The following is a 57,671-nucleotide window of genomic DNA, read 5'->3' as shown; positions in this document are numbered from 1 at the left end:
GAGTGTCACCGGTCTGGTTGTAGAAGGAGACGTTGCCTCCGGTGACCGGGGTGCCCAGTTCGAAGCATCCATCGGCCAGGCCGTCGACGGTCTGCCCGAACTGCCACATGACCTCGGGGTTCTCGGGGGATCCGAAGTTCAGGCAGTCGGTGATCGCGGTCGGGGTGGCGCCGGTGACAGCGACGTTGCGATACGCCTCGGCAAGGGCCAGCTGCGCGCCCGCGTACGGGTCAAGCTGGCAGTAGCGGCCGTTCGCGTCGACCGAGACCGCGAAACCGAGACCAGATTCCTCGTCGACGCGGATCATGCCGGCGTCGTCGGGGAAAGCCAGAGCCGTGTTGCCGAGCACGTAGTAGTCGTACTGGTTGGTGATCCAGCTGGTGTCAGCGAGGTTCGGGGAGCCGACCAGAGCGAGGAACTGCTCGCGCAAAACCTCCGGCTCAGAACTGCGGGGCAGCAGCTCCGCGGCATCCGCCTGCAGTGCGTCGATCCACGTCGGGTAGGCCACCGGACGGTCGTAGACGGGGCCATCAACCGCGACGGTGGACGGGTCGACGTCAACAATGCGCTCGCCCTGCCAGTCGATGATGAGGCGGCCGTCGCCGGTGACCTCGCCGAGCACGGAGGTCTCGACATCCCACTTCTTCACGACTTCGAGGAAGGCGTCGAGCTTGGAGGGGGCGACGATCGCCATCATGCGCTCCTGCGACTCCGACATGAGGATCTCCTCAGCGGTGAGCGACGGGTCGCGTAGCAGCACGTTGTCGAGGGAGACCTTCATGCCGCTGTTGCCGTTGGCGGCGAGCTCGCTGGTGGCGCAGGAGATGCCAGCAGCACCGAGGTCCTGGATCGCCTCGACGAGCTCGGCCTTGTACAGCTCGAGGCAGCACTCGATGAGCACCTTCTCGGCGAAGGGGTCGCCGACCTGCACGGCGGGCCGCTTGGTGGGGCCGCCGTCGTCGAAGGAATCGGATGCCAGGATGCTGGCGCCGCCGATGCCGTCACCGCCGGTGCGAGCACCGAAGAGCACGACCTTGTTGCCGACGCCGGTGGCGTTCGCGAGCTTGAGGTCTTCGTGGCGGAGCACACCGACCGCGAGTGCGTTGACGAGCGGGTTGGCCTGGTAGACGGAGTCGAAGACCGTCTCGCCGCCGATGTTCGGCAGGCCAAGGCAGTTGCCGTAGAAGGAGATGCCGCTGGTGACACCGTGCACGACGCGGGCGGTGTCGGGATGGTCGATCGCGCCGAAGCGGAGAGCATCCATGACAGCGACCGGGCGCGCGCCCATCGAGATGATGTCGCGAACGATGCCGCCGACGCCGGTGGCCGCGCCCTGGAACGGTTCGATGAAGGAGGGGTGGTTGTGCGACTCTGCCTTGAAGGTGACGGCCCAGCCTTCGCCGACGTCGACGACGCCCGCGTTCTGGCCCATGCCGACCATCAGGCGTTCCTTCATCTCGTCGGAGACCTTCTCGCCGAAGCGCTTCAGGTAGTTCTTCGACGACTTGTAGGAGCAGTGCTCCGACCACATCACGGAGTACATTGCCAGCTCGCCCGACGTGGGACGACGACCGAGGATCTCTTTGATCTGCGCGTACTCATCGGGCTTGAGGCCGAGGGCAGCGTACGGCTGTTCCTTCTCCGGAGTCGCTGCGGCGTTCTCTACGGAGTCGGGGACATGCTGACGAGCGGATGCTTCAGGGGTGGGGGTGGTCACGCGCACTCCAAGATCAGGGCCGGCGGGGCGTATCCAGTCTACTTGCTCGGATCATCACGCCCGGCGAACCATCGCGCGGATGCTGATCGCAAGCGCGAGCACGCACCAGGCGAGAAGCACGATGAGATCGCGCCCGTTCATCGGGTAGGTGTCTGACAGCAATCCCGCGCGGATCAGGTCAGCGGCGGGTCGGAATGGCAGCACATCGTGGACGGTCTGGAACCAGGCGGGAAGCCGGTTTGCCGGAAAGGTGACCGGCGAGAACAGCATCACGAAGAACACCAGCACCTGCGTGACGAGTTGCGTGAGTAATGGCGGCAGCGACACGGCGATCGCATAGCCGATTGCGGATGCGGTGAGTGCGGTCAGGACGGATGCCGTCAGAAGAAGTGGCCAGTCGAACGAGTAGCTGAATCCATACCGCAGTTGTGCCACGATCACCGCGACCACGACGCTGGGGAGCATGACGGCGAGCCACACGGTCAGGTCGGCTGCCAGGACCAGCGGACGCGGCACTGGCAGCGCTCGAAGATAGGTGAATGTGCCGCTCGTGCGAGCCTGCGTGACGCCGGTGGCGACCATGACGAGCCCGACGATCATGAGGATGACGGTGGGTGCTCCGGTGGAAAGGAACTGGGCGGACGCGGTGTCGATGTCAGGGATGAGCAGCCCGAACCCGATGATGATTCCGGCGGCAAGCACCGCCTGCACGACGATGATGAACGGGAGCATGCTGCCGGTCTGTGCCATCGTCCACCGCAGCAGGGTCGTATAGCCGACCCAGAGGCCAGTGCGCCGTGGCACCAACGAGGATGCGGGGGTCGACGCAGCGAGGGTCGTCTGTTCAGACATCAGCAGCATCCTTCGTATGTGCGTCGGTATTCGCCGTCGCGGCGAGGTAAGCGTCTTCGAGGGTGGCGGGGGCCAGGGCATAGCCCTCAATGCGCTGGGCCGCTCGGAGAGCGGTGGCCCAGGTGACGGCCGCGGCGGCATCTGCGGCGGAGAGAGTCAGCAGCACCCGGCGTCCGGCACGAACCCTGCGGATGATCGGGAACGGAACTTCGGAAGGTGATTCGGATGGGTCAGTGCCGTTCGGATGCAGGCCGTTTGGATGCAGGGAGAGCTCGAGTTGGAGATCGTGATCGCTGGATCCTCGGAGCTGGCTCGGTGAACCTGTCGCGACGACCCTGCCCCGGTCGAGCACGACGAGTGAGTCGACCACGCGCTCGGCCTCCACAACGTTGTGAGTGACGAGTAGGACGCCAGCGCCCTCGTCGCCGAGGCGCCTGACCGTCTTCCACAGGCGTCGGCGTCGTGCGGCGTCGACGTCGTTGGTCGGCTCGTCAAGGACGATCAGGGGCACCGGTGCGACGGCGGCCATCGCGAATGCGGTGAGCCGGCGCACTCCTCCAGAGATCCCGCCGCCGTCGGGGGTCGCGCGGCGGTCGAGCCATTCGCCGATATCGAGGTCATCGGCCAGGGCGTGTGCGGAGCGCCGTGCCTCAGCGCGAGACATCCCTCTCAGCCGGCCGGCGATCTCGATCGCAGTTCTCGGAGTGAGTCCGTCCAGCGGCGCCTGCGCCTGGGGCTGGAGTGCCACGCATCGCCGTGCGGTGGCCGGGGAGGCGATCGCATCGACGCCCGCGACGTGGATTGCCCCGCCGTGCGGACGCAGCAGGCCAACGATCTGCGAGACGAGGGTGGTTTTGCCGGCGCCGTTGTGCCCGAGAAGCCCGACCACTTCTCCTGCCCGTACCCGCAGCTCGATCCCGTCGTTCGCGATGACCTCTCCGAACCGTCGGGTGAGGTCGTTCACCTCCAGTACCACTTCGGTCATGGTCGCTCACCCTTCATCCGGATACCCTTGGTATCTCACATACCGAGGGTATCCAGATTCGAGCGGTAGATCAACCAGTACAGTGGGGAGATGGCCAATCGCTCAACCCTCCGCACGCCGCGGACGCGCGCCGAACGGCAACGCGAGACCCGTGAAGCGCTCATACTCGCGGCGCTGGACGCGTTCTCTCGCGACGGCTATCACGCGACGAGTCTGGAAGGCATCGCGAACGAGGCCGGATTCTCCAAGGGCGCCGTGTACTCGAACTTCGACGGCAAGTCGGACTTGTTCCTCGCTTTGATGGACTTCAACCTGGAGATGTTGCGCGGTGCGGACTGGGACCCGTTCTCGACGGCGGATGCGGCCGACACGGCTACTGCCGGCGAGGCGGAGCCGAAGACCGCAGGGGGCCTAGAAATCGCGGAGATGGTGCGAGGGTTCGGACTCGCCACCCTCGAGTTCATCGCGACTGCCGCCAGGGACGAGAAGCTCGTCTTCGCGCTGCGCGAACGCATGCAGGTGATGATCGGCGCCTACGAGCGCATCGCTACCGAAGCTCGGCCTGCCGACGAGAATCTCCCACCGGATGACATTGCGCGCCTCATGGCCGCGCTCGATCAGGGGTCGTCCATCCTTGCGCTGAGCGGCATCACACTAGTGGATCCCGCCCTCATTCGTGCCGGCCTGCGGCGGATCCTTGACCCGGCATCCGCCGCTGATGACCCAGCGCCGGAGCGGGACAGCTCTATCTCCTACCCCGGCGTCGCTCAGGTTCAGCGGCTGTTCCAGGAGACCCCCGAGATCTAATGCTCTGCTGCGGGGTGCATGCCGCGGCACATGCCTTCGCTACCTCAGCGCCTCCAGGGCGAACATTGCCACGAGTGGATCCTGCTCGCCTCGGTAACGGCCGCGCATGGACAGCTCGCCGAGCTGATCGAGCACTTGTTGCGCGCGGAATGTCGCGTGGCCGATGTCCTGCTGTGTGAACCGCCAGCCCGTCGACGACTGCCAGCCGCACACCTCGAGCCCGAACGCGACCGAGCGCCAGCGCTCTTCGGCAGGTGTGCCGTCTGCGATTGACAGCAGGAGCAGCACCGCGGCATCTGTCTCGGCGTCGCTGAGTTTGCGGTACAGGCCGCCGGCGATCAGGCGCAACTGCGCGTTCGCGTCGCCCGCCGCCTTCTTCGCCGCAGTGCTCAGCAGCAGTCGCCCCTTCTGTACGCGCACGAGTCCGATGCGCTGGGCGGTTTCGCGCAGGTTAGCCATCGGCGGGGTGAGATCTTCGCGGTTGCCTTTGCCCATCCATTCGTCGAGCCAGCCGAGTTCGGTCATGCCGTCCAGGACGGTTGCCGGCGGCATCCATCCGGCGGATGTCAGATCGAGGCCGCCGGCGCCGACGGCCTTCATCAACCATGCGAACGGCCGGATGATGCGCGCCGCAGTCTCGGCATCGATCTCACCGTGCTCAAGCACGCCGGTGCGATGAAGGTGCTGACGCAGCTCAGAACGGATCGGCGGCGGCAGCACGGATGCGAACTCGGCGATCGGAGATGCTTCGTGCACGTCGCCGGGGTGGCGATGCGCTTCGATCTTCACCAGTCCAGACATGTCGTACGGCTGCATGCCGGATTCGCCCGGGTTGAACAGCAGATTCAGCTCTGTCTGCACTCCGATGAGGTCGAAGGCGCCCGGTCCGCGAGGCGCCCACGGCCCGACGGTCGTCTTGATCCAGTCGGTGATGGATGCATGTTCTGGATGCTGCGGATCAGCCGCGATCGCGAGTTTCTCGGCGTAGCCGTGTAACCCTCCGGAATCTTCGAATGGTCCGCGGTTCGCGCCGTCAACGAGGGCGACCGCAGTCAGGGCAGAGTCGGAAGGGAGCTGTTCGATGATGTCGAGCCGGTGGATCCAGCCGTCGCCGAAGTCGTACTCGTACCAGAGCGGGCCACCGGCCTGCAGGGCATCGCCGACAGTGAAGTCTTTCTCGGAGAGGGTGCCTTCATTGGTGTCTTCGAAGTCGGGGGATTCCCAGCGCCGCGTCTGCTCCGGCATCTGACGCCCAAACGGGTCGGCGTCCGTGAAGGCGTGCAGGTGCGATTCGCGCCACCCCATGATCGTCTGCAGTGCGAGGTGCAGCATCCGCAGTTTGGTGTGTCCTTCGATGTCGAAGGTGCGCCAGATCTCGGGGTCGCTGCCGACGAGTGTCACGCGCAGGCGGTATCGGGTCATGTGTCGAGCGTAGAGGCAGGGTCAGACGTTGATGCCCGACGCTCAGTCGCGCCCGCGCGAGCGGTCGACGATGCGCCAGGAGAGCGGGAGGAGGCCGGCCATCGCAGCGATTTTGATGGCGTCTCCGATGAGGAACGGCAGAACGCCGAGCGTGATGGCGGTGATGAGGTCGACGCCGAGGAATGCCGCGAGCCACGGAACCCCGAAGGCATAGATCGTGAGCGACCCGAGGGAAGCCAGGCCGATAGTCGACCACACCGTGCGGTCGGATCGGCGGCGGGCGAGCGAGCCGACAATGAGCGCGGCGACGACGTAACCGACGATGTAACCGAACGATGAGAACGCCCAGCCGGATGCTCCGTGCGCGAACAGCGGGACGCCGATGAGGCCGAGGGCGAGGTAGAGACCTGCACTCATGGCGCCGCGCAGCGGGCCGAGCGTGGCGCCGGTGAAGAGCACAGCGAACGTCGCCAGCGAGATCGGTACGGGTGTGAACGGCAGCGGGATCACGATGTATCCCGCGACGGTGATGAGGGCGGTGCCGCCGAGCGTCAGGGCGACGTCTCGCGCGCGAGTGCCGGGGATGAGGTCGGCCAAGACCGGGAAGTGGGTGCGGGTTGCGGATACGGACATGGTTCCTCCTGGGCGCTGCTCACCTGAACACTGTTCTGTAGAACAATGTTCAGTACGATAGCAGGATGAACGCACTTCAGGCGGGCGACGCAGGAATTCGCAACGGCAAGCATGATGTCGTCTCGGCTGCGATGCGTGTCCTGTCAGAGCAGGGCCTGCCCGGCCTCTCGATGCGCCGCATCGCCGAAGAAATTCAGGTGCAGGTCAGTGCGTTGTACTGGCACTTTCCGAACAAGCAGGCACTGTTGGCGGCCGTAAGCGAGCAGATAGTCAGCGCGCAAGCGGGTGTAGACGACGCGGATGCTTCCGCTGATCTCGCCGCGATCGCAACCGCCCTGCACGAGCGGCTGCTCGCCCACCGGGACGGCGCCGAGATCGTCTCGAGCTCATTGGCGCTGGGGCTGCTTGAGTTGCCGGGCCGCACCCATCTCATGTCGGCGGCACGTGGGCTGGGCATCGACGAGGCGTCGGCGGAGGTCGCCGCTGACACGCTGGTGCACTTCGTGATCGGGTACACGTTTCACGAGCAGCAGCGCATGCACGCCGCAGTAGTGGGGGCCGCGGATGCCTCGGTCGATCTCGCACCGGCGCACGTGAACGAGCGGCTCGACGCATTCGACGCAGGGCTTCGCATCGTCGTTGCTGGCGTGCGCGCGACAACTGCCGCCAGGTAGCTGCGCCCGGTAGACGCCCGGTAGCGCCGCCCGGTGGCACCTCGCCGGGCGATAGCACCGGCTCGGGCACGCCGCACGGGTGCACGGTGCGGAGCTTATGCGTTCGCGAGTTGTAAGATGCGGCCGCGTGAGACGCCGAGCACTGCTGCGGCATCTGTAACCGACAGCCCCGCAGCGCGGAGGTGGCGAACAACCTCGCGCGCTTGCCTGGCGGCCGCGATGGATGCTGCGGAAGCCGCTTCGGTGGCTGCGCGTGCCGCGGCCACTTCCTCGCCCAGTGTGCCCAGTTCTGGAGTCACAGTGATCGTCCAAGAAGAATGGTCGATGTCGGGCTGGACTGTGTCGAGGTAGTCGCGCACCTGCTCGGATGCGCGGTCGAGTGTGGATACTTGCGTGATGGGTTCATCCCCGTGGTGGAGCTCCCACCCGCCTTCCCAGCGGTCAGCGCGAACACGGTCAGGCGGCGATCGCCACCACCGCCGTGCCGCGCATGGGCGCCGAGCCGATCACGACTCCGCGCCGGCCGGCTGCTCCGGCATCCCGGGCGCCCCAGCACTCCCAGCAACACCTCCAGCACTCCCAGCAAAACCACCGCTACCGACCGTCGACTGCGCAGGAACCCCGTCCCACGCGGTGCGATCGCCCAGGAACGCATTGCCCGCCCACTGGGCTGGTGCCACATTCGTGTTCCACGTCTGCTTGCCGTACGCCACGACGCCCAACCAGGCGGGCGGGATCAGCCAGAGAGCGACGAAGGCGGGCTCCTTGCCCAGTTTCATCCCGATCCGGTATGCGGCTACCCCCGAGCCGGCGAAGAGAGCGAGAGAGAACAGGAAGCCGATGCCGATCCAGCTGAGCAGCACCGCGCCGCCGAAACAGTAGAGCACGAGCCAGGGGCTGAGGTCGCCCAGCTTGAAGAACACCATCAAGTTGTAGACGGGTGCCCAGGCACGCCAGGTGCCTTGCACGCCCGCTTTGGCGAAGACTTTCGATAGGAAGAACGCCGTAACGACGTACACAAGTACGCCGACGACGATCATGCCGACGATCGCTGCCATGTAGGCGGCCAGCAAGCCAGAGTAGATGTCCATCTTTTCCCCTTAGTAGATGTCCGATGTGCGGCCATGCAATCAGTCACCGCTCACAGACCGCTCACGCACACACGAAACGCGCCCGGGGAGTGTGAGCGATCTGTGAGGGCGCGGTGCTGGACTGTGCGGAGAGGTTTCACGCAGCTCAAAGGGGAAGATCATGACGCGCACGCCGATTCGTTTTGCTGGGGGCACGCTCGTTGTCGTCGTCGCGGTGATGTTGACGGGCTGCTTCGCCAATCCGCTGGATGCCTTGGTGGAGAAGGTGACCGAGGAGACAGCGCAGAACACCGCAGAAGGGATTGTCGAGGCGATCACCGGCGGCGAGGCCGGCATTGAGATCGGTGGGCTTCCGGACGACTTCCCCGAGGAAGTCCCCCTCGTCTCCGAGAATGTGCTTCAGAGCGTGACTGTGGCCGAGGGGATGATGGTGATCGTGACCGATCCGCGCAGCATGGACGAGCTCGCCGCGCAGGTGCAAGAGGACTTTGCAGGTTGGGAAGAGGTGGTGCGAAGCGACATGGGTGACATGGTCAGTGCCATGTATAAGAAGGATGAATCGCTGAGCGTCACCGTTCTCGTCATGAAGGCCTCGGAGGGAGAGGAAACGACGGTGGGCTACACCGTCATCACTTCGAACGAGTAGCCCAGTCGGGAGCGGTCGACCACAGTGCCATTGTCGGCACGGTGGCGATCAGCCGATCGGCCGCGTCACTCTGATGCGCGCCGGGCCGGTCGACGGCAATGCCGTCACCAGCTCGCGCGAGCATGAGCCAGGTATCCGCTGCGGTCGAGATCATTCCCAGTGTTTCCGCGTCGCGTGCGATCTCATCGAGTGCGATGAGGTCACCGGATGCTGTCGCCACGGCATGCCGCAGGAAGAACTCCAACAGGCCCCCGCCCGCAACAGTCGTGGCCTCCTCGAGTACCACGATCGCCTCGGCAATGCGCTGAGCCGCACCGGTGCCAGCGCCCGCACCGGCACCCGCGCCGCTCACGCGGACGGCGCAGTGCGCCAGCATCCCTGCTAAGTAGCTGTGCTGCGCCGTCAGCAGCCAACGCGCGCAATCGACGAGCCGACGCGCGGCATCTGTGGTGCGTCCTTCGGATTTCTCCCGCCAGGCCTCAGCCCATGCGCGGAGCATGACGACCTTGGGGTCGTTGTCGGCGGCCGGGGGGATGGCGTCGAATCTCTCCCGGGCCTCCTCCATGCGGCCGGTGGCGTAGCCGATGGCGCCGGTGAGTGCGATGGCGGCCGGGAGCAGTCCGGCGGTGTCGCGCCATTCCAGATGGGTCATAGCCGCTGTCGCGACGGCATACGCGTGCTCCACGTCACCGGAGAGCAATTCGGAGAACGCCAGCGCGTACTCCCACGCTCCCAGCGATTCGGGCGCGTGCACCTCTGCGGCGGCGATCGACTGCCGCAGTCGTCGCCTGGCTTCTTTAACATCGCCGGTGTTGGACAGCGCCATCGTCGCGGTGAGCTCGATGAGGGATGCTCCGCCAGGAACGAGCTCGATGATCTCCGCAGGCAGCTCGTTCAACCGAATGAGTGCGCGCACGGCATCCTCGAGGGGGCCGGTGATGACGCCGGACATCCCCGCGGTGATCAGCCCGAGGGCCGCCACCGCGTCGGTGGTGTCGCCAGGGGCATCCGCCATTTCGCGTGTCTGCCCGGCGATGACTGACCATCGCATCGCGTCTCGCCGGAGGTGACGGATGTCGCTCGGATCCTCGACCGTGCGCAGTGCCTCGGTGATGATGGCCAGCGCCGCCGGGGCGTCATGGTGACGCAGCCCGACGTGCTGGGCGTGGGCGAGGGCTGCCGCCGTGTGTTCGGCGGCCGTCTTCGACATGCGCGTCGCGGTCTCAAAATGTGTTGCGGCCTCGTCTGGCTGGCCGAGTCCGGATGCCGCGACACCGGCGATGCGGTGGGCGGAAGAGTTGTCGGGTTCGAGGTCGAGGACCGCGGTGGCCGCGCGGCGTGCGAGTCGCTCGTCGAAGGCGCCGAGCGCGTGCTCCGCGAGAGCAAGGGTGGCATCCACGTCGACGCGTTCGCCGAGGTCGAGTGCCAGGATCTGGGCGCGCCGTCGTGCGGCAGGGAACGCGGCCGTCTTGTCGCTGCGAAGCACGTTCAGCACTTCTCGCGAGAGGTCCAGCCACAGCGCGTCGGAACATCGGTCTTGAAGGAACTCGCGGTCCAGCGGGTGCGACAGCCGCAGCCAGTCTGGTGCGGCGTATTCCACGACGCCGGTGCGTGCCAGCATCCGTCGATCTGCCGGGGTGAGCGCGAAGATCGGATACTCGCCAGCGATGGCGATCTTCGCCGCGGCCTCGAGGCCGGCGTCATCCAGACCGCTGAATCGTTCTCCGACCAACTGGGTGAGTCGCTTCGTCGACGCGGGATTCGCGTGCAGTTCCCAGCCGTGTTCGGTGCGCACGAGGCGGCCTTCGTCCACTGACGCGGTGAGAATCTCGCGCAGATGCAGCGGGACTCCCCTTGCCATGTCGAAGATCCGCGGACGCGACTCGGGGGTGAGGGAACCGCCGATCGTGTGCAGGACAAGTTGGTCGGCGTCGGACGCTGTCAGCGGGTTGACCGCGATCTCGATGACATCTCCGCTGTCATACAGGGCGCGGATCTCGTCGGGCGCCCCGGCGAGGTCTCTGGTGGTGAGGATCGTCGGCATGCGTGAGTTGCGGATGAGCCGGCTCACGACGAAGAGGGATGCTTCGTCCAGTTGATCTACGTTGTCGACGAGCAGCACGGTTGTTGACCGATGGCGGGTGAAATGATCGACGAGCGCGGCCGGTGACGTCCACTTCTCGGGGAGAGTGCCGGTGAAGATGCCGAGCGGAAGCGTGTTGCTGAGCGGGCTCGCCGTCAGCAGCGACACGGTGTATCGCTGCGCCTCGAATCGTGCGCGGATGGCGCGAAGGAGGTGTGTCTTTCCGATGCCGGCCGGACCGGTCAGGAGCAGCGTGCGCTGATCCTGAAGCAGGGCCGCCAAAGTGTCGGGCTGATTCGAGGTCAGGCTGCGGGCCGTTTCCTCCCGCGCTGGGGCATCCGCTGCCCCGAGGATGGGTGCGGCGGACGGAAGACGAAGAAGTGACTCCGGCGCCTGCTCCTGAAGAATCGCCATGTGCAGTCGGCCGAGTTCGCTGCTCGGTTCCATCCCCAGCTGCTCGGCGAAAATCGTGCGTGCTCGTGAGAAGGCGTCGAGAGCTTCCTTCATTCGACCGTCGAAGTACAGCGCGGTCATCAACTGGCTCCAGTGCCGTTCGGTGAACGGATCCTCTTCGACGAGGGAGTGAAGTTCAGAGATGACGGCGGCGCTTCGCCCGAGAGCGAGGTCGAGATCTATCCGGTCTGACAGGGCGGTGTTCCAGAGCTTGTCCAACCGCGCCGACTCTGCACGCAGGTCGGTGATGTCGAGGAGGCCGGCGAACGCCGGACCCTCCCAGAGGTTGAGTGCGTTGCTGAGATGCTCGGTCGCCTGGACGAGTTCGCCGTCGGAGAGGGCAGCGCCGCCTTGCTGGCAGAGATGCTCGAAGTGCGCGGCATCCGTCTGAATGGCGCCCGGATCGATCCGGTAGCCGCCGTCGATCAGCTCGATTTTGATCGGCACCGCCGACCGCAGTCGGGAGACTCGTGCCTGCAGCGCATGGACGGGGTTTCGGGGAGGAGCGTCGTCCCACAGCTCATCGATCAGTCGCTCTACCGAGATGGCCCGACCGCGAGAGACGACGAGACGCGCGAGGAGTCCGCGTTGCTTGGGGCCCCCGAGCGGATGCTCCAGCCCTCTGGTGCTGGCTTTTACGGCGCCGAGAACGGAGACATCCAGCATGATGCCACGCCCCTTCCCCTGAGCTTGGGGCCACCATAGCAGTGGGGGCGTGGGCCCGGGGGAAGGGTCAGCCCGGCAGAACCGGGGTGATCAGCGGGCTTACTGCACCGACCAGCCGCCATCGGATGCGACGATCGCACCGTTGATGTTCACGGCGTCGTCGCTCAGCAGGAAAGTGATGGATGCCGCGAGCTGCTCCGCCGTCGCCAGCGAGGGAATCGCCTGCTGGAACGGCGCCAGACGCGCTGAGCCCGCTGCCGACATGTTCGGAGGCATCGGGATGCCGGTGGCGACGCCGCCCGGTGCGACAGAGTTCACGCGGATGCCCTTCGGCCCGTACATGAACGCAGCAGACTTCGTGACGCCGATGATGCCGTGCTTGCTCGCGGTGTAGGCGTTGCCGGATGCGTTGCCGCGCAGCCCCGCTTCGCTGGCGACGTTCAGTACTGCTCCTGAGCCTGCCGCCTCCATGAGGGGGAGAACGGCGCGCATGAGCTTGAACGGTGCGGTGAGGTTGATCGCGATGACGCGGTCCCACACGGCATCCGTCGTCTCGCCTGCCGGGGAGAAGTCGTCGTTGATTCCGGCGACGTTCGCGAGGGCGTCGATGCGATCGCCCGCGGCGGCGATGACGGCGTCGATCGCATCCTGTGTGGTGAGGTCGCCGGCGACGGTGGTGATGTCGGCATCCGGAAGCTCTGCCTTGATGGCCCCGAGCTTGTCGGCGGCGATGTCGGATGCAATCACGCGGCCGCCTTCGCGGGCGATGCGGAATGCCGTGGCCTTACCGATTCCGGATGCTGCGCCTGTGACGATCACGGTCTTGCCGGCGAAGCGGCCGGGGGTGGTCTTCTCGACCCAGCCGGTGGGGGCGTCGTCGGTGGGGATCTCGCCGCCGTTGGCCGCGCGGACGAGGTCGTCGATAACCGACTGCGGCATCGCGCCCTGGCTGAGGACGACCATCTGCTGCAGGGGCAGGCCGAGTACGGGGGTGAGCGAGTCGGCGTTCGCGCCGGACTGGGCCAGCATGCGGCGGATCAGCTCGCCGCCGGTCCGATCGTGCAGCCATTCGCCGATGGTGGAGTGTGCGGTCAGTGCCATTGTCTTCTCCTAAACCAAGTTTCGCAACGGAGCGTCTACTTACCTTTCATGGTACTCCTCGATACTCTGAAAAGGTGCCGAGACCTCGCAGTGAAAAAGCCCGCCAGGCGGTGCTGGCGGCGATGCGTCGCGCGCTCGCCGCAGATGGCTATGGGGCGGTGACGATCGAGGGTCTGGCTGCGGAGGCGGAGGTCTCGAAGCAGACGATCTATCGCTGGTGGAAGTCGAAGGCGGCGATCCTCGGCGAGGCGCTGCTGGACGGGTCTCTTCCTGGGGCTGATGTCTCGTTGCCGATGACGGATGATCTGCGGACTGACCTGCGGGCCTGGTTCGCGGCGGCATCTGCGGCGCTGGGTAAGCCCGAGGTTGTCGCGCTCGCGCGGGCGCTGATCGCGGTGACGGCGACGGATCCCGAACTCGGTGATGCGCTCAACCGGCGCTTCGCCGACCCGATCGTGGAATGGATCACTCAGCGCGTCGAGCGTGCGCGCGACGCGGGAGACGTGCGAGCGGATGCCGACGCCGCGGTCATCGCGGATCAGTTCGTCGCGATGGTGTCGTATGCCGCGCTGCTCGGCCGTCCCCTCAGCGAGGAGCGAGTCGACGCGACCGTGGATGTGCTGCTGCGCGGGATCGCGTCCGGGCGCTGAGCCCCGGCTACGCTCGTGGAGTGTCCGCTCTCGCCCTGAAGTACGCCGTGATCGCACTCGCGATCCTTTTGGTGGTCGGCGGAATGTGGTGGGTGGCGAAGCGTCCGAACCGCTCGAAGCGAGTTTCTGGACGACTGCGGATGCCGATCTTCGTCCCGCTCGTCGGCGCGGTGCTGCTGTCGGTCGGAGTCCTCTTGGCGCTGGTCTCGTTCACGTCGCGGTACACGGCTGACCTGCTCCCCATGCGCATCGCGTCGGTGGTGGTTGCGCTCGCCGGAGCGTTCTTCCTGGTGGCGTATCGCAATTGGTATGTCGAGGCCGACGCTGTCGAGGTGCGCTTTCGCACTGTGTTCGGGCGCGAGCGTGCGATCAGGTACGTCGACATCGTTGATTCTCGGATGCGTCAGATCAACGGGCAGCCCCGGCTGCAGGTGCGCTCGTCGTCCGGCGTGAAGCTGAGTCTGAATCCGCGGATCTATCCGGTCGAGGCGCTGTTGGCTGCGGCCGGGGTCGGGCAGAACGCCGGGCGCTGAGTTGGTGCGTGGTTGGGGCGTGGTGGGTGCGCGTACCGAAGGCTGCGCGTGCCGAAGCGGCGGCTCGTGGCGGAGGGGTGCTCGGGCCGAACCAGCGGTTCGGGTGTCGCAGTGAGACCGCCGTCACCTCCCCGTCGCGGCATCCGCCACGGTCCGCCCTTCCGCGAACCGCGCCTGCGCACGCTCGTTCCGCATGCTGACCTCGACATGCCCGGTCGCGTTCGCCAGCCCCATGGGTTTGGTCGACACGTACATGCTCTCGGCGCGTTCGACGAGGAACGTCTCGTGCCAGACGCCGACGGCGCCCGGTGCTCTGCGGGCGGCCTTGTTGAAGGCGGTCCAGGCGGGTCGGTGTTCCTGCGAAGGTGCGGATGCGTAGGCGTAGAGCTTGTCGATCGATGACCAGTACTGCACGGCGAACGGGCCGCCGTCCCCGAACAGCAGTTGGAAGCCGAGTAGGCCGGATTCTTTGTCGATGGACAGCTCGCGCAGCATCCGCGGCATGGCGAAGAATGCCGGCATCCAGAGATCCGGGCGCCACCAGCGATTGATCTGCATTCCGATGTGGAAGACGACGAGCTCGCCCTCGTGGTGGTGGGTCATGCGACCCTTGACGACCTTCGACACAGCATCCTCCTAATTAGATAGCGACACTATCCATAATGGATAGCGTTACTATCGATGTCAAGAGGTGGCGATGAGGATTTCAGAGCTGTCGGCGCAGACGGGCGTTCCGGTGCCGACCATCAAGTACTACCTGCGCGAGCAGTTGCTGCCCGAGGGTGAGCGCAGTGCACCAACGCAGGCCGCGTACGGCGAGACGCACGTGCAGCGGTTGCGGGTCATTCGCGCGCTGATCGAGTCGGGGGTGAGCGTCGCGGAGACGCGTCGGGTGCTGGATGCGCTGAACAACCCGCCGGAGAACCCGCACGAGCTGCTGGGTGCTGCGCATGCGGCGATCACTCCGCCGGTCGATGGGTCGCTCGATCTCACCTCGGCGCAGGATGTCGTCGCGGGTCTCGGGTGGACGCCAGGGATGTGCGACGACGCGGTGCTGCATGATGTCGCCCGCGCGATGCAGGGGCTGGAGCGTGCTGGTTTCGAGGTCCCGCAGGAGACCATGCCGGTCTACCTCAGGAGTATGCGCGACATCGCGGATGCCGAGATCGCCGGGGTCCCGACCGAATCTGCCGAGGCGGCGGTCAGGTACGTCGTACTGGGGTCGGTGTTGGTCGAGCCGCTGTTGCTGGCGCTCAGAAGGGTGGCGCAGCAGGTGGCGTCGGCGGAGCGGTTCGGCGGTGTTGATGAAGGCGGTGTTGATGAAGACGGCATTGATGAAGGCGGCGTTGGTCACTGATCATGCTCGGCGTCGAACCGTTCCCGGGCGAGCGTGACGTCTGCGAGGTGGGTGGATGTCCACAGGAGCAGCGAGTCGACGAGGTCCTGCAGGGTCTGTCCGAAGTCTGAAATCCGGTACTCGACGGCGATCGGCCGCGTATCGATGACCACTCGCGTGACCATCCCGTTGCGTTCCAGCCGGCGCAGAGCCGTCGTCAATGACTTCTGGGAGATGGCGGGGATGACCCGCCGGAGCTCGTTGAAGCGCCGAGGCTGTTCGCAGAGCCGGTCGAGGATCAGCAGTGACCACTTGTCGAGCACCTGGTCCAGGAGTTCACGGTGCTCATCGGAAATCTGGGTGTCGGGGGTCGCGACGGTTTCGTCCATGAAACCTAGTCTCGTTGAAGTGTCCTTCAAGCACTAGGTATAAAAAAGATACTTGATTGCTGAAGATGAAAGCAGGTATCCCATGACTGTCGATCTGATCACCCCGGAGGGCATGTTCCAGCCGGTCCCGTACCACCACGTCTCTGTCAGCTCGGGTCGTCGCCACGTGAGCGTATCCGGCCAGATCGCTCGTGACGAGCACGCGAACAAGCTGTCTCCGGGCGACTTCGCCGGCCAGCTCGCCCACGCGCTGCGTAACACCGCCCGCGGGCTGGCGGGTGCCGGAGCGAGTTTTGCCGACGTCGTCCGACTGCGGGTGTATGTCATTCCCACGGACGAGACGATGTATGCCGACTTCATGCGCGGGCTCGAGAGCGTCGTGGAAGAGCTGGGGATTCCGCAGCCGCTGCCGCCGCTGTCGGTCATCGGGGTGAACTACCTGTTCGAGCCGGATGTGCTCGTCGAGGTGGAGGCCGACGCTGTGCTCGACTGAGCAGCGTCCAGCGTCGCTCGCCCCCACCGATTGGTGGGGGCGTTCGAGAGACCGCCGGAAGTGATCCGACTACGCTGGCCACATGAATCCGGATGCAGCGGCCGAGGGCGATCGCGACCCGGCGGGGAGCCGCAGTGACAAAGACTTTCTGCAGCAGGCAGTGAGGCTGGCGGTCGATAACGTGGCGGAGGGCGGTGGTCCTTTCGGCGCTCTGGTGGTTCGCGACGGCGAGATCATCGGCGTGGGTCAGAACAGGGTCACGCGGGATCACGATCCGAGTGCGCACGCCGAGGTGATGGCGCTTCGCGCGGCAGGGCAGCACATCCGTGACTTCTCGCTAGAGGGCGCGACGCTGTACTCGTCGTGCGAACCGTGCCCGATGTGCCTGGCCGCGTCGCTGTGGGCCCGAGTCGATCGTGTCGTCTACGCCGCCGACCGTCACGATGCCGCCGCTGGCGGATTCGACGACCTCGCGTTCTACCGCCTGTTCGAGACCGAGCGCTCCGAGTGGGCGGTGCCGGTGGAATCGCTGCGGATCAGTGAGGCGGCCGCGCCGTTCGAGCGGTGGTTGAGCACCGAGGCGCGAGCGGAGTACTGAGCCGCCGTTTCGCTAATTTATCGGGGACCTTCTCGGCGAACGGCGGATGCTGCGCCGTTAGGCTTGACGCATGGAGAAGAGCAGCGTGTGGACCATCGTCGGTGTCGTGGTCGCCGTCATCATTGCGTGGACTCTCGTCAGCATTCTGTTCAGCGTGCTGTGGTTCATCGCCAAGCTCGCGGTGGTGGCCGTGGTCGCGGTCGTGGTGTTTTTGGTGATGCGTGGGGTTTTCAGTAAGCAGGAATAGCCGGCAGCCAGCGGATGCGGATGCCTCATTAAGTGACTGTCGCGCGGACGCCGTGGCGACCTGCCGCCCTCGCCAGCTCCTTGTCGAACGTGAGGATGCCGGTAATCGCTCCCTTGAGCCGCACGGCCGTTGCAAGGTGCAAGGCGTCGAGGGAGCGCAGGCCGCTGTGCGTGCTGATCGCTTCCTCGAGGATGCCGTCGCTGAGCGCCACCAGCGCCACTCGGTCGAGTAATTCCTGCGCGGCCTCTGCGCTGATCATTCGGCGGTCAGCGACCGCATGAAAGTTCGACGGCGAGGAGCCTTGAGGATACGAACGGGGTGTCGTCAGCGAACAGTCGCCGGACGGCCTCGTTGCCGTCTTCGTCGATGAGCGCTTTCGCGGCCGCGGAGGTGTGGAGGTAGATCACAGGCGGTCCGCACGCAGGTCGTCGAGGATCTGCTGGCTGGACTTGGAGGCTTTGACTGCGGGCAGTCGGAGCGCGCCTGTTTTTGTCGGGAGCGTGACTTGGCCGCTGGCGACAAGCTCTGCCCATGCGTCCTTCGCTGGTGGTAACAGTTCGGCGATCGGTCGGCCCCGGTCAGTGACTGTGAGCCGTTCGCCCGCGGCGACGCGCGCCAGCACCCGCGCGGTCTGCTGGTTCAGCTCTGTCTTCGTCACGTTGGCCACGTCTCTAGGGTGCGCCCGAACTACTAGAAGTAGTCGTTACTCGAAGTCAACATCTCGTCCGCGGCGACGGGGCCGATGCCCTGCAATACGCTGGTGTCGCAAATCTACGAGTTAGTGATCGCAAACCTACGAGTTGCTCATCGCGAAGCTTTCCTCATATGCCCAACCGCCACTGCCCGCGACTCGAGTTCGAGGCGCCCTGGAAGAGCGCAGTGTCAACAGCCAGCGAGGCGGCGACGACGAGAGAGCGCAATGGATCCTCCAGTGCCCCGTGAATCTGCACGACGTAGTTGTCGGCTTTTGTAAACGACTGCTTGGTTACGCCCGCCCAGTCTTTGGAAACTCGAGCAACCTCGGCCCCTGCGGCATTCTGGATGCCGAAGTCCCAGGCGTCCCAACCGTCCGCATTCATTGATCCGATTGCTTGGCCGCCTGCCTCAAGATCGAAGCGAATCTTTCCGAGTAGCCCGACGGTCTTCTGCACGATCTGACCGATTGGTGAGCCGTCGCCCGCGGCGACGATCATCTTCGACTTGATGAGCTTAGCTGGGCGGGTGAGCCTTAACAGCACTTCGCCGTTCGTGTCGATGACGTGCAACCTTCGCGTTCGATCGTTTTCGGCTCGGACTGCCATTGCCTTCTTCATGAAGTTCTGGCCGACTTCTCGTACTGCGCCGACCTGCTGACCGTGGCGGTTGTATACGGCGTACTCGGCGCTGACTTCGAACAGCTTGGCTTTCTGATTGACCACCAGCACCGGCTCAGAGAGGAGGGTCTCACTGATCGTTTGAGCGTCACCAGCGACGCCATAGTTTTGCATCTGTCGCTGGATCTTCTTGCTTATTGGGTGTGCGGTCGCTGCCGGTGGAGCGATAGCGGGTGGCTCAATCGACTGATGCCCATGCGAGGCGACATTCTGAGTCCAATGGAGGCCATCCCAGTAGCGGTGTTCGTAGCGGCCGGAGGGGTCAGGATACCAATCGGCTGGCGCTTGCGCAGTCATATGCGGAGATTAGCAGGGAGCGAGCAGTCGATCGATTCTCTTCCGTCTTGGAGCAGGGTGAGACTCTCGTCTCGATGCCTGCGCTGGACCTGGGCCGCATGATTGTCGTCGCTCGCGTCGAGCTGCCTGCGCGCTTCAATGTGGAAGGCATGCTGGCGACTCCGACAACCGCGAACGATGTCGACGACGCGGTGGCGCCGAAGCGCAATCCTGCTGGCTCTCAGAGCGTCGAATACTTACCTTCAGCGGAGGGCAGCTGCGAATATTGTGCACTGGTCACATTGAAGAAGCAGACCATAGGTTGCTCGCGAGCCAGAACGAGTTGAAGAAGCTCACGCCTCAGCAGATCTCTGAGCGTCTGCAGTACCTGATTGAAATGAATGCCGCCATGTTTAGGGGGACTCGTGCCAACGACTACTGAGCGCCCGCTTTGAACTCCTGGGGGCCAGGAGTCAGTCGCGACCCGCGCTTTCCGCTGCGTTCAGCCAGTTCAGGCAGTATGCGACGGCCGTGTCCGTTTCTTCATCGCGGGCGGCCCGGAAATGCATGATGTCATTCCGGATGTCATTTATCTTCTTCAGGTTCTCAATGCAGGTGCTTCGATCAAGTCCAAGGCTGAGATTCTTCCAGTGCTTCGGATTCTCTAGCACGCGGATGTACTCGCCGAAGGTCATGTCGCTCGCCCCCGCGAAATCATCGCGCCTCAGGTTCGGGTCGGTGCAGCTTTCAAGATCAGGGACAGGTAGGCGATCCAGGATTACCCGGAGTCGCGTTTCGATCTCTCCGATCCGTATAAAAGGGCCCGTCGAGTTCTTGAACGTGCCGGCGAGATCCGATGCGGTGACGATGCCAACGATGACTCCTGAGGGGTTCTTGTAGTAGATGAACTCACGCTCGATAATGACGGGAATAAGATCCATGAGGTTGTCGGACGAATCGGCGACATGACCGCCGATAGACATCACGTCCCTCGCTTTGACATCGGTACTTCCTGTCGCCCGTGATCTGGCGATTGACCGCCACGTTACGGTTCCGTGCAGATTGCGTGAATGTTTATCCATGACCGGAATCTGTGAGAAATCGGTCATGAGCATGAGTGTTTCGATTCGTTCGAGCGTGTCATCTAGGCCGACGCAGGTGAGCGCGGGGGCATCATCCGCGATCTTCGATATCGGCAACCCCACCTGGTGAACAGTACGTGTGGTTGCCCGTCGGTCGCTCACCGTGACGGTGCCCCAGTAGTCTGCGCGATCGAGTTCTGGTTCGACGACGAGCCCTCGAGTTCGCAGCGCCTCATTGATCCCGGCGTTTACAAATCTTCCTCGCCGAGTGTTGCCATTCAGGGAGAGAAGATGTCTTAGCTCGACCGTTTGGGGCGCATCTATAGTGACGTGGTCGAGCAACTCGGTGAGCGTCTCATAATTTGTTTCTGACACGTGCGTCATCCCCCAGGGCTTGTCATTCCGTTAAAAATCGCCGTCGGCGACCTGAAGACATACGAGGCCGCGAGCGCGCCACATCTCGACGACACTGCGGCGATCATCAACCACGCCGATGACCTTGTAGCGTGGCGCGATGATCGAATCATAGATCTCCCCCTTCACAATATGATCCGGTCGGTTATCTCCGAGCGGACGCAGGAAGAGTGAGTCGAACTCGATGCCGTGAAACGTAAGCCACGACTGAGTCTGCGTTCGAGCTGATTCATCTCTGCCGGAGATGACCACGATCGAATCAACATTCGGATGCATGAGCAACGCCTGTACAAGCTGCACGACTGGCTCGTTGGGGCGATCCCTCGAAACGGCGTGCATGTTGTAGGGGGAGCGGGCGGCGCGCAACGCCAGCGTGCCATCAACGTCAATGATCCAAGCGCGCAGCGTTCTCGACATCGTCGCGGCTCCCTTCACGCCCCGAGCAACAACCCGCTCGGCGCGCCCTTCCATGTCACGACGAGCTCATCCCGAGCCCTCGAGGCCGCCACGTACAGTAGCGACCTGAACCTCTTGTCGAGGTCTGGCTTCTCCTCGTCCGGGACATTCTTATAGGCCCACAACGGCGGGAACGATCCGTCCGACACGTCGAACAGAACGACTCGTGAGAACTCCATGCCCTTCGCGTTGTGCATCGTCATCACTACGGGCTGGCCGCCGGTGATACGGGGCGAGTTCAGCAGCGCGACCGAGACGTCTCGCTGTCCCAGCCCCTGCTGAATCTTCTTGGCGATGGTGTTCGTGGCGGCGAGGATCGCGATCGTCTCAGGTTTGACCCCGGAATCGAGCCAGCCGTGGATGTCGTCTGCGATTGAGTCGAACTGTGCCGCATCTGACTTGAGCATGCGAGTCACCGGCTTCGGGCCGCTTCGAGCGGAGCGGTATCCCTCTGTAGTGACGCTCTCATCCTGCGCGTCCGAATATTCGACACCGGACAGGATCCCCATCGCGTAACGGAGGTTCTCCAGCGTCGTCCGGTAGTTCAACGTCAGACGACGGGAGCGACCCTGGACCGAAATGCCGTACCTCTTCAGAACCGTCGGCTGGCCGTAGATGCGCTGATGGGTGTCATCAGCAATGAAGAGGTCGTTGGGGCCCTCCGCGACGAGCGCACGCAGGAGCAACCACTTTGCTGGGTCGAGGTCTTGTGCCTCATCGATCAGGACGTGATCGGCGAATGTCGTGTCCGACTCGCGGAGCCAAGCCGCGGAAACCGCAGCGATCTCGCCGTACCCGATCGATCCGGCGATCCGATGGTCCTTGCGCATCTGCTCGATGACCGTCCACACGAGTTTGCGGCGTCCTCGATCGAGTGCAACGCCACGACCTGGGCGCCGCACGCTGAAGTACTGCTCTTCAGCCGTGATCCCAACGGGCAGGATCACCTGCGCATACTCGCCTGCGAAGAACGCTTCTGAGCGAAGCGAGACCGGAAGAGCGTCGCCGGCATGCTGGATCGCGGACGCCCAGTCAGGCTCCGCAGGTGTCGCCGTCGTCTCGCGGGTCGATCCCAGAACTTCGAGCGCACGCGCGGCGAACTCGTCACCTGCGCGCAGCCGCACACTCGCCGCGATCTGGTCGACGCCACGGATATGGATGCCGGGCTCACCGAGCTTGTCTGCGAACGTGAGTTTCGGGTCGAGGCGCTCGAGGTCGCGGCGCAAGTTCTCCGCCAGTGCCCTGGTGAAGGTCGTCAGCACGATCCGCGCTTCGGGATTCTCCTGCGCGAGGTGGCGTGCGCGGTGGAGCAGCACGACCGTCTTCCCCGTGCCAGCCCCACCGGTGAGGCGGAAAGATCCCTTACGGTCCTTCTCGACGTGAGTCCGCTGCTCGGGGTGGAGGAACACCCGCCAGGCGCCGAAGTCGCCGTCGTCGATCACTCGACGCAGCGCCTCGTCGTCATTCCCCTCGATGAAGGTGAACTGCATCCGCGCGGCCGGGTGCTTGAGAGCTTCGATAATCGACGCGTCGTCGGCCGCATCCGCATCCGCATGAGGCGTTGCGTGGTTGAGGCCGAGGTCTTCTTTGATCAAGTGCAGCGCGTTCCCGGCTGCCATGGAAATGAGAACATCGGCCTGCCAAGCATCGTCCAGGCCCAGAGCGAACTCGAGCAACGCATCGTCGCCGACCACTTCGAATGCTCGCGCGGTCACGGCGGCATCGAACCCGAATTCATCGACCAGATCGGACTGGAAGAACCCGCGTTCGGTCAGCAGCGAAACATCCGCCAGCTTCGAGACTGCCGGCTCAACGACCTGGGGTGTCGGAACAACAACCTCAACGTCCTCTTCGAGCACCTGCCGGAAACTCGCGAGGCCGTTCACAGGGTTCATGCTCAGTACGGTCGTGCGTGCGCGCTTGATCGCCTCATCATGTTCCCAGGTACCTGCATACACATAGGCCCGTTCGCCCTTGGCAGGTTCGAGCTGGAACAGCACCGCACGCCAGTGGATGTCGACGCGGGCGGTTCTCACCCGCGAGTCGAGGGGCTGCTGCATCGGCTCGACATTGAGACCCTTCGTCTCATCGTTGGCGCCCAGCTTCTGCAGGAAGGTGTAGATCTTCCCCTTGATTACGGGGTCGTGCTTCGGTTCCTTGACGCTCTGCCAGACGATGGTGGGCATGGTCAGTTCCTTCCAGCGCTGGCGAGCGCTTCGACGACAGCGGATGCATCGGGATTGATGACTGTCCACCCTTCGGCGGACAGGTCTTCACGGTCTGCTTCGGTGAGACCCCAGGTCGTCGCGACCCGTTCATCTTTCCAGACGAAGGCGAACGGGATGCCGTCACCGAGTTCGACTCCCATGACGGGAATGGATGCGACGCCGGCGACGGCAAGCTCGTTGATGAGTTCGCGTTCGAGAGCGGTCGCGTGGTCGGCGAGCTCACGCCATTCGATACTGAGCTCCACCAGCGGGAAGTCGACTGTACCGACAGGCGACGTCGCCTTGGAACCGTCGGCGATCTGCGAGAGCGAGACGATCTCGATCCCGCTCAGGTCGTGACGCCAGCCGATCATGTTGGACAGGTGCAGCCACCGACGCCAGGCATCTTTGAACCCCGTGGATTGCAGTGCTGTGTCACGGTCGTCAATGACAAGTGCGAACTCGCTCGCTCCCTGAGCGCCCATTCGTGTGGCGTGCACGAGCGCGCCATCTTCCACCACCCACGCTGAGCCGTTTCCAGGCGTTCCGTGCGTTCCGTTCAGAGCAGCGGCGGCCGCAGCCACGGGGCCGTCCGGAATCTCCACCGGCATACCTGCAGGCTGTCGGGTCATCATCGGGAGTGCCCGAGCCAGCTTGTCGCGCTGACGCGCCTCACCGACCGGATCCTGCATCCACGCCATCAGCATGGTGAGCGGGTCGGCGTACATTTTTGAGAGCTGGACCAGGGGAATCTCGTACTGCTGAGCGGTGGTAGCCGCCCACGCATCGTCCAGCCAGCTCGAATCGACGGTCGAATCCTCCTGCAGGTCGGCCCATGTCACGGCGACAACTCGGTGCCCACCATCGCGGGCCTTCGCCCGCTTCGAGGCGTCATCAGCGAGTCGGTTGTGCTTCGTCGAGGCGTGGAACTCGAGTCCGTCAGTGTAGATCGCGATCGGCGCTGCGCCGCCGCCGTGTTGTTCAAGTACGAAGTCCGGCTGCGTGAACCCCAGCTGCACCTGCGGGCTGAGTTTCCAGATACGCGAGTCTCCCGGGAACGACACCTGCACGATGTTGCCCCAGTCACCTGGCTTCTCCTTCGCCGTGCCGCCCAATTTCGAGACACGTTCGGTGAAGCGCTTGCGGAACAGCTGCTCGATGACCGACTCGTCAAGCACGACGCCGGGGTCTTCCTCGGTGTAAGCGAAAGGTTGTGGCTCACCGGCCTCATCCACGCGAAGTAGTTTCGCCAGCGCCTGCTCAGCGCTCGCGCGGGAGACGGACGACGTCTGCCCGCCCGCATACGGCAAAAGGCACCGGTGGCAAGCGGAGCGCTGTTCTCCGCGGCACGGGCAATCGCGGACGATCTGCCACGCCGTGACGAGCAGATTGTGCATCCGATCGGGATCAGCGAGCTCGGCGAGATACCCAGTGCCACCGGGCACCGCATCGTGGACCAACAGTGCATCGGCAGCGTTCGCGTCGCCCGTCACCGGTTCGACCGTCTGGATGACACGAAGGTGGTCGGGGTCGCCACCCATCACCTCGCGGAGCCCGCGCAGCAGCGCCGCCGAAAGGCTCGGGGTCGCGAGGCTGTCGCCCAGTGTGATCGACATCGGGAGGCGTAGGAATGCTCCCTGTGTCACGAGCGTTCGACTCAGTGCGACCGAGACTGTGTGCTCGACGTTGTCGAGACGCCGCGCGCACCAGGATCGGTGGTCTCGGCGGTCATTGCCACCCGCCTGTGAGTCGACCTTCCCGCACGTGTCGCACACGCGGAAGAGCGGAGCCGTGCGTTCGGCACCCGCGATGAACTTCGTCTCACCACCGGATGCCTGCTTGCCAAGGTTGATCCACCGAATCGTGAGGTCGCGCACGTAGGTCACCCCGAAGCGGGTCTCCTCGTCGAACCATCGCCGAGCGATCCCCGCGGAATCAAGGTCGGCGGCAACCTGCACGGTGAAGCGAGTCCGCCGACGCTCGTCGCTGCGATCGCTGATCGCCGCTTCGTCGCGGCGAGCAAGAGCCGACACGGTCTCTAGTTCGACGACTCGCAGCCGCTGTGCGACGTCGTTCATCCCCTTCGTGCTGCAGCGGGGGCACTCGTTCGACGCAGTCGCCAAGCTGAGAAGGCGGGCATGTCCGCACGCCGCACAGAATGACCAATCCTCCACGGCCTCCCCGCCAGGGCCGAGGTCGATGGCATCCACCGGAATCTCCATGCCCTGCGCGTAGAAGAATGCTCCGGGTGCGAGTTCGTGGATCGCGACAGCGGCGCCGCGCTGATAGCTGAACGTGTCGTCTTGCCACTGATCGGTGTCTGGATCGACCCACGAGACGGCAGCGTCGAGAGTCACCGAGTCATCGAGGAGCGTGTAGTTGGGGAGCAGGCCGAAGCGTTCGAGCGCTCCGACCCAGTAGTCAGTGCGCAGGTCGTGAAGCTGCTTCCCCAGCATGCGATGGGTGATCTGTGCGGCGCGCAGGGCGTCCTTCGCATCGAGTTCCAGACCGAGCTTCTCGGCAGCCTCCAGATCGGGGATGGCGTCGCCGACCTCCTTGCGACGGTGGACCAGCACATCCACCTGCTTGTTCCAGCGCTGCACAGCGTCGCGCACGACCGTGGCGAGCTGAGATGAGCCCTCATCCTCAGCCGGACGAGCGAAGTTGCGCAGCCGTTCCCGGGCTCCGTCCGCGAGTTGCGGGAACGTCGCTAGGAACTCATCGGCTCGATTCTCGTGGTGCGTCTCCGCATCGCCGATGAGGTCCCCGAGGAACGTGCCGTGCTCGCTGGATGCCAGAACATCCTGTGCACTCGTGATGCTGTTATCTGCGGCACCGGCCCGGCGATCGAGCAGTGAAGCGATGAACTGACGCTGCAGAATCTCCTGGGCGTCGAGGAATGTCGCTGGCGGTCGCACTGCACCGTTGATGACCGAGAGTGGGTCGCCCATGCGTGGTAGCTGGTCGCCGCGGCCGGTCACCGCAGCAACCGACAGCGCGTTGCCCGTGAGACGTCCCGCACGGCCGACTCTCTGGAGATAGGACGCGACCGATCGGGGGATGCCTGCGAGGATCACCGTCGACAGGTCGCCGATGTCGATACCCATCTCGAGCGTCGGCGTCGCGACGAGCACGTTCGGGGCGGAAGGGTCAGCCTCGGCCGATTTGAACCCGTTCTCATAGGCCAGGCGGGTGGGGCCATCCAACAGGCTGGTGTGTTCGCGGGCAACGACCCGACGCATCTGACCCGCGTCATAAAGGGTTCGATAATAGTTCTCCTCTGCAGGAGCGGGATGCAGCGTGCCGGGGCAGCGAGCAGAGAAGCAGGGTCCGTCGGAGAGAGAGTCGACCACTTCACGTGTTCCCGTAATCGGGTTCTGACACACATCGCACACCAGCCGCACCGCACCGGACTTGAGGTCCGCGAGGCTGACGGGCGTCACAGTGATCGCTGATGCGGGCAACATGTATGCGACCGCGGTACCAGTACCGATGGGACGAGACCGGAGCAGGCCATCCTTTTCCAGCTCGGCCAACAGCGCGCGAGTGAGGGAAGCGCCGTCCGACGCGGGAACCTGAAGAACCTTCCGCGCCCAGACGGCGAACCAGCTCTGTGATGAGGAGACGACGTCGAGGTGAGTGCGATGGCCGTCGTCGCCGGTCGGAGCCTGCGGCCCAACACGGGGGAATGCCGGGGCCTCGCGCCCGGGTGGAAATGCTGGCATGCCGGAACCGCGGGGGCGACCGCCCCAAACGCGCCATCGACGACCGTCTTCAGAGATGTACTTGCTCAGCCACTCGTGCTCGATCGCGCCGCGTTCCCGCATGCGTTCCAGTACGCCGCGCACCCATCGCACGACGATGGCGGGTGAAGCCTCCGCGGGGTTGAAGCCGTCGAGCAGCCCGTCAGGCTCTGCTTCGGTCAGGATACGGCGTCCGAGCGCCTCCAGCTTCGCGTCCGTGACATCGACCGCGGCGGCGAGACTGCCGGTGAGCTCCAGTGTGCGACCGACCCGCGAGTGGAGTCCGAATTCCAGCTCAACGTCGAACAGCAGCCGCCGTTTCACACGGTTCAGAACAGCCGTGGGCACAGCACGGATCGTCTTAGCCGACCAGAACGGCGAGAACTCCTCGCGATCGACGAGCTCCGGGGCTATGAGGCGATAGCGTGCGTCTCGATCGTCGCCCGCCTTTTGCACGAGCAGGTTGACGATCTCGTCGAGAGAGGCAGGTTGGTCGTCCACAGCCTGGCGAATCGCGTTGCGTAGTGCGAAGACGTGCGCGCGGCTCTGCACGAACCCCGCACGGTGCGCAGCGTCCTGCACACTGTCGGTGAAGACGAGAGCCTTCTTCTCTGCGTGGTCGAGCTGAGCATCGCCGAACAGGGTCGTAATGATGACGCTGAGCATCGTGGCCATGGCAGACCCGAGGAAGCGGATGCCGTCACGACGCTGGCACGCCGGGCACACATCATCGCGGGAGTCATCGTCCACGTCGTCGCCGGTGAGCGCGAGCACGGGGAGCATGTACTCGGCTGACTCGTCGCCGGACGGTTCCGTGGATGAGAGGCGACGCGCCTGCGGGTCGAACCACGCGAGTCCACTGACCTCCTGGCCACCCGCATCGGTATCGGCTTCTGCGGGAGCGTGCAGCAGCGCGCGGAATCGGCTGCGGTTCTCCCGAGATGCGTGATTGCGGCGGATGCCTTCGTCATCGGAGGTGAGCTCGTTGCCGACCGGGGCCAGCTCAATACCCCAGCCACTGCGGCCGCAGTGACGGCAGTAGACGGCGGGGAACAGTGGTGCGTCGTCCTCTCCAACGAGGGCATCGCTCGGTCCGTCGTCGTTCCAGGAGAATCGCACGGCGGACGAAGCGGCGCGATCGACGCGGGTGAGTTCGCGGACCCAGAGGTGTAGATCGATCGAGAGCGCATTGCGGCCCACGCGGGCTCGCACGTGGCTGAGCATCGCGAAGATCCGGGTGAGGAACACCCGGCGCAGCTCGCGGCGTGACTCGAACGTCTCATCGGCGCCGAGGCCGCCAGGTAGAAGCTCGTCGGCGAGATCATCGAGGGAGATTGACTTCGTTGCCGCCTGCACGATCCTGTGCGTGATCGGGTGCTCGGCGACACTTGCGAGCAGATCTGCATCTGGAAGGCCTGCCCAGTCGATCTTCGGGGTGCCTTCGCCATCGGCCGTGTCTTCCGCGTCGACCGCTGGGTAAAGCTCGTCGAGTACTCGAGAGGCTATCTCGGCCGAAGTCGCGTCGTCTGCGATGTCAGCTTCTGCAACAGACCGGGCGAGAGTGTTGTTGGGCGATGTGCTTCTCCCGACCTGGGGAGCGCCGGCAGCCAGCGCGTTCTGGATCCACTGCCGCGTCGACTGGCGGGTCTCCTTCACCACGCTGTCTTCGGTGAACGGGCGACCGAACACGGTCTCGGCGAAGGAGAGCATGCCGGCTGCATCGCCGTCGTCGCCGAGCGTCGCACTCGTCGCGACCGGGGTGACGTCACCGAGCGGAAGCTCTGCGAGCTCTGCCGCCAGAGGTCGATCTGTCGGACGCAGTCGCTTGAGTGCGAGGCCGAGACGGCGCAGCAGCATCGCGACATCGGTGCCCTGGGCGCCGTCGTAGGTGTGGAACTCATCGAGGACGAGGTACTGCAGGCCCTGTGCCATCGCCTCGACGACGCCCTGGTCTGCACCACGCAGCAGGATCTGGTCGAGCATCTTGTAGTTGGTGAGCAGGATATCTGGCGGGTCGTCACGGATCGTCTCACGGTGATTGATGAGACCGTCGGCAGTGACGCGCGTGCGCTGCTTCCCGCTCTGTTCTCCGGTGAACAGCGCGGCACGGATGCCCTTCAATGCGTCGTGGCTGCGGATCATCTCTGCGATACGTCGCGCCTGGTCATTCGCGAGGGCATTCATCGGATAGAGGATGAGTGCCTTCACCCCGGTCTCGCCGGCAGCCTTCGCTCGAAGCACATGGTCGAGGATCGGGTAGAGGAAGGCCTCGGTCTTTCCCGAACCGGTGCCCGTTACGACGAGCGTGGGCAGTGGATGCTCCTTCACCGACCCGTCGGGCTGTTCGCCGAGGTTCGCGCTGCTGAGGCGACGGAACGCCTCGGCCTGGTGTCCGTAGGGTGTGTGACCCTCGTACCAGCCGAGCGTGTCGCGCCAACCATCCTCGGCTGCCCGGAACGGTATGCGGGCTCGCACATAGGGCCCTCGGAAGATGCCGGAATCGGGATCCGTGAGGAATTCCGTGAGGGCGTTCTGCACGTCTTCATCGGACAGCGCGAACGTCGTGGTCAGGTAGTCACGAAGACTCTCACGGATCTGCGCGGCTTCGCGCGACGGCAGCAATTCGCTCACATGGCGAATCTACTAGGTTGCCTTCGCCTCGCTGGCCCAGCGGTGCGACCGAACGAGCATGGCTTCTCGCATCTGGCTGTCATCGACAGCGATGTATCGCTGGGTCGTCGCCACTGACGCATGGCCGAGCACGGTCTGCACAAGTCGTAGGTCATGAGTTTCGTTGTGTAGCTCCGTGGCGCACAGATGACGTAGCTGGTGCATTGTCGTCCCGTTGCCGAGCGCTCGACGGACAAGCGTGCCCACCCAGTGGGGCGAGAGATGCTCGCCGTTGGGTCCGGGGAATAGGTAGCCTACCGGTGCGCGGAGAAGTACGTCTGCCAGCGATTCGGGCAGCGGGAGGACACGCTTGTGCATGCCTTTGCCATGCGCCACGAGTGACCAACCGACGAGATCTCGGACCAGATCGTTCTCGGGGTGCACGCGCGAGACTTCACCTCGGCGCATACCGAGCTCATTCGCCAGACGAAGCATGAGAGCGACTCGGGGCTCGGCGTTCGTGACGGCCGTTCGAACTGTATCGGGTGCTGCAGGGCGTGGACGCGGCTGCTCGGGGCGGATACCGGGAAGCGCGAGCGCGACATCCACGTCAGTGTGTCCCGCCTGCGCACCCCACGCCCAGAAGCGACGGATGGATGATCTCATCGCACGCGCCGTCTCGCGCTTCCAATCGTGTCGCCCGGTCCAGTCCAGAAGCTCCGATGAGGTGAGCGTCCAAGGTGTGGGCGCAAGACTAGAGCGAGCGAGCCGCCTGATGTGCGCGGTGCGCAGCCCGATCGTTTCTGATGACAGGCGCATACCCGTCATCGCGACACTCCACGCATCGATGTCGTGTTGCCAGGTGGTCGGGACGGAGTGGTTTGAGTTCATGGCCATACATTGACGGACATCGGGGCTGGGTGCACGTAGTGATTACCTGAGCCGCCAGTGGAGAACCCGCAAAGCTAAAGTTTCAGGTTCCGTTGGTCTGATTCATCCGGACTCACACTTCACCGATGAGGGTGGAGGGCTCTTGCGCGCCGCAACATATCGGCGTCTGCGTAGGCATTGGTATTTCCATAATGCGCTGAAGCTGTTTGAAGTGTCGGACCATGTCAAATACGGGATTCATGTCTACGGTGGCGCGCGGAAGCCGGAGTTTCTGCAGGCGACGTCGTTGTATCATCCGAGTACCGTGGAAGCATCGTTCAAACATGATGGTTCCGGTGTTGAACCCGGTCTCAAAGATGACGAGGGGCGCTGGGACCTCCGCGCACATTCATCACGAATTCAGCATGTCGACGAGTCGACCTTGGGGACTTGGCACGCTGTGCTCGAAGACGCTGCTGTCCCGATCGAGCAAACCCGCATGGTGTACACGGTCAACCGTGCAACAGCGGCAGTGCTCGACAAACTCGCCGCATCACCGCGCATCGGTTCACTTGGCCTCAAGTTCTCCGCTGGTTGGCACGAGAAAAACGATCGAACCAAGGGCTACTTTGATTCGGAGTGGGGTGTTCCGGAATCGTGGGATTCGGTCATCCTGCAAGGGCCGCATCTCCATGTCGGAAACCCGTTTTACAAGTCACCGAACCCGACGATGCTCCACAACCAGGACTGGACAGCGGTCGATCTTGAAGCGCTGCACCCCAATGCGATACCCGCAACCCAGTACAAGCCCCGCGGCGACCGCGCAATCTACGCGGGAGGATATACACACTGGGAGGACAAGGCTGGCGCAAGTGTTGCGTCGCGGGACCGTTATCGAATCGCGTGGCGAAAGATGGCAGCTAACACTGGTGAACGCACGCTTATTACGGCGCTCATCCCGCCAGGCACTGCGCACATCGATGGCCTCGTAACTGTCGGCAGTGGCGACCGACGAGATCGCCTGACCGTGGCTGTGGCTGCCCACCTTTCGAGCCTTCTCTCCGATTCACTCGTGCGTTCCGCCCCCATGGCGAACATCCGAATCTCTACGATTGAGCGCCTTCCATACTTAGAGTCCGAGCTCACGGCGCCGCTACTGCTTCGGACCCTGCGCCTGAACTGCATGTCAGATGCGTACGGCGAACTGTGGTCTGCAACGTACGATTCGATGTTTTCTGCTGATTCGTGGGCAGGTGGAACTGATCGAGCCGATCGACCTATGCTTGGCGACGTTGCGGCGAATTGGAGCTCAACAGTGCCTCTGCGTCGAGCTGTTGATCGCCGTCAGGCTCAACTGGAAATCGACGTGCTAATAGCGCTCGGCCTGGGAATCAGTGCGGCAGAGCTCACGACGATTTATCGCACGCAATTCCCCGTTCTGTACGGCTACGACCATGACGAGTATTTGTACGATGCCCACGGTCGCCTAGTGCCCACCGAGATCCGGCAGATCTGGAAACGAGCTGGCGAACCAATGGAGAGCGCGCATCTCAATCAAGATCTCCGTACGGTTTATCACGCTGGCTCTGGTGTGGCCTACACCTACCAGCTGCCCTTTATTCACCTTGACCGAGAGACCGACCTTCGTGCGGCATACAACGAGTTCGCACGACACTATGCGAGGTCCGCGTAGGCGCGGCGAAGGTCTTCTTCACGATCCAGGACCCCGAACGGGAGTTCGTACTGGTAGAGCCTTCCGGAGCCTGGATGCACCAGGGAACGCGCGTCAGGAGGAAAACTGTCTCCGTCGACAAGTTCACCGAGCCGCTTCCAGGTTTGCCTCAAGGCCGTCGGAACGATTCGCCCGTTCGCGTCATAGAGATACTCTTCCTGGTCGTAGCCGTACAGGACCGGAAACTGTGTGCGGTAAATCGTTACAAGCTCTTCTATATCGATACCGAGCGAGAGCGCGACGAGAGCATCAACCTCGATCATCGCGTTGCGACGATCCCGCGCTCGACGGAGCGGAACGTCCACGGACCAAGCTGTTTCAGTCACGTCCTCCCAGATGGGGGCGAACGCCGCCGTCAACGCGTTAAGACGAAGGACTCGCTCAATTATGTGCGTCGCGTACCTTGCGTTGCGAGCCAGCGGTAGGCGCTCTAACACACCCTGATAGATACCGCTTTTCGGGGCCGCCCGGACGGCAAAGTCCGCTACCAACGACGACACCGAACCAAGTGCCAGGAGTAGATCCTCCGTGCGTCCACCCGGGAGTCCGAAACTGAACAGCCCGTTCACATGGGCGGTGCCCGGCGGTATCAACGCCGGGATCAACGTGCGCTCTCCTGTGTTTGCGGCCATCGCGCGGTATGTGATCCGGAACTGCTGCCGTACAGATGTCTTACCAGTATCAGCATCCCACTGCCCGTACGCAGCAGCATAAGTCGCGCGGTCGCCGCGGGGCTTGTACTGGGTTGCGGGTATCGCATTGGGGTGCAGCGCTTCAAGATCGACCGCTGTCCAGTCCTGGTTGTGGAGCATCGTCGGGTTCGGTGACTTGTAAAACGGGTTTCCGACATGGAGATGCGGCCCTTGCAGGATGACCGAATCCCACGATTCCGGAACACCCCACTCCGAATCAAAACGTCCCTTCTTGCGATCGATGGACTCGTCCCAACCGCGGGAGAACTGAAGCCCAAGGCTGCCGATGCGCGGCGCGCTAGCCAGCTTCGCCAGAACTGCGGATGTTGCGCGGTTGACCGTGTACACCATGCGGGTTTGCTCGATTGGAACAGCAGGATCCTCGAGCACCGCATGCCAAGTCTTCAGCATCGACTCGTCGACATACTGAATTCGTGATGAATGTGCGCGGAGGTCCCAGCGCCCCTCGTCATCTTTGAGACCGGGTTCAACACCGGAACCATCATGTTTGAACGATGCTTCCACGGTACTCGGATGATACAACGACGTCGCCTGCACGAAGTCCGGGCGGCTTGGTGAACGATACACGTGGACGCCATAGCTGACGAGGTGGTGCACCTCGAACAGGCTGAGTTCATTGATGAATTGCCAATGACGTCGCAGTCGGTGGTAGGTCTCACGTCGGAGCGTGCCGGCCTTCTCATCAGTGAAGTGCGTCTCGGGGTGTATAAGACTGACGGAACCTGAAAGTTTTGCGTGTGCCCAAGTCTGCGACATGAAGCAGCGGTAGAGGTCTGGCTGGAGGCCTGCGAGATATGGGTACATCTGGGCGCTGCCAGCGAATGCGGCAATTGACGAGACATCGGTGGTGCCATCGACGACGAGCTCTCGCACGCCGGGGACCGCGAGTGCGTCAGTCCGGTGGTGTGAGTCCTCGCTCGCGGTCGATTTTGCCTTGAGCTGCCACCAGGGGTCACCCTCGGCAAGTAGAGCGTCCACATCAGAACGAGGACGCACCCACGGTGGGTTTCCGACCTGTAGATCAAAGCCACCCTGTGCGAAGACGCTGGCGTAATCGAGTTCCCAATGAAAGAAGCCGTTCGCATCAGCGATGCGTCCAGTCGCGGCTAGCCACGGGTGTTCGGTGAGCACATCCTCGAGCTTTCCGGCGCTTGCGTAGCTGGCGTCGATGGCTTCGGCGCCGGCCAGGTCATGCCAGTTAGTCGGTAGCCCGAGCATCTGGGCGCCATGTCGTGCCTGCTGAGGCTTCGTCTCGACGTGAACACCCAGTAAGGCACGAATGCCTGCAATCCAGTCATCCAACGACGGAGGCGTGGCTCCTGCTGTCAGCGACTCGGTGAGTGGCCAGAACCACATCGCGCACCAGGCATCCATCACCCGGCGCAGCCGCTGATAGGCGCCGTCGGGATCCTGGAGGAAGCGTTCGACCTCCTCACGCGTCACAGCGCCAGTCGAAGTTACTTCCTCACGCGGGTCATTCCACAGATCGACCTGACGTCGCACCTGTGACTCCGCTATCTCCAACCTGCGCAGCGTGAACTGCCACAGCGTCTCGACACGGTGTGACAGGTTCTGCAGTTCCTTGATCTGCTTTGACGAGGGCTTCTTGCGCATTGATCCCCGCCAGGTCCGCAAAGCCGCGGTTGCCTCGGGAGCAAGCGCCTTTGCCTCCTTCGCATCGACTGCGGCGCCCCATCCCTCCGCAGGGAGCAGGAAGTGGTGGATCTTGCCGCTCGTGGCGGAGGCGACCCGGCCCTCGCGCATCTCCTCGACGAGCGTCGACACTGAAACATCAACCGGCACGTCCTTCAGCCAGGCTTTGTCTTTGACCTGTTTCTCGGAGTACACCGCGCGACGCGCACCGACGAGGGAGTTTCCGCGGCGGAGCCGGAGCCCGAACCACGGTGCCTGCAAGCCATCGACCATTGTGTCGAGCCACAGTGAGATCTCGGCGAGCTCCACGGCGGTCGCGTTGAGGTCGACGCCGTACACCTGATGCAGGGCGATCGCGGCTTTCGCCTTCTGCAGTTCGCGGGGTCGTTGGTCAGGATCGATGCGCTCGCCGATCTCGTCCTCGCGTCGTCGGAGGTACTCGTCGGCGAGTTGCCGAACAGCCTCGATCGCGAACGCGCCGGAGCCCAATGCTGGCTCACACACCGATAATCCGAGGATCTCTTCGGCTGAAGTCTTGTGACCGTCTTGATCGAGCAGCTCTTCAAGGGCCTGCCCTACGACGAATCTGGTCAGCACCTCAGGGGAGTAATACGACGCCGAGGTCTGGCGCTCGCGGCCGGACAGGCGATACACGAACTCGCCGTTCTGATAGCGACGCTGCACTTTCTGACCGGTGTGCGGATCTTCCGTCATCACGAAGTGTTGTGGCGCGATCCCGTCCGCGCGGTCCACCGGAACCACCCACGAACCCTTGGACGAATCGCCGTCCTTAGCGACCTCGTACAGGTCGGTCTCAGCGAAGAATCCGCTGTACGACATCAGCCCCTCGTAAACGGCACCGAGCTGGTTAATTCCCAGGTCAGCATAAGAAATAAAGCCACGATCAGACCCGCGCTTCGTCCGCTCTTCTCGGGTGAGGAGGAGGAGAGAAAGCACTCGCTGCAGGGCGCCGTCGCCGAGGCCAGTCTCGTCGATCAGGGACACCGCAGTGACGCGAAAGAGGTCAGCGTTGAGCGGGTTGAAGACGAGTCCTTCGTCCATGGCCGACGACGCACCGGCGTCGTGCCTTTCGACAGGCTCAGAGAGCGAGGCGGATGGGCTGGCGTCGTGGCCGGCATCGACCAACTGGAACAGTGTGCGCAGCGACTGGTACAGGTGGCTGCGGCGACGGGACTCTTCGCCGAGCTCGACGAGTACTAGCTCTCGGAGCCGGTCGAGCCCGTACCCGAGCGAGTACTCGGGGGCTCCGACGGGCAGCACCTTCAACTCAGGTGACGCTTCCGCGAAGAGGAGGAACAGGATGCGATACAGGTAGCGCAGCGACTGACGCGCCAGGGTGTTGGCCTCCGCAGCGGGTAGAGGGTCGAGACCCTGAGTTGCGCGTCGACGCACGACTTCGTTGGCGATGATCTCGATGGACTCGCGCACACCCTCGCGCAGATCTTTGGAGACGCCGACCGTGTGCTTCACCGAGTCGTCGAGTGTCTCGGCCCACCAGGTTGTGCCATCCACCCCAGGCAGTACGGATTCTGCAGAGAGGATGGCGACGGCTCGGTCGAACTCGCCGCCGCGCTTCTTCGTTTCGCCCCGATCGAGCGCCAGCTGCACGTCGACTGCGAGGTAGCGACCTTCGGCCCAACGCTCCCGCTCGGCGACGAGCGCCTGCGCACCCGTGAGGACGACCGCGAAGGTGGGTGCGTCGTCGCCGGAGAATATCCACGACAGTGCTTTCGCGACAGATACGATCTGGTCGGATTCGCCCTCCGGCGTGAACGTCTCGAGAAGTGTCGTCGCTGTTTTGGTCAGTAGGTCAGACACGTCGCTGACCGGGCGTGCCAGTATCACTGCGGCGGCAGGCGAGTCCGCAGAGTCTTTCGGTGCGAGAAGGATGACCGGGCCGGACACCTTCCGGGTCCAGCGCGAGTCGGCGTAGCCGAGGGCTCGAAAGAGTGGCTCGAGGATACGTTCCCGGTGCGCCGCGAGATCAACGGCGGACGTATCGTCACCGGACGGCGCGAGGGCGGACAGCGCGGTGACTAGGTCGCCCCGGGCAGCGGAGAGACCGCCGCGGGGAGTGCGCTCACCGGCATCCTCACGCCCGTCCCAATCCTTTCGGCAGGCCGTCACTCGACCCTGGAACGACTGTTTCGTCGAGTCGGTGCTGAAATAGTGCTCGCTAATCCAGTCTTCGCCGACGATGAAGGCATCCGATGCCATGTCAAGCCTCCTCAGGGACGATGACGAGCACGGGGCGTGCGAGAGTTTGAGCGGGCAGCATCGTCCGTGCCGTGCGCTCTTCCTCGCGGACCGCATTCGAGCGGCCTTTCAAATCGGCGCGCTGGGCGAGGTCTCCGGCTGAGTCGACCCACTCGGCGACCCGATTCGACCATTCGTCGACACGGCGACGGGCGGCGGCGGCGGCGGCCTCGGTCGTGAGCAGCAGATGTTCGGTCGCGCGATCGACCGCCGACGGGATCAGCGACTGCAGCGACTCGACGTCGGCGACGGCACCGGGGTTGGTCAGCGTGCCAGTCAGCCCGAGATCGGTCAGTGCCGAGTGCGCGCTCTCGTATGGGCGCACCATCGGCCCGGTCACCCCGACGAAACTCGTCGCAATCACCTGCCCGCGAGCGTTGCTCAGCGTTCCAAGCAGCAACACTGTGGGTGCAGGAACAGATCCGCGCACGACGAACACTTCATTGCGGCCAAGCTTGGCGAGCACGCGGTCGCCTGCCCAGTCGAGCACGGGGTGCAGCGGGCCGAGATAGTGTGTCTCCGGCCAGAGTCCCTTCGTGTTCGATGAGTCATCGCGCGCCTCCTTGAGAGATGCCTGTGCCCGCGTCTCGGTGGTGGCGAGCTTCACGTCATCCAGCACGGATCTCTCGGCGAGGTATGTCTGCGGAAGCACCCTCAGCCGCTGCTTCAGATCGTCGGTCGGGCTGAGTTCCACGAGACCATATCCGGCGTGATCCTTCCACGCGACGCCGCCACCTGCGAGTGAAGCGGCCGGAGTCTCGAACGCCTCCTGCAGCGCTGAGGCGAGGTAGTCGGTGTCGGAGGCGAAGAGGCCAGTGGCGACCTCGTCTTCGATGATCGGCGCCGCATCGATCTGGGTCGTTGACTCGGCGTTTGATCCGGTGAGCAGAGCCAGCCAAGGATCGGCGGCATCCGTGGCGATCCCGTCGACACCGGGAACGACGTCATCGATCGCTGTCCCTTTGACTAGGGCCTGCTCGATCGCCTTCTCCTCGGCGGCGACGCTGTAGGCACCCATCAGAGCGGCTGCGTCACCGAGAGCCCCATGGGCCTCGTCTTCGCGCTCGACTAGGCGCTTGAGCACGCGGACGTCGCCGGAGAATCTGTCGTTCGAGGGGCTCAGGAGAAGCGTGGTGATCTGCGGGGCGTGGCGCTGCCCGTAGCGGTCGATGCGGCCGTTGCGCTGCTCGATGCGAATGAGACTCCACGGAATGTCGAAGTGGACGAGCTCATGGCACTGAGCGTGCAGGTTCACGCCCTCTGAGGCGATGTCACCGGTGACGAGCACTCGGATCGGGGATGACGACTGTTTGAACGACTCGACGACGGCCTGCTGCTCGACATCTGACAGCCCACCGTGGAGAACCGCGACCTGCTCGTCCTTCAGCTTGAGCTTCTCGCGAAGGCTTTCTTCGAGCCAGAGGAGCGTGGGCACGCGTTCGGAGAAGATGACCACGCGCTCGCCGGAGTTCTTGGCGATGCCGATCTTCTTCAAATATTCGACGAGCTTCGTGAGCTTCGCCGATTCCCCGGCCACACTTTCTTCTGCCAGCGACTTCAGGCGCGATAGCGCAGCGAGCTCAGTGTCCTGCGCGGGGGTTCGGGTGGCACCGAGTACACGAATGCGGTTGCGCACGGACTCAAGTAGTGCGGGCGGACTCGACAGGAACGATTTCGCAAGCGTCCAGGGGAACAGGCCTTTGTTTTCACCCGAGTATGGGCTCGAACCCTTCGGGTAAAGCCAAACGTCAGCGAGCTCATCGGCGACGGCATCCTCCGTGGACGACGCGGGTACGAGGAAATGCTGGAGCTCCTCGCGTTCGACCCAGTCATCGCCGACCTCGCGGGCAACTTCGGCGGAATGGCGGTGGCGACGGATGACGAGCCGGTTGAGGGCTTCGGGGCTCACATCGCCGGCCGGTGAGACAGCGGTGGGCTCCAACAGTCGGATGAGTTCGGCGAACGATTCCTTACGACCGTTGTGCGGGGTCGCGGAGGCGAGGATCAGCGCCTCGGTGTTCGGGGCGAGCACTCGGGCGAGGGCGTTATTCTGCGTCGTGCCGGACAGGTTGTGCGACTCGTCGATGACGACGGCATCCCACTGGTGCTTGCGGAGATGGTTGAGGTAGCGCTCCTGCTTGAGGGTGTCAATGGAGATGATGGCGCGCTTGTAGAGGCTGAAGGGGTTGCGGGTCGCCGGCAGTTTCTGGCGCACACGCTGGATGCCGACGGAGTCGAGGCGCACGAACGGCAGCGCGAATCGAGTCCACATCTCGAACTGCATCTGTTCGAGGACGTGCTTCGGCGTGACGATGAGGATGCGCTCGCCGCGTCCTCTCCGGACGAGCTCGGAGAGGATCATCCCGATCTCGATGGTCTTACCGAGGCCGACCGTGTCGGCGAGGAGGATGCGCGGGCGAAGATTCTCGGTGCTGAGCGCCTTGCGGACCGCGCTGCGCTGGTAACCGAGGGTGTCGGTCAGCATCCGTGTTGACACCGACAGGTGGCCCTCGCCGAGGGGAAGCGGGGTGCGTCGCAGCGTCGACTCCAGCCAGAGGCGGGCGCGACGGTAGCCCTGCGAGTCGTCCGCGCGGAGCTTCGCCGCTCGAGGGTCGACAGGGACGATGTCGTCGAGGCCTTCGTAGAAAGCGGCGCGCGTGTCGCGGACGAGTTCGGAGAGGCCGGTGACCTCGACGAGTAGGCCGTCCTGGGTCGGGCTGGCGTTGGTGACGAGCCAGTCTGCGTCGCGGACTGTGACGATCGAGCCGGGGGCGACATTGAGTGGACTGGATGCCGCTTTCTGCTGCTGCAACGTCACGTTGTGGCCTCCGAGGATCTGGACGGGCAAGGAGAAACCGCCCACTCGTCATCGTACCGATACCTGGCGTTCATCGATGCGCGCGAATATATCCGTTCATCGGGCCATAATTATGCCAACAGAAGGCGTTCGAAGTTGAATGTCTGACCCCATCTGTAACGTCACTCGGCTGAGCTCTGTTGCTCGGCGCGGAAGGTTCCGCTGAGCTGAAAGAGGAATGATTATGGGCTGGCCGGAGCTTATGGATCCTGCACTGCAGGGATGCATCACGGAGAGACAATCGAAAGCGCTGCGCGTCTACGAGGAAGACCACGATCTGCTCATCGAGCATGTGCGACAGGAAGACAGCTTCCGGTCGGGTGGATACGGGACGAGGCAGATTCCCGAGCTGCTGCAGAATGCGGTGGACGCCCTCTCCGCGGGAGGCGGTACCGGAATGGTGGAGTTCCGTCTGGCGGACGGGGCGCTGTACTGCGCGAACGAGGGCGCGCCGTTCGAAGCGGCAGGTCTCACCGCGGTCACCTACGCGTTCTTGAGCGCCAAGAGAGGAGAGGAGATCGGCCGATTCGGTTTGGGCTTCAAGTCCGTGCTGGGTGTGAGTGACAATCCTCAGATTTACAGTCGATCGGTGAGCTTCGGGTTCAACGCGCCGGAGACCGTCGAGTTGTTCGCGGGTGTTCCGTCGGCTGGTGGTCGATATCCTCTGCTGCGAGTGCCCAGCCTCGTGGACGTCGATCAGGCGCGTCGGGAGGATGCAAATCTCGCCGAGATGATGGGGTGGGCGACGACAATCATCAAGCTCCCCCTCACGCGCGAAGGCGCGCGGTTGCGCCAGGAGCTCACGGAGTTCAAGCCGGAGTCTCTCCTCTTCTTCAAGAGCCTCGATCAACTCCGCATCACGCTGCAGGACAAACCAGGAACTGCTGCGGTGTCTCGAGACTTCCGTCGCGAGGGCCGACTGGGCGACGGTGAAGTACACATCATTGACCCCGAAGGTACGAAGTCTCGCTGGTTGTTCGCCGAGCGAGCGTACAAGCCGACCATCGACGTTGCTTCTACGCTTACTGCCACGGCATCCCGGCAGTCGATGACAATTTCTTACGCGGTACGTCCGGAAGGACGTGCGAGCACCGGACGGCTGTGGGCCTGGTTCCCTCTTCGTGATGAGACGACCGCGAGTGGGATCTTCAACGCGCCGTGGGAGGTGAACGATGATCGAACTTCCCTTGTGCCTGGTTCCCAGTTGAACAAGGCCATGCTTCAGGTGGGTGCTGAGCTCTTCTTGGATGTGGTTGCTCGGGCAGCGACCCCGGACGACCCGGCCGCCCATCTCGACCTGTTCCCTGCTCGCGGGCGTGAGAGCAAGAGCGGTGCCGATTCGTTCCTCTCCGCATCTATTCCGTTCCGGGCGAAGTCCCGTGCGATGATTCCCGACGTGACCGGGGAGCTGAAGGTGCCCACATACTTCCGGGGAGTGCCGGATCTGGAGAAGAGCCCGCTGAGCTTCGCTGCCGCACAGATATGGCAGGCGCGCGCGCCTCGTCGAACAATGCCACATGCGAAGTGCTTCTCCACTCCGACGCGACGGACACGCCTGCGGACATTGCTCGGCGGAGGCGAGGGGGAGCGGAGCGCGCAAGAGTCAGGCGTTGCTAGCTGGCTCGCAGAGCTGGCCTCTGAGGACGACGCCCAAGGCTCCGTTGCTGCGCTGCAAATCCTTGCTGAGTTGCGTCGTGGAAACGCACAGACTCATGACGCGGCGCTCTCCGCGAAGGTCCTCCCGCTCGAAGGCGGTGGGTGGGCCCGGGCGGACCAGAATAGGACGGTCCTGTTGCCCGTCCCTGGCGCTGCAGTCCCTGACGGGGTTGACCTGGTGCGATCCGATGTCGCTGCCGCTGCCGGTGGGCTCCTGCGTGAGTTCGGCTTCCGCGGCGTCTCCGGCGATGAGGCCGCCTCCGCTCTTGCGGCCTCCGCGACGGACAGGTGGGGCGACAGCGAGTGGGAGCGGCTGTGGAAGGCTTTGAACGCGGCGACTCCTCACCAAGCTGTGCTTGCGATCGAGGGGATGCGAGCCCGAGACGTCCGCATCCTGATGAGAACGGCGGCGGGTGCGTGGCGACGCGCAATCGACCTCATCGCCGACGCCTCCATCGCCCGAAACGTACCTTCTCGGCAGATCGACCCAACGCTCGTGCCGAATCTCCTGCTCCGCAAGGCTGCCGGTGCCATCACCGTTCCTGAGCGCAATCGTGAGCTCTGGCATGATCGCCTCCGCGGCGACTACGTCTCGGCGATCGAGGATGTGGTGCGGCGCTACCTCGCCAAAAATGGGCTGTCGGCGTCGCGGATCGCCATTCCGGATCAGCCCGGCGTGGGACCACTCGACCTATTCGTCGACGACCTGACTGATCAGGATCGGGTCTCCTGGACGCGGGCCATCCTCGCGGGCCTCCAGAACACGGAGTTCGTGCTTGATGTGCCAGTTGGCGGCGGGCGCAAGGCAGAGATCCGTGTTTCCACCATGGAGTGGTGGGCGGTTCGCAATCGTGGACTGGTCCAGACATCAGGCGGACCGCGCCGGCTGGAGGAAACGGTGTCCGCGTCCCTCGGCCGCTTCGCATCATTCCTCCCGGTCGCGGCTGCAGATGTCAGCGCAGGCCTCCCGTTACCCAAGGATCTCGCCTCTGTCCCGACGAGCATGCTCACTGAGTTTCTGGTCGCAGAGGGCTACAAGCTGCCTCGCGCTGATGAGTTCGTGGAACTGATCAGCGAATGTGCACGAAGAGCCGATCTGCCTGTCCCTCATAAGGTGCCAGCAGTCATCAACGGCGCGGTCGTGCTCACACCCCGCGAGGAGGTGGCAGTCGTCGTGGACGGGCGCGGGATTGCCGACCTCGACGAGGCCGGAGTGGCGTACATCCCCGCGTCGGCGCCCGACCCTGCTCTGACTTCGCGCTGGGGGTTGATGTCCGCCGAGGATGCGCTCCACCAGTCGGTGGAGATCGCGGGCGCTGCGGACGCGATCCCCCTGCTCGATATCCATCCGAGCCTGCAGAACCACGCAAAGGTGCCGCTGGGGCGAGTCTCAGTGGTGCGCGCCGATGCTATCCATCGGGTCCTCCAGAGCGTCAAGGGCGTGAAGAAGCGTCGTCTCCGGTCGATCCGGCAGGAACGCACCGTCACGGTGGACGCATCGTTGGAGATCGATGTGGTGCTCGCCGAGGTGTCGAAGGCACTGGACCTGGGACTCACCCCGGATGACGTCCGCGCCGTGCTGCGCGACGATGAGAGCATGCGCCAGAGCGAGCTCATCGCTCGTTCGAGGGCGGCACGGAACCACGAGCAGCGACTACTAATTCTGGTGGACTCAGATGCGCTCCGCGCAGCCCTCCCTGCTGGTCTGATGGAGGCCGTCGAATCGAACACCGGAACCCTGGACGATCGAGGAACTGCTGAGCTGTTCTTGCGTGTGTACGGGCAGGACTCAGTCCGTGAACTGCGCGATGTCCTGAGACGTCGAGGCATCGCAGTCCCGGATCGATGGGATGGGTCGCCCGCAGCGCAGGCGGCAGTGAAGAACCTGGGCTTCGACACGTCGTTTGCGGGCACGCGAGAGCGCCGGGCCTCGGCGGTCAGCCACATCCAAGGTCAGTTGACTCTGAACCCGCTTCACGATTTTCAGCGCGAGGTGGCGGACAAAATCACGACGCTCATCTCCTCGGATGATCCTGCCGAGCAGCGGGGACTCCTCTACTTGCCCACAGGGGCGGGGAAGACACGGGTCACCGTGGAGGCTCTGCTCAGACTGATGAAGTCCGGCGAGGTACAGTCGCCGGTGCTGTGGATCGCCCAGAGCGAGGAGCTGTGCGAGCAGGCGATCCACTCATTCTCTGAGGTCTGGCGGTGGTTGGGGGACGAGCGTGCGCTCGATGTCAGCAGATTCTGGGGAGGCTACGAGCTGGACGAGTCGGACGAGGAACTCCACGTCGTCGTCGCCATCGATGCCACACTCGTGCGTCGGCTGGGTGAACCGCAGTACGAGTGGCTCACCCAGCCCGGGATCGTGGTCATCGACGAGGCCCACACGGCGCTCTCCAAGTCCTACACGGAGATCCTCAAGCATCTCGGGCTGACCTCGACCAGGACGGCGCGACCCCTGCTCGGGCTCACGGCGACCCCGTTCCGCGGTCGAAACGACGAGATCAACCGACTGTTCGCGCAGCGCTTCGGAGAGAACCGACTCGAGTCCCTTGACCCTGAGAATCCGATCGGGCAGCTGAGGTCCTGGAATGTGCTCTCTGAGGTCGACTACCACGTGCTGGACGGGGTCGAAGTCGGCGTCGGGCAGCAGGATGCTGAGTTCCGAAAAATGAAAGAAGTCACGCCAGGCATGCTCGTGGCGATTGGTCAGGATATGCAGCGCACGCTCAACGTCGTAGAGCACATAAAGCAGCAGGACCCGGAATGGCCGATCCTTGTTTTCGCGGCATCCGTCGCATCTGCACATACGATCGCCGCGCTTCTCAGACTGGAGGACGTACGGGCAGACTCGGTCGATGGAGGCATGCGCAGACAACAGCGGCGGCGGGTGGTGGAACAGTTCAAGTCTGGTCAGACCCAAGTGCTGGTGAACTGCGACCTGCTCACTCAGGGGTTCGACGCGCCAATGGTTCGCGCTCTGTACATCGCTCGTCCCACCTTCAGTCCCAATCGATATCTTCAGATGGTGGGTCGCGGATTGCGCGGACCCGCCAACGGAGGCACCGAACGATGCCTGATCGTCAACGTCGAGGACACCTTCGAGCAGTTCGGCGAGGACCTCGCATACAACGAATTCGACTACCTCTGGAGCAAGGCATGAGCGATATCGATAGCGCCGGTGTGGCGGAGAACCGATCCACGATCACTGACGCGCGGGAGGGGAGAAACGCCGTCGTGGCAGAGGTACGGCGGCGCTGGCTTGGGCCGCTCGACGGTGAGCGTGAAGTGTTGCAACGCAACCCCGTCTATGCATATCTGGTGGGGACTCTGTACCCGGTCGAGCAGGGCGCGGCAGCTCCTGTGGAGCTGGATGACGTGGAGGATTCGACTGAGGTCCCATCCGACGACGAGGAGATCGAGTGGGAATCGGCGGCGGGCCAAGACGGCGAGACGGATGACGCAGAGGCGGAAGACCTTGGTGTGAATCTGACGGGTGCTTTCGGCTGGGCGCCAGCATCGTTGGGCGTGTCCTTCCTGCACGGCGGGTCGACGCTGCGAGTCGATCTCTCCGCGGGCGTTTACGAGAACGCGTCGGAGGAGGATTGGGCACGACGACCGGTCGTCGGATATGAGTTCATCGCGGTGGGGGCGAGCGGCAGTATGCCGGTCCTCGAGGGTCGGGCCAAGCTCTCGTGGAGGTCGCGCCGATACGGCGGCCAGTGGTTGACGACCATCGCTCTGTCCAACGCGGCAGATGTCGCCGCAGGTGAGGCGAAGAGGCATCCGGATCTGTGTCTGTTCCAAGTGGAACTCGCGTGTTCGGACGAATCCGGACTTCTGCCGTACCCGCAGGCCGGTGTGCATGTCTCGGATGAGGATCGCGAGCTTGCCTTCCGCTATCGGGGTTCGCCCTCCTTCGCCGTCGGGCACGGAGTCGCCGTCGAGTGGACCCCGTCGACGGCGCCCGTCACGGTCAAGACCACGACCATCCCCGAGACCGAAGTGAGCGCGATTCGTGCCAAGCGTGGCGCGGGGGATGCCGTGCGAATGCGCTGGCTGTCCGACGACGAAGTGCCCGTCCCTGAGCTCCTCGAAGGGTTGTCGACTGTCGCTCATGAGTATGCCGAGTGGATCGCCAGCCAGGAGAGCGAGGCATCCGAACTGGGAGAGGACGCTCGCGAGATCGCTGACCGCATCATCGGTCGGCAGCATCGCGCGCTGTCACGCATCGAAGAGGGGATCCGACTCCTCGGCGAGGACGCCCAGGTGCTGCAGTCCTTCAGGATGGCCAATGTGGCCATGCGGTGGCAGATGCTTCGCCAGCGGAAGGTGATCGGCAAGGAGACGAGGTACGGGCGGAGACTGTTCGAGGATAAGGGCGCGGACGAACCGACATGGCGACCGTTCCAGCTGGGATTCATCCTCAGCGCCCTCGCCTCGACTGTTGACAAGGACCATGATGACCGCGACCTCGTCGACCTCATCTGGTTCCCAACCGGTGGAGGAAAGACCGAGGCTTACCTCGGTCTCGCAGCGATCGAGATGATCCGCCGACGGCTGGCGCGCGGGCATAAGGGTGGAGGAATGGCGGTGCTCACCCGGTACACGATGCGGCTCCTCACGGCGCAGCAGTTCCAGCGCGCGGCGACACTGATCTGCGCTCTCGAGCTCATGCGCGCGGACGATGAGCGACTGGATGAGGCTCCCGACTTCTCAATCGGCCTCTGGTTGGGCAACAGCACCACGCCGGGGACGTACAAGGAGGCGGAGAAGCAACTTCGTGAGGTTCGGCAACAGAGCAGGCCAGACAACCCATTTCAACTGCTCGAGTGCCCGTGGTGCGCGGAGTCGATCATGCCGCCGCGTAAGACCGCGAAGGACCGCAAGTATGGAGTGAAGGCGAGCGCCTACGGGTTCGAGTTCTTCTGCCCCGATGACGACTGCCCCTTCTCGGAGACCCTGCCGGTGCAGGTCGTCGACGAGGGGATCTATGCGAACCCGCCAACGATGCTCGTTGCTACCGTGGACAAGCTGGCGCGCCTGGCCTGGATTTCGGATGGCGCACGCATGTTTGGCATCGACAGTGTCTGCGATGCGCCATCGCTGGTCATCCAGGACGAGCTCCACCTCCTCTCGGGACCCCTCGGAACGATCGTGGGCGTTTACGAGGCTGCCATCGGAGCGCTTCTGCGCTGGAACGGAACTCCGCCGAAGACCGTGGCTTCCACCGCGACGACGCGCGCATCCGTTGAGCAGGTCCGCGGTCTCATGGCCAAGCAGGTGGAAGCTTTCCCTCCTGCAGGTCTCCGCGCGGAAGACAACCATTTTTCGGAACCCGATCCGGAAGCCGCTGGTCGGCTGTACCTGGGCATCATGCCGCAGGCGCACACTCCGTCGTGGTCGATAGGCCAGATCGCGACCGAACTCCTCGACGCCCCCGTCACGGCGGGCCTCGAGGGCGAGGCGAAGGATCGCTACTGGACGCTGGCGGTATATCACAACAGCCTCCGCGAGCTCGGGCGCACCGTGACGATCTTGCGGGACGACGTCCAGAGTAATCTCTCACGTCGAGCCGGGGGAAGCAGGCCAGCCCGCGTCATCGGACCGGATGGCGTGGAGGAACTGAACGGTAACGTGCCGTCGGACGAACTCATCCGACTGCTGCAGAGACTCGAGCGGGGCCCTGATCACTCCGACGTGATCGATGCTCTCGCCACGACGAACATCATGTCGGTCGGAATCGATGTCGAACGCCTCGGCGTGATGCTGGTGAACGGCCATACGAAGACGACGGCCGAGTACATCCAGGCCACGTCGCGCGTCGGTCGCGGGACGACGCCGGGGCTCGTGGTCACGATGTTCCGGTCAGGGAAGCCCCGAGATCGTTCCGTGTTCGAATCGTTTCGTGCATATCACGGCGCGTACTACCGTTTCGTCGAGCCGTCGAGTGTCACTCCGTGGTCGCTGCAGGCACGACGCCGCGCCTTGCGGGCAGCCCTTGTGATTCTCGTCCGGCATGGGGCCGGTTTGCGAGACAACGCGGATGCTGCGCACTTCGATCCTGAATCGGCAGGTGTGAAGAAGGCCGTGGAGCTGTTGAAGCAACACGTCGCCCGAGCTGACCCACGAGAGGCGGATCAGGTCGAGGAGGAGATCGATGGGGCCGTGCTCGATTGGGTGGAGGTGCGTGAGCGGGTGTCCAAGGCAGGCAAGAAGCTCATCTACAAGTCTCGCGACGCTGAGGAGCGGCTGCTGCGGCAGTTCACCGAGCCCGGTGCGGGCTGGCCGGTGATGAACTCCATGCGGAACGTAGACAAGGTCGTAAAGGTGCGATCAAAGGGAGAACGAAATGGTTGAATCAATCATCAAGACCATCCGAGCATCTGAGACCGTAGCTCCCTACGGGCCCGGCGCGATCGTGGACATTCTCGGCCAGTCGTTTATGGTGCCGACCGGTGACAAGTGGCCGTCTCCGAAGGTCCGGGAGCGCGTGAGTGCCGACCGATTGGCGGCTGCGCTCCAAGTACAAGAGCTCTGGGCAGCACCGACAACGCATGAGCCTGAAAAGGGCACGGTTCCGGGGTTGGAGTTCGTGCGGTTCCCCGGCTGGCTCTTCTGCCAGGTCTGCCGCCGCTTGATCCATTGGAGCTCGAAGTTCGAGACGGGTGGGGTTCCCCACTGTTCGGAAGCCGGGTGTGATGGCCGGCTCGTCCCAATGAGGTTCGTCCTGGTCTGCACTGAAAACAGCCACGTGAGCGATGTTCCATGGGCGGACTGGGCGCATCGAGGATCCGAGAACGAGTGCAAGTCAGCGGAGCGATTGAGGTTCCGAACACTGGAAGGCGCCGGCGACGGGCTGAGCAGTTTGGAAGTGTCGTGCGACGCCTGTGGTGCGCGCCGGTCATTGGGAGAGCTGCGGCGTGACGCGCTGGCTAAAGATGGCTTTAGCTGTCGGGGTACTCAACCCTGGGAATACGGGTGGGCAGACTGCGGGAAGCCGTTGGACCCGCAGCAGCGAGGTGCGACAAGCCTTCACTTCAGCGATTCAGTCAGCGCGATTGATATTCCCCCCGTTCAGAGTCGTAGCTCCGAGACGGAGGACGCGATTCGCGCACACAAGATGTTCGATGGTCTCGCCGCCGCTGTCCCGGCATTGCGGGACGGGATGATTGCTCAAATCTCCGCGGATCTCGGCGTCTCCATCACTGAGATCCTGGCGCTTGCGAACGATGATCATGCGCCGGGTGAGCGTCGCGAGATCATGAGCTCTCTCCAAGCGGATGAGTTTGAGGCGTTCGTGGGGGCGGTCACGGGGAAGACCGCTATGCAAGACTTCGTGACACGAGCGGTCAAGCTGCATCCGAAGGGTGTGGATGCCAGCGACGGTGTCGCTGCACGGATCCAGGATGTCGTGCTGGTCGATCGGCTCCGCGATGTCCGTGCGGTGCGCGGATTCCGGCGCTATTCCCCCGATGCAACAGCCGTTCCGGCCGTGCCCACACAGTCGTTCGAGAAGTCGTGGCTTCCAGCGGCCGAAGGCTACGGCGAGGGGATCTTCATCCGTTTCGATCCTGAAGCGGTGAAGGGATGGGCGTCGCAGCCGGCCGTCCAGGCGCTGGCGAACACACTCGTGGAGCACCAGAATCACTCGGTTTTGGGACTCCGGTTGCATCTCGTGTCAGCGGAATACGTACTTCTCCACTCTTTCGCGCATCTGCTCATGCGCGAGCTCGCGTTCAGTAGCGGATATACAGCCTCATCCCTTAAGGAGAGGATCTACTGCGAGTCCGACGGTGACTACGGCATCTTCATTTACACGACTACTTCCGATGTGGAAGGGACTCTTGGAGGCCTGGTCCGACAAGGGGAACCGGACCTGTTGATCCCTACGATGGTGCGCGCTCTGGAGCAGGCGGCGTGGTGTCCTAATGATCCGGTGTGCTCCGAGTCGGAGCCCCAGAGTATCGACGGCCTGAATCTCGCCGCATGCCATGCTTGCAGTCTTGCTCCGGAGACCTCGTGTGAGTCGTCGAATCTGCTGCTTGACCGGACCTTCGTGGTCGGGAGTGAACGAATCACAGGATTCTTCGGGCCGGTGCTCGACGCGATGCTTGGTCAACGCGCCTGAGAGCGTGACCTGACCGTCTCGATGACCTGGGCAGATACGAGGTCCGCGTCCTCGCGGACCTCGTATGCCCAGAACCGGAAGACGCACTTCAGCATTGCTCGCCAGGGAGATCATTCGATGTAGCCGGCGGCGTCTCCATGACTCGCATCATCCATCGGAATAGGATCGGATCAGACCTTGTCGTGAACGACGGGGTGAGACCGCGCAGGAGGCCATTTTGGGGAACTCGATCTCCGTGCTCGACCTCTTCGCCGGCGCCGGCGGATTGAGCCAGGGGATGCATGAGGCATCCTCCCGTTTCGACGTCGTCCGCGCCGTCGAGATGGATCGAGATGCGGCAGCGACCTTCGCGTTAAACCACGGCGAAGACATCGTCTATCAGGGCGACATTGAGGACTGGCTGCGCGAAGAGGAAGTCCCAGAGGTTGACGTCGTCATCGGCGGCCCGCCTTGCCAAGGCTTCTCGACTCTCGGCAAGCAGGATGCCGAAGACTCTCGGAACACTCTCTGGCGTGAATACGCCGAGACCATCATTCGTGCGCAACCGAAGTACTTCGTCCTTGAGAACGTTGCGATGTTCGCCAAATCTCCGCAGTTCCGTGATCTCACGGAGGCGACCACGGCGGACGAGGGGATTCTGAAGGACTACACGTTTGAGTGGGATGTGCTGAACGCTGCCGACTACGGGGCGCCCCAAGCGCGCAAGCGCGCGATCCTCATCGGTCGGCATCGGGACATGCCTGCGATCAGTCTTCCTGAGGCGACCCACGCGAGTGACCAACATGTCACGGTCGGGGACGTGTTCACGGGAATCCCGGTCGGCGTCGACCCTGCGTTGGATGATCGCCGCACAGAGGTGGATGGGCGCTCGCACCGCGGGGCCTGGTCATCGAGAGAGCTGCACATCGGTCGAGACTACGCCGAGCTTTCGCTAAAGCGGTTCAAGGAGATCCCTGCCGGTGGGAATCGGTTCAACCTGCCAGACGAGCTGCTCGCACCTTGCTGGCGCAAGCACAAGTCCGGATCGGGGGACGTCATGGGGCGTCTGCACTGGGACAAGCCTTCAGTGACGATCCGGACGGAATTCTTCAAGCCGGAGAAGGGACGATACTTGCACCCGGTCGCGGACCGTGCGATCACGCACTATGAAGCCGCCATGCTTCAGGGGTTCCCGCTCGACTATCGGTTCGCTGGCTCGCGCACCGCCATCGCCCGACAAATCGGTAATGCAGTCCCGATCCGTCTCGGTGAAGCGATCGGCCGACACCTCGCGGCGGCGCTTTGATGACGATCGCGGCTGACCGGCATTCGTTGAAAGGCTGGGTGCTCGAGGCTCTGCGACAGCTCGGAGGATCCGGTTCGATCGTGCAGGTTTGCCAGCGGGTCTGGCAGATGCACGAAGCTGAGCTGCGAGCGTCCGGCGACCTGTTCTACACGTGGCAGTACGACATCCGCTGGGCGGCCCAGCATCTCAGGAACGAGAAGTATCTGAAGGCCGTCAATGGGGACCGCCGGAGCCAGTGGGAACTCGCTGAGACCGGATGGACAGCGAACGTGTCGTCGGTCATTGCTGATGGGGCTGCGCGGAAGAAGAAGTAGTTGGTGTGAGCCCCGGGCGCCTTGGCGGGTTCAGTTGGCTGTGACTGTTTCGACGAATCGTAACTGCACGATGGTCGTGCCCGACGGGTCCTCAGCGATCCGCTCGACGTCGTAGCGACCTCCTGCGATGAGCTCCCGTTCTTCTGATTTGATCCCTGACGCGATCCAGGCGGGGAATGCGGGGAAGGGGCCGATCAGCTCGAATAGAAACTTCCTACCGAATGACAGCGCGACGTCGCGATCGAGGCTCAGACCCCACAGGGGCATCGTCAGCGAGCCAGTCTCGAGCGCGGCGGATATCTGACCATCCTGATTCCCTGACTTGATACCGCGTCCCGCCCAGCTGGACCCAAAACCGGTGCTCTCGCTCCAGCCAGCGGCGGTCATTCTTGGAAAGGCGGCCAGCGCACTGAGTAGAAACCGCGCCCGCGACATTGTGAGTGGATCGGCGGCGGCAACGCGCTCGTAGTGACTGATGAAATCGGCCTCGAAGTAGTGCGGCGTTCCCGTCAGCACGCGTGCCGCTGCGCGGAGTGGTGACGATCCTCCATCGCGCCCGTCTTGCCACGCGACACATGCCTCTCGAAGCAGGTCATCTTGGACACCAGCGCCCATCGAGGTTCCCTTCGTGTGCTCAGCGTTGATCGCGATTGTACTCCGGTGTGCGCTTTCTGGCGTGTCGGATTCCCGGGCAGGGCAGCTCCCTCGAGAGGGTAGCGAAGCCAGTTCTTGTAGATGCCGTATCGATCGCGATGACTAGCGCGAGACGAGAGCTGATGTTGACAGCCATGGCTGCATCCCTTCCGATAGACGGGGAGCAGGAAGAGGGACATGATGAACGCATGGCGCATGGAAATCCACTGGACTATCTGCCCTCCGGCGTCAGCTGGACCCAGATACCTCTGTCTGAGCTGATCGTTCCAGGCACGGATGCATCTCATCAGAGCGTCGATGCCGACGACGTGAGCACAGGGTTCCTCGGCGCCGTCTTGTCAAAAGCGAACGGATCTTTCATCGGTCTCTATATGTTTGCGCCGACAGCGACGTACATTCGTGACGGCGGTCAGTGGAACCGCGCCACCGGCAGCCTGCTCTCGCAAGTCAACGACAAACAACTCGTAGAGATCGACGGGTCGAAGCTCACGTTCTTTGATGAGCTGCAGAGCGCTGGGAACTCCCCCACGACTGACCAAATTGCGGCAATGAGCACTTCGGGTGGGCCGGGCTCGTGGGACACGCAACAGAATGCGAGGCAGCTCCGGGGCGCGGTCAAGCGTCACCACGGCCCAGCGGTTTGGGAGAGCAAGGTGCGTGGGCTGATGCTGGGCCTCGCGCTCGGCGATGCGCTCGGGAGCACAGGGCGATTGATCCCGTCTACTGGTGCCCTGCTCGCCGGTGCCGCGACTCAGCTCGCCGCCTGGACAGCTGAGGGACTGTTGCGGCGTACGACCCGATATGGGTTGTACGCGCCGAGTGTCCAGGACGAGGGGTGGCCGTTGATCACTGATCATATTGAGTACTCGAACCGGCGTTGGCTCATCGTTCGCCAGGGCAAGAGCGGTGGTTTCAGGCCCGCTCAATCGGTGATGCAATACCCGGGTTGGCTTTCCGAAGTTCCAGCGATGGCTGAGAATCGGGGGCATTCGCCGTCGATGGAACGGGCCATTACGTCTGGCGTGTCCAGCGGAGCGAACAGTTGCCGTCCGGTTATTAAGACTCTCCCGCTCGCCGTGTACGCAGGATCGGGACGGTTCTCCCACTCGACCGCTGCGCAAGCGGGCACGGCCGCCGGTGAAGTTGCGAGCACGACTCACCATAACCCGCAGGTCCGGTCGGCGACCGGCGCCGTTGTTTGCATCGCGGTTCATTGTCTTAGGGAGTCGGAGAGCTTCCTTGCTGCGATGGAAAGATCGCTGGGCGAAATGACTTCACCTACAATCCATCACCTTGCTAGCCATGCGATGAAGGAGAGTCGAGAGCGGTCGGCAGATCCCAGCGTGCTCCGCGAGATTGCGCCCGACGATACGCCCCGCTCCGTTCTCGCCGGCGCAATTTACGTCGCAGCCTCATACCCCGACTGGGGGTCTACCAACGATGCACTCGCGCTTGCTCGATCCGCACCTGATGGCGATGGGGTCGCGGCGATCGTTGGCGCTTTCCTGGGCGCCCTCCATGGATACGAAGTGTTTCCTACTGCTCTGTTGAGCCGGCTCGAGCTCGGGTGGGTGATGGATCGGCTCGCGATTGACCTGGCGTTGGAAGTCAAAGAGGAACAGGTCCCTTCCGGCGGATGGAAGGAGGGTGGTACCCCGTGGCTCGAACCGTGGTGGGACGCTAAGTACCCCGGAGTCTAGGACGCTTAGCCGGACGTGCACCTGGTGCGGCCGCAGCTATGGATCATGGCATCTGCTCCGCTGCGCGGGAAGGCCTCGCAGCAACGAGTTTTTCCCCGTTCGGTCCCTCCATTCCGCGGTAAGTGAGGATCCAGAATCCGTTCACTTGGGTCTCGCTCGTGCACTCGTAGACCGCGAAGAGGCTGAACTGATGCGGTTTACTCAGCGGCGTCTTCGACACCATTCCGGTCAGTTTTTTGCCGGACAGAATCTTGGGCAGGTCTCCGGTCTTGAGCCCGTCGCGCGGCCCGCCGAAGTATGCGCAGTAGAGCGAAGAGTCCTGATTCTTCGCCGACTTGTACGTGGTCATGATGTCTCCGTTGAACGAACTGATTTACGCCGCGAGTGCGCGGCAGATGTGAGCGATGGCAGCGAGTGGGCTGACGCCAGACTCGAGCAGCTTCGGGAAGTCATGCCATACCTCGATCTCCGTCAGCGGTGGGGTCGGCCCGACTGTGCCGCGCTGCTGATCTTGCTGCGCACGCGTGCGCTGAGCGAGCAACGCCGTGCCGAGCATTGCGTACGTGCTCGGAGTGAGGCCACTCGTGGCCGCGCGCCTCGCGAACAGCGGCCAGTCGGCGGGAACGTGCTCGACCCCGCCCTGGCGAGCGATGACACCCCAGTAGCTCGGTGGAAACTCGATGAAGACGCGATACCACTCAAGCTTTCGTGATTCCTCCTCCTTCCAACCCGCGCCGAGCACCCGCGGAAACGGCGTCGGAGCCACAGCCCAGTCGCCGATAGGCCGGCGAAAGAGGCGTGCGTTTCCGTCGAGCCGCAGTCGCTCCAGCGCTTTCGGCAGCGGCAGCGGCGTCAACCCGTTGCCGCCCGGTGTGGCTGGCGACTGGATCGCGAACTCCCAGCGCAGGTGATCAGCAGTGGCCTTTGATGAGACACCTGCCCATGCCTCGGCGAACTCGGTTGCGGATGCATCAGCGGGGACGATGCGTCCTCCACTGAGCCAGGGCGCTTCTCCGAGCTCATCCGGCGTCGACTCCGTCTGCGAGACCGCTCCGAAGCCGTTGTCCGTGAAAATTGGTTGTTCGTCCTCGGGCCAACCGTCGGTGATGTTCTCTGCTGCGTTCATTGTGAACCCTTCCGCCGTGAAGGGGTGCGCCGTCACGTCTGTCAGGCGGCGCGAACCCATCGACTTGCTCGCACGCGATTGCGTCGGGCCGGTTCTTCCCCTGGGGCACCCCGCTCGATGAGGAGGGTTGCCGTGCAGTCGGCCAGGTACCTGTGACTGCAACTCTTGAACCTGAAAGGACTGTAGCAGGGAGCGCGGACATTGGTGTTCCGTAGCTCGGATCGGACGTGCGGGGGCCTGCATCGGGAACCACGACGGCAATAGGATCAGGTGTGATTTCCACCAGACCTCGCTCCCTCGGTGATGCAGACGTGCTCCAGGAACGACTCGCGATGCGTCGCGCGGTCCGAACGATCGCACCCTTGACTGAATGGGTCGATCTGCTTATCGCTCGACGCGAGAGTGCGGGGCTCGGCGCTGAGATCCCCGCGATCGACCCGGCCGACGCCGGCATTAGTGCACGAGTGCTCCTGCTTATGGAGGCGCCGGGTCCGATGACCAACGCGCGCAATGCACGTCCGGGATCTGGATTCATCTCGTCAGACAACGACGACCCAACTGCCGAGAGTCTCTGGATCGCGCGCCGGGCTGCAGGACTCATTGACAACGCGCTGCTGTGGAATGTCGTCCCCTGGTACCTCGGTCCCGCGAGTAAGAAGCCGACCGTTCAAGACCTCCGGGAGGGAGCTCAGCCGGTGCGTGAGCTCATCGCCATGCTGCCTGAGCTGCACACCGTTGTCACCCTTGGTCTGTTCGCGCGCAGAGGGTGGGCGAGGTTCGGTCGACCGGAGATCGGCATCGGCGTGCGCACGATCGACACGTGGCATCCATCGGCGCAATCGATGATCCAGCCCGGCAAGCGCGACCATCTGATCTCGGCGCTCACGCGTGCGAATCGTGACTGGCGACACGATGGTGCCGAAGACCACGAGATCCTGGTCGATCGCGACCGAGCGGGCAACGCGGTCGCGCACTGGTACGTCAACGCGGACGGCGACCGGGTGGAGGTTCATCCGCGGTGGTGGTGACGGCCACGACCACCCTGCTGCTTCAGCGACGGTGCGCTACCGATGGTGCGAAACGAGGATAGCAATCCGGCACCCCGCGGTGCTTGGGCATCACGACTTGGTAAGTCGCTGTTCGCCCATCTTTCGGATTACGTCGAAGAATCCGGGCACATAGTCACCCCACGCGGTACTGACTGCGTTCAGATCCAACTTTCCGGTGTGCACCTGTTCGCACAGACGTATCCAGCCCTCACCAGTAGCGGCAGTCAGGGCTGCGGCGACGCCGGCGTTCACGACGCTGCCCGCTCCGGGGATCAGCTTGAGGAAACTACTCGCGAGAGCTCTGCCCGCAAGCTGCACACCTAGTTGCGCTAATGCGCCCGCCGAGAGCAGGGTCTTGATTTCCAGGTCGTAGATCGTCGCGATCCTGCCCATCATTGCGAGTTGGATCGGCGCCAGAATCGCTGCATCCGCGACAGGAACGGGAACCGCGGCGGCCGCGGCGGCCGCGGTTGCGGCACCGATGATGACTGATCGGGCAAGTTCGCGCTTCCAGGGGAGATTGAGCCGCTGTGCGATACGAAAGGCATCCTTCTCGTTGTCGGGAGCGAGCGCGAGTGTCTCTGTAACGAGTTCACCGAGGCCGTACCCCGAGCCCTTTCCATCTTTGTCGCGCGTCGAGGTGGGAATCACTCGCTGGTACGGGATGTGGATGGGTTGATCGTGCTCGTCAGTGGGCTCTTCGAGCCAATCGATGAACTGTTGGACGCCCTTTGACAGGCTGCGCTTGCCGGGGATGACGGACTTTCCCCAATCGACCTTCGTGAGCACGAGGATCACCGGGAGACCTGCGGCGTCGAGCTCACGGATCATTGCGATGTCCGCGGGGGTGAGGCGGTCGTCGTTCGCCTTTACGCAGTACCAGACGACCGCAATCTGTTGGTCCGCCGAATGGCTTGCGATGATCTTGAGATGGGCGCGAAGTTGTTCCCCCGGCGGCACTGGTGACCCGATCTCGAATCCTTCGACATCCCAGATGCCGAGAGAATCATCGTGGTAATACTGCACGCCGCGAGTGACCGGTAGTCCCTTTCCGACCTTCGCCCAGTCGCGGCCGAAGACGGCGTTGACGAGTGAAGACTTGCCTACGCCCGAGCCGCCAACGACAGCGAGATTGAAGCGACCGTACCGAGATTTCGCCTCTGCGGTCGCATCCAGGAACGGTTTATCGTCGATCTCTGGTGTCGGCCGCGGGTGCTGCTCGGCTTCGCTGCTCATGCCGGATCCTTTCCTTTTGTGAACGTGAACTGCAGTGTCGCGTCGGGGTCGATCGCGGTGATGATGTTCGTGTAGAACGATTTGGCCTGCTCCTCCAGCACCGGGCGTAGCCCCTCGAGGTGCTCAGCGACGGCCTGATCCGTGAGGAGCGACTTGATTAACTCGTTCTTGTCGATCTCTGGAGTCGCCCAGCTCAGTACTCCGTTCTTCTCGTCCGCGATGGAGAAGTCGGGATTGTCGTATCCAAGGAAGATGAACTTCGGGATCGATACGCGATACGCGTCGTCGCCGACCGGCTCGATCGAGACGTCGCCGCCTTCGATTCCGAACTTGGCATCGTATTCGTAACGAACAAGCACCGAGCGTTCCGTGAACGGGATGTCGAACAGACCGAAGAAGTCCTGGTCGTCCGACTCCGACTTGATGTCCGTCATCCCTGCGGTGACGAGGATGATCTGCTCTTCGCGGGTGATCGAGCGAATCACCTGGGTGGACCGTTCTTCGGTCGCACCGAGGAACTTCCCCAGCATCATGCCCCCGAACCCAGCGGCGCCGATCAGGAGCAGGATCAGAACGACCAGGAGCAGTTTCGCCCAGAGGGGCGTTCTAGTGCGTGCGGTGCTTGCAGTACTCATGGGCTGACTTTCAGGCTTCAGGAGGACGAATGTGTTCGTGCGCCCGCCGTGGGTGCAATTGCTTCATTTTGGCGTAGTTGGAGATTGGCGGAGACCAAGTGCGACAGGAACGCGGTGCGTGTCGCAGCAGGTATTCCTTCATCAAAGCGAAGCGTGGGGGGGGGGGCCCCCCCCCGGCGCCCCCCCCCCCCCCCCCCCTAGCTTTAACAAACACCCTTCCCGAGGGGCCCCCCGGGGGAAACA

General features: G+C 63.7%; 44 protein-coding genes and 1 riboswitch (1 of these 45 only partly in view). Of the genes, 18 read left to right on the top strand and 26 right to left on the bottom strand.

The genetic code is table 11. From position 1 onward, the window contains the following. The 3 genes in view from purL to ACSU04_RS10390 are tightly spaced (at most 54 nt apart) and all read right to left on the bottom strand, a layout consistent with a single transcriptional unit that may run on beyond the window. Positions 1–1,717, bottom strand: partial view of a phosphoribosylformylglycinamidine synthase subunit PurL gene (gene purL, locus ACSU04_RS10400; RefSeq protein WP_439279975.1) — the 5' portion only. Its footprint begins 614 nt before the window's first position; only the first 1,717 of its 2,331 coding nucleotides appear in the window; it begins with the start codon at positions 1,715–1,717; its stop codon lies beyond the left edge, outside the window. A 54-nt stretch (positions 1,718–1,771) separates the two neighbouring features. Further along, entirely contained in the window at positions 1,772–2,569 is a 798-nt protein-coding gene (locus tag ACSU04_RS10395) for an ABC transporter permease (RefSeq protein ID WP_439289381.1), read from the bottom strand. Continuing rightward, on the bottom strand, positions 2,562–3,554 hold the full coding sequence (locus tag ACSU04_RS10390; RefSeq protein WP_439289380.1) for an ABC transporter ATP-binding protein: 993 nt from the start codon (positions 3,552–3,554) through the stop codon (positions 2,562–2,564). The genes ACSU04_RS10395 and ACSU04_RS10390 overlap by 8 nt, the downstream gene beginning before the upstream one ends. A gap of 90 nt (positions 3,555–3,644) precedes the next feature. Here ACSU04_RS10390 and ACSU04_RS10385 point away from each other — a divergent pair, with 90 nt between their 5' ends. Beyond that, the gene (locus ACSU04_RS10385) at positions 3,645–4,361 is read left to right on the top strand and encodes a TetR/AcrR family transcriptional regulator (RefSeq protein WP_439289379.1); all 717 of its coding nucleotides are present in this window, start codon (positions 3,645–3,647) and stop codon (positions 4,359–4,361) included. A 39-nt stretch (positions 4,362–4,400) separates the two neighbouring features. On the opposite strand, the gene ACSU04_RS10380 is transcribed toward ACSU04_RS10385, so the two are convergent. Next, positions 4,401–5,783, bottom strand: coding sequence for a plasmid pRiA4b ORF-3 family protein (locus ACSU04_RS10380; RefSeq protein ID WP_439289378.1), 1,383 nt, complete (start codon positions 5,781–5,783; stop codon positions 4,401–4,403). A 42-nt stretch (positions 5,784–5,825) separates the two neighbouring features. Then, positions 5,826–6,416: a biotin transporter BioY gene (locus tag ACSU04_RS10375; RefSeq protein ID WP_439289377.1), complete on the bottom strand. Its 591-nt coding sequence runs from the start codon at positions 6,414–6,416 to the stop codon at positions 5,826–5,828. Positions 6,417–6,481: 65 nt separating this feature from the next. Between ACSU04_RS10375 and ACSU04_RS10370 the strand changes: the two genes are divergently transcribed. Next, positions 6,482–7,090, top strand: a complete 609-nt coding sequence (locus ACSU04_RS10370) for a TetR/AcrR family transcriptional regulator (RefSeq protein WP_439289376.1) — start codon at positions 6,482–6,484, stop codon at positions 7,088–7,090. A gap of 95 nt (positions 7,091–7,185) precedes the next feature. On the opposite strand, the gene ACSU04_RS10365 is transcribed toward ACSU04_RS10370, so the two are convergent. After that, positions 7,186–7,449 carry a hypothetical protein gene (locus ACSU04_RS10365; protein WP_439289375.1) on the bottom strand — a complete coding sequence of 88 codons (264 nt, stop codon included), beginning with the start codon at positions 7,447–7,449 and terminating at the stop codon, positions 7,186–7,188. Between the two features lie 147 nt (positions 7,450–7,596). Then, the gene (locus ACSU04_RS10360; protein WP_439289374.1) at positions 7,597–8,181 is read right to left on the bottom strand and encodes a large exoprotein; all 585 of its coding nucleotides are present in this window, start codon (positions 8,179–8,181) and stop codon (positions 7,597–7,599) included. Between the two features lie 160 nt (positions 8,182–8,341). On the opposite strand from ACSU04_RS10360, the gene ACSU04_RS10355 reads away from it, so the two are divergent. Then, a complete protein-coding gene (locus ACSU04_RS10355; RefSeq protein ID WP_439289373.1) occupies positions 8,342–8,827 on the top strand; it encodes a hypothetical protein in 486 nt (161 codons plus the stop codon). Here ACSU04_RS10355 and ACSU04_RS10350 read toward each other — a convergent pair. Then, positions 8,811–12,029 (bottom strand): BTAD domain-containing putative transcriptional regulator, encoded by a 3,219-nt coding sequence (locus tag ACSU04_RS10350; protein WP_439289372.1) that lies wholly within the window; start codon positions 12,027–12,029, stop codon positions 8,811–8,813. The two genes, ACSU04_RS10355 and ACSU04_RS10350, sit on opposite strands and share 17 nt — an antisense overlap. A gap of 99 nt (positions 12,030–12,128) precedes the next feature. Then, entirely contained in the window at positions 12,129–13,130 is a 1,002-nt protein-coding gene (locus ACSU04_RS10345) for an SDR family NAD(P)-dependent oxidoreductase (protein WP_439289371.1), read from the bottom strand. Between the two features lie 74 nt (positions 13,131–13,204). Between ACSU04_RS10345 and ACSU04_RS10340 the strand changes: the two genes are divergently transcribed. Next, positions 13,205–13,780: a TetR/AcrR family transcriptional regulator gene (locus tag ACSU04_RS10340; protein ID WP_439289370.1), complete on the top strand. Its 576-nt coding sequence runs from the start codon at positions 13,205–13,207 to the stop codon at positions 13,778–13,780. A gap of 20 nt (positions 13,781–13,800) precedes the next feature. Continuing rightward, on the top strand, positions 13,801–14,313 hold the full coding sequence (locus ACSU04_RS10335; protein ID WP_439289369.1) for a hypothetical protein: 513 nt from the start codon (positions 13,801–13,803) through the stop codon (positions 14,311–14,313). A gap of 123 nt (positions 14,314–14,436) precedes the next feature. Here the strand turns inward: ACSU04_RS10335 and ACSU04_RS10330 are convergent, their stop codons facing one another. Beyond that, on the bottom strand, positions 14,437–14,940 hold the full coding sequence (locus ACSU04_RS10330) for a DUF4188 domain-containing protein (RefSeq protein ID WP_439289368.1): 504 nt from the start codon (positions 14,938–14,940) through the stop codon (positions 14,437–14,439). Between the two features lie 70 nt (positions 14,941–15,010). Here ACSU04_RS10330 and ACSU04_RS10325 point away from each other — a divergent pair, with 70 nt between their 5' ends. Beyond that, positions 15,011–15,670: a MerR family transcriptional regulator gene (locus ACSU04_RS10325; RefSeq protein ID WP_439289367.1), complete on the top strand. Its 660-nt coding sequence runs from the start codon at positions 15,011–15,013 to the stop codon at positions 15,668–15,670. On the opposite strand, the gene ACSU04_RS10320 is transcribed toward ACSU04_RS10325, so the two are convergent. After that, on the bottom strand, positions 15,664–16,038 hold the full coding sequence (locus ACSU04_RS10320; protein ID WP_439289366.1) for a winged helix-turn-helix transcriptional regulator: 375 nt from the start codon (positions 16,036–16,038) through the stop codon (positions 15,664–15,666). The two genes, ACSU04_RS10325 and ACSU04_RS10320, sit on opposite strands and share 7 nt — an antisense overlap. An 82-nt stretch (positions 16,039–16,120) precedes the next feature. On the opposite strand from ACSU04_RS10320, the gene ACSU04_RS10315 reads away from it, so the two are divergent. The 3 genes from ACSU04_RS10315 (at position 16,121) to ACSU04_RS10305 (ending at position 17,376) form a co-directional block, all read left to right on the top strand. Continuing rightward, the gene (locus ACSU04_RS10315) at positions 16,121–16,531 is read left to right on the top strand and encodes a RidA family protein (protein WP_439289365.1); all 411 of its coding nucleotides are present in this window, start codon (positions 16,121–16,123) and stop codon (positions 16,529–16,531) included. Positions 16,532–16,613: 82 nt separating this feature from the next. Continuing rightward, the gene (locus ACSU04_RS10310) at positions 16,614–17,129 is read left to right on the top strand and encodes a nucleoside deaminase (RefSeq protein WP_439289364.1); all 516 of its coding nucleotides are present in this window, start codon (positions 16,614–16,616) and stop codon (positions 17,127–17,129) included. Between the two features lie 70 nt (positions 17,130–17,199). Continuing rightward, a complete protein-coding gene (locus ACSU04_RS10305) occupies positions 17,200–17,376 on the top strand; it encodes a hypothetical protein (protein WP_439289363.1) in 177 nt (58 codons plus the stop codon). Between the two features lie 28 nt (positions 17,377–17,404). Here ACSU04_RS10305 and ACSU04_RS10300 read toward each other — a convergent pair whose 3' ends face one another. The 3 genes from ACSU04_RS10300 to ACSU04_RS10290 form a co-directional block, all read right to left on the bottom strand. Further along, positions 17,405–17,635, bottom strand: coding sequence for a PIN domain-containing protein (locus tag ACSU04_RS10300; RefSeq protein ID WP_439289362.1), 231 nt, complete (start codon positions 17,633–17,635; stop codon positions 17,405–17,407). Between the two features lie 144 nt (positions 17,636–17,779). Next, positions 17,780–18,043 carry a type II toxin-antitoxin system Phd/YefM family antitoxin gene (locus ACSU04_RS10295; RefSeq protein WP_439289361.1) on the bottom strand — a complete coding sequence of 88 codons (264 nt, stop codon included), beginning with the start codon at positions 18,041–18,043 and terminating at the stop codon, positions 17,780–17,782. A 154-nt stretch (positions 18,044–18,197) separates the two neighbouring features. Then, positions 18,198–19,046 (bottom strand): phospholipid scramblase-related protein, encoded by an 849-nt coding sequence (locus ACSU04_RS10290; protein WP_439289360.1) that lies wholly within the window; start codon positions 19,044–19,046, stop codon positions 18,198–18,200. Between the two features lie 74 nt (positions 19,047–19,120). On the opposite strand from ACSU04_RS10290, the gene ACSU04_RS10285 reads away from it, so the two are divergent. Then, entirely contained in the window at positions 19,121–19,372 is a 252-nt protein-coding gene (locus tag ACSU04_RS10285; RefSeq protein WP_439289359.1) for a hypothetical protein, read from the top strand. Between the two features lie 126 nt (positions 19,373–19,498). On the opposite strand, the gene ACSU04_RS10280 is transcribed toward ACSU04_RS10285, so the two are convergent. The 5 genes from ACSU04_RS10280 to ACSU04_RS10260 are packed head-to-tail and all read right to left on the bottom strand — an operon-like array spanning position 19,499 to position 30,428. After that, a complete protein-coding gene (locus tag ACSU04_RS10280; protein ID WP_439289358.1) occupies positions 19,499–20,482 on the bottom strand; it encodes a CBS domain-containing protein in 984 nt (327 codons plus the stop codon). 30 nt (positions 20,483–20,512) lie between these two features. Further along, positions 20,513–20,992, bottom strand: coding sequence for a polynucleotide kinase (locus ACSU04_RS10275; protein ID WP_439289357.1), 480 nt, complete (start codon positions 20,990–20,992; stop codon positions 20,513–20,515). After that, positions 20,953–23,163, bottom strand: coding sequence for a 3'-5' exonuclease (locus ACSU04_RS10270; protein ID WP_439289356.1), 2,211 nt, complete (start codon positions 23,161–23,163; stop codon positions 20,953–20,955). Before ACSU04_RS10270 ends, ACSU04_RS10275 begins: the two co-directional genes overlap by 40 nt. Positions 23,164–23,165: 2 nt before the next feature. Further along, on the bottom strand, positions 23,166–29,558 hold the full coding sequence (locus ACSU04_RS10265; RefSeq protein ID WP_439289355.1) for a DEAD/DEAH box helicase: 6,393 nt from the start codon (positions 29,556–29,558) through the stop codon (positions 23,166–23,168). A gap of 12 nt (positions 29,559–29,570) precedes the next feature. Next, the gene (locus tag ACSU04_RS10260; protein ID WP_439289354.1) at positions 29,571–30,428 is read right to left on the bottom strand and encodes a tyrosine-type recombinase/integrase; all 858 of its coding nucleotides are present in this window, start codon (positions 30,426–30,428) and stop codon (positions 29,571–29,573) included. Between the two features lie 142 nt (positions 30,429–30,570). On the opposite strand from ACSU04_RS10260, the gene ACSU04_RS10255 reads away from it, so the two are divergent. Beyond that, on the top strand, positions 30,571–32,100 hold the full coding sequence (locus tag ACSU04_RS10255; RefSeq protein ID WP_439289353.1) for a hypothetical protein: 1,530 nt from the start codon (positions 30,571–30,573) through the stop codon (positions 32,098–32,100). Here ACSU04_RS10255 and ACSU04_RS10250 read toward each other — a convergent pair. Both ACSU04_RS10250 and ACSU04_RS10245 read right to left on the bottom strand, forming a co-directional pair. Then, the gene (locus ACSU04_RS10250; protein ID WP_439289352.1) at positions 32,082–36,743 is read right to left on the bottom strand and encodes an Eco57I restriction-modification methylase domain-containing protein; all 4,662 of its coding nucleotides are present in this window, start codon (positions 36,741–36,743) and stop codon (positions 32,082–32,084) included. The genes ACSU04_RS10255 and ACSU04_RS10250 overlap by 19 nt on opposite strands. Before the next feature lies 1 nt (position 36,744). Then, complete coding sequence (locus tag ACSU04_RS10245; RefSeq protein WP_439289351.1) at positions 36,745–39,630, bottom strand: helicase-related protein; 2,886 nt, start codon at positions 39,628–39,630, stop codon at positions 36,745–36,747. Positions 39,631–39,823: 193 nt separating this feature from the next. Here ACSU04_RS10245 and ACSU04_RS10240 point away from each other — a divergent pair, with 193 nt between their 5' ends. From ACSU04_RS10240 to ACSU04_RS10220, 5 genes are all read left to right on the top strand, one after another. Continuing rightward, complete coding sequence (locus ACSU04_RS10240; protein WP_439289349.1) at positions 39,824–44,461, top strand: DEAD/DEAH box helicase family protein; 4,638 nt, start codon at positions 39,824–39,826, stop codon at positions 44,459–44,461. Further along, positions 44,458–47,658: a helicase-related protein gene (locus ACSU04_RS10235; protein WP_439289348.1), complete on the top strand. Its 3,201-nt coding sequence runs from the start codon at positions 44,458–44,460 to the stop codon at positions 47,656–47,658. Before ACSU04_RS10240 ends, ACSU04_RS10235 begins: the two co-directional genes overlap by 4 nt. Continuing rightward, positions 47,651–49,429 carry a DrmB family protein gene (drmB, locus tag ACSU04_RS10230; RefSeq protein WP_439289347.1) on the top strand — a complete coding sequence of 593 codons (1,779 nt, stop codon included), beginning with the start codon at positions 47,651–47,653 and terminating at the stop codon, positions 49,427–49,429. Before ACSU04_RS10235 ends, drmB begins: the two co-directional genes overlap by 8 nt. Positions 49,430–49,646: 217 nt before the next feature. Further along, positions 49,647–50,714 (top strand): DNA cytosine methyltransferase, encoded by a 1,068-nt coding sequence (locus ACSU04_RS10225; RefSeq protein ID WP_439289346.1) that lies wholly within the window; start codon positions 49,647–49,649, stop codon positions 50,712–50,714. After that, a complete protein-coding gene (locus tag ACSU04_RS10220) occupies positions 50,714–51,028 on the top strand; it encodes a hypothetical protein (RefSeq protein WP_439289345.1) in 315 nt (104 codons plus the stop codon). The genes ACSU04_RS10225 and ACSU04_RS10220 overlap by 1 nt, the downstream gene beginning before the upstream one ends. 30 nt (positions 51,029–51,058) lie before the next feature. Here the strand turns inward: ACSU04_RS10220 and ACSU04_RS10215 are convergent, their stop codons facing one another. Further along, a complete protein-coding gene (locus ACSU04_RS10215; protein WP_439289344.1) occupies positions 51,059–51,643 on the bottom strand; it encodes a hypothetical protein in 585 nt (194 codons plus the stop codon). 173 nt (positions 51,644–51,816) lie between these two features. Between ACSU04_RS10215 and ACSU04_RS10210 the strand changes: the two genes are divergently transcribed. Continuing rightward, positions 51,817–53,382 carry an ADP-ribosylglycohydrolase family protein gene (locus tag ACSU04_RS10210; RefSeq protein ID WP_439289343.1) on the top strand — a complete coding sequence of 522 codons (1,566 nt, stop codon included), beginning with the start codon at positions 51,817–51,819 and terminating at the stop codon, positions 53,380–53,382. Positions 53,383–53,425: 43 nt separating this feature from the next. Here the strand turns inward: ACSU04_RS10210 and ACSU04_RS10205 are convergent, their stop codons facing one another. Continuing rightward, positions 53,426–53,731, bottom strand: coding sequence for a hypothetical protein (locus ACSU04_RS10205; protein WP_439289341.1), 306 nt, complete (start codon positions 53,729–53,731; stop codon positions 53,426–53,428). A 24-nt stretch (positions 53,732–53,755) separates the two neighbouring features. Further along, entirely contained in the window at positions 53,756–54,508 is a 753-nt protein-coding gene (locus ACSU04_RS10200; protein ID WP_439289340.1) for a hypothetical protein, read from the bottom strand. A 55-nt stretch (positions 54,509–54,563) separates the two neighbouring features. Further along, positions 54,564–54,679, bottom strand: a riboswitch (SAM riboswitch). A gap of 101 nt (positions 54,680–54,780) precedes the next feature. Between ACSU04_RS10200 and ACSU04_RS10195 the strand changes: the two genes are divergently transcribed. After that, complete coding sequence (locus tag ACSU04_RS10195; RefSeq protein WP_439289339.1) at positions 54,781–55,536, top strand: uracil-DNA glycosylase; 756 nt, start codon at positions 54,781–54,783, stop codon at positions 55,534–55,536. 90 nt (positions 55,537–55,626) lie between these two features. Here ACSU04_RS10195 and ACSU04_RS10190 read toward each other — a convergent pair whose 3' ends face one another. Further along, complete coding sequence (locus ACSU04_RS10190; RefSeq protein ID WP_439289338.1) at positions 55,627–56,793, bottom strand: GTPase family protein; 1,167 nt, start codon at positions 56,791–56,793, stop codon at positions 55,627–55,629. Continuing rightward, positions 56,790–57,428 (bottom strand): hypothetical protein, encoded by a 639-nt coding sequence (locus ACSU04_RS10185; protein ID WP_439289337.1) that lies wholly within the window; start codon positions 57,426–57,428, stop codon positions 56,790–56,792. Before ACSU04_RS10185 ends, ACSU04_RS10190 begins: the two co-directional genes overlap by 4 nt. Positions 57,429–57,671: the final 243 nt, after the last annotated feature.

Source organism: Microbacterium sp. A84, assembly GCF_051842815.1.
Classification (GTDB): Bacteria; Actinomycetota; Actinomycetes; order Actinomycetales; family Microbacteriaceae; genus Microbacterium.
Note: the sequence above shows the minus strand (reverse complement) of the source record. Positions and strands in the feature narration are given on the sequence as shown.

Excerpts from the sequence above, each read along its gene's own strand:
- ACSU04_RS10250 (WP_439289352.1), bottom strand. The coding sequence starts at position 36,743 with ATGGCATCGGATGCCTTCATCGTCGGCGAAGACTGGATTAGCGAGCAC.
- ACSU04_RS10355 (WP_439289373.1), top strand. The coding sequence starts at position 8,342 with ATGACGCGCACGCCGATTCGTTTTGCTGGGGGCACGCTCGTTGTCGTC.
- ACSU04_RS10290 (WP_439289360.1), bottom strand. The coding sequence starts at position 19,046 with ATGACTGCGCAAGCGCCAGCCGATTGGTATCCTGACCCCTCCGGCCGC.
- ACSU04_RS10215 (WP_439289344.1), bottom strand. The coding sequence starts at position 51,643 with ATGGGCGCTGGTGTCCAAGATGACCTGCTTCGAGAGGCATGTGTCGCG.
- ACSU04_RS10260 (WP_439289354.1), bottom strand. The coding sequence starts at position 30,428 with ATGAACTCAAACCACTCCGTCCCGACCACCTGGCAACACGACATCGAT.
- ACSU04_RS10300 (WP_439289362.1), bottom strand. The coding sequence starts at position 17,635 with ATGATCAGCGCAGAGGCCGCGCAGGAATTACTCGACCGAGTGGCGCTG.
- ACSU04_RS10270 (WP_439289356.1), bottom strand. The coding sequence starts at position 23,163 with ATGCCCACCATCGTCTGGCAGAGCGTCAAGGAACCGAAGCACGACCCC.
- ACSU04_RS10200 (WP_439289340.1), bottom strand. The coding sequence starts at position 54,508 with ATGAACGCAGCAGAGAACATCACCGACGGTTGGCCCGAGGACGAACAA.
- ACSU04_RS10220 (WP_439289345.1), top strand. The coding sequence starts at position 50,714 with ATGACGATCGCGGCTGACCGGCATTCGTTGAAAGGCTGGGTGCTCGAG.
- ACSU04_RS10370 (WP_439289376.1), top strand. The coding sequence starts at position 6,482 with ATGAACGCACTTCAGGCGGGCGACGCAGGAATTCGCAACGGCAAGCAT.
- ACSU04_RS10375 (WP_439289377.1), bottom strand. The coding sequence starts at position 6,416 with ATGTCCGTATCCGCAACCCGCACCCACTTCCCGGTCTTGGCCGACCTC.
- ACSU04_RS10345 (WP_439289371.1), bottom strand. The coding sequence starts at position 13,130 with ATGGCACTGACCGCACACTCCACCATCGGCGAATGGCTGCACGATCGG.
- ACSU04_RS10325 (WP_439289367.1), top strand. The coding sequence starts at position 15,011 with ATGAGGATTTCAGAGCTGTCGGCGCAGACGGGCGTTCCGGTGCCGACC.
- ACSU04_RS10235 (WP_439289348.1), top strand. The coding sequence starts at position 44,458 with ATGAGCGATATCGATAGCGCCGGTGTGGCGGAGAACCGATCCACGATC.
- ACSU04_RS10305 (WP_439289363.1), top strand. The coding sequence starts at position 17,200 with ATGGAGAAGAGCAGCGTGTGGACCATCGTCGGTGTCGTGGTCGCCGTC.
- ACSU04_RS10320 (WP_439289366.1), bottom strand. The coding sequence starts at position 16,038 with ATGGACGAAACCGTCGCGACCCCCGACACCCAGATTTCCGATGAGCAC.
- ACSU04_RS10240 (WP_439289349.1), top strand. The coding sequence starts at position 39,824 with ATGGGCTGGCCGGAGCTTATGGATCCTGCACTGCAGGGATGCATCACG.
- ACSU04_RS10310 (WP_439289364.1), top strand. The coding sequence starts at position 16,614 with ATGAATCCGGATGCAGCGGCCGAGGGCGATCGCGACCCGGCGGGGAGC.
- ACSU04_RS10185 (WP_439289337.1), bottom strand. The coding sequence starts at position 57,428 with ATGAGTACTGCAAGCACCGCACGCACTAGAACGCCCCTCTGGGCGAAA.
- ACSU04_RS10315 (WP_439289365.1), top strand. The coding sequence starts at position 16,121 with ATGACTGTCGATCTGATCACCCCGGAGGGCATGTTCCAGCCGGTCCCG.
- ACSU04_RS10190 (WP_439289338.1), bottom strand. The coding sequence starts at position 56,793 with ATGAGCAGCGAAGCCGAGCAGCACCCGCGGCCGACACCAGAGATCGAC.
- ACSU04_RS10205 (WP_439289341.1), bottom strand. The coding sequence starts at position 53,731 with ATGACCACGTACAAGTCGGCGAAGAATCAGGACTCTTCGCTCTACTGC.
- ACSU04_RS10210 (WP_439289343.1), top strand. The coding sequence starts at position 51,817 with ATGGCTGCATCCCTTCCGATAGACGGGGAGCAGGAAGAGGGACATGAT.
- ACSU04_RS10380 (WP_439289378.1), bottom strand. The coding sequence starts at position 5,783 with ATGACCCGATACCGCCTGCGCGTGACACTCGTCGGCAGCGACCCCGAG.
- ACSU04_RS10385 (WP_439289379.1), top strand. The coding sequence starts at position 3,645 with ATGGCCAATCGCTCAACCCTCCGCACGCCGCGGACGCGCGCCGAACGG.
- ACSU04_RS10395 (WP_439289381.1), bottom strand. The coding sequence starts at position 2,569 with ATGTCTGAACAGACGACCCTCGCTGCGTCGACCCCCGCATCCTCGTTG.
- ACSU04_RS10390 (WP_439289380.1), bottom strand. The coding sequence starts at position 3,554 with ATGACCGAAGTGGTACTGGAGGTGAACGACCTCACCCGACGGTTCGGA.
- ACSU04_RS10350 (WP_439289372.1), bottom strand. The coding sequence starts at position 12,029 with ATGCTGGATGTCTCCGTTCTCGGCGCCGTAAAAGCCAGCACCAGAGGG.
- ACSU04_RS10285 (WP_439289359.1), top strand. The coding sequence starts at position 19,121 with ATGCCTGCGCTGGACCTGGGCCGCATGATTGTCGTCGCTCGCGTCGAG.
- drmB (WP_439289347.1), top strand. The coding sequence starts at position 47,651 with ATGGTTGAATCAATCATCAAGACCATCCGAGCATCTGAGACCGTAGCT.
- ACSU04_RS10275 (WP_439289357.1), bottom strand. The coding sequence starts at position 20,992 with ATGGAAGGGCGCGCCGAGCGGGTTGTTGCTCGGGGCGTGAAGGGAGCC.
- ACSU04_RS10360 (WP_439289374.1), bottom strand. The coding sequence starts at position 8,181 with ATGGACATCTACTCTGGCTTGCTGGCCGCCTACATGGCAGCGATCGTC.